This window comes from Sphingobacterium sp. ML3W (assembly GCF_029542085.1).
Classification (GTDB): domain Bacteria; phylum Bacteroidota; class Bacteroidia; order Sphingobacteriales; family Sphingobacteriaceae; genus Sphingobacterium.
In genome coordinates, this window is record NZ_CP107036.1 from 345,296 (window position 1) to 402,966 (window position 57,671).

Sequence of the window (57,671 nt, forward strand, 5' to 3'; positions counted from 1 at the left end):
TTAAACAAGTGAATAACGATGAGATCCCCGATAAATCAGATTTAGAAAACAAACTAAATACAAAATTTTACGCACTATAATGGATTGGATTTATTGAACTGAAACTCTAAATAAAAGCTTACAGGTAATAGTGTGATTTAAATTAACTAACTTAGCTATTATCCTTGGTTGCAAGGTTCGGAACATTCCCTAGTGAACTAGAAAAATGAACCGGCTTTGGGCCACTTGCCCCCGAATTTTCGGGGGCTTGTTTTTTATCTTTTAAAGTGTTGAAATCCGTAGTTTTGAACAACCCTAACAGCAGCAAATCAACATTACTTCAAGTAGAATTGGAATAGAAAACTAATGATGATAAAATTCCTAAAAGCAAAAGGTACACTCTTTTTTATCCTTGGGATATTAGGGTTCGTTGGTGTCGCAGCAACCGTTACGATATTGGGTACGGCGCATTCTGCTCCAGATAAATTGATGGCTATATACATCGGAATATTTGGTCTGATTCCAATCCTGCTGTTACTCATTGTCGATCGGATCTTTGTATGGAAATTTGGAGCAACCAAAGTCAATAAAGTAGAAATGTATATCCTCGGTATCTTTATTTTACTTTTTGTCTTGAATTGGATCCGTCTACAGTCGCAGCTTTAGCAGGTATAGAGTATACTAAAAACTATGATACCCATTCATAACAAAGAATTGCCCACACAGGGAATAGAGATGCTTCCTTTTAAGGATCTCTCTCAAGGACCTACCGTACCCCATCGGGATGACCACTATATGTTTATCCTACAGCAAAAAGGGCGGTCATGCTGGACCATCGATTTTAAACAATGGACACTCGAAGAGGTGTCAGTTTGTTTCGTAGCACCAGGTCAAGTTCATCAATGTGTATTGAATGAGGGTGCCAAATGCTGGATGCTTTTTGTCGAGCCTAAACTAGTCCCGATGGAATATAGAACCATGATCGATTCTTTTATGTATAACCGACAGGTTATAACTTTGGGACCAGATCATCCTGTATTTACGCTGGCTGCGATCCTATACAATTTTATCGAACAAGGAGATAAAATCTTCTATCAATCTATTCTCCACGCACATGTCAATGCCCTAATAGGACAGTTAACAGTAGCTTTTGTACCCCAAAGTCAAATACATAGGAAGACCGGTAGCCACAAGTACCAACTTGTTACAATGTTTAAAAACCTGATAAGCCAGCAATTTAAAGAAGTAAAGCAAGTAAAAGATTACGCGGAACAACTCCATATAACGCCTTTGTATCTCAACGAGGTGAGTAAGGAAATAACAGGGTTTATCGCTAGTTATTGGATAAAGAACGAAGTACTATTGGAAGCCCAGCGGCTACTATTTTACACGAATATGGATATCAAAGAAATCGCTTTTTGCCTAGGCTATGAAGACCATACTTACTTTTCGAGGTTCTTCAAAAAAAACTTAGGGTGCACTGCGGGGCAGTTTCGTCAAAATAACCATTATTTGTCCAATTATATACATGAATAACGACCTGTAATATACTATATCGCTATCTAATTTTGCATCTGTAAAATTTAAACAACATATACAGATATGAAAGTAGAAAACCAATCGATGTGGACAATTAGTCCGATTATGATTTCGGTATTTGCGATATACCTCTGCATCGGTATAACGTTAGGAACAGTTCCTGCACTGATAAAAAATGAACTTCATTTTAGCCCTTTAATTGTGGGAGCAGTAGTGGGGATCCAATTTATTGCCACTTTATTAACCAGAGCTTCTGCTGGTAAAATGGCTGATACTAAAGGTGCCAAGACCGCCAAACAGTATGGTGTCGTTATGACAATGTTAACGGGCCTAATCTATATGACTGTATATCACCTTCGAGATTTTCACCTATTGGCATTATTGATGCTCTTTGCTGCCAGGATAGTACATGGTATAGCTGAAAGTTTGGCTATTACTGGTGCATTAACTTGGGGTATTGGACTGGTGGGACATCAAAAATCGGGGAAAGTTATGACCTGGAATGGTATCGCTATGTATGCTGGTATTGCCCTGGGGGCGCCATTAGCTATTTATCTATCCGGGTCATGGGGTACAAGTTATGTTTTTGGGATACTGATTTTGTTGTCTGCCATAAGCTGGCTATGCACGATCAAGCTACCCAATCTGCCAGTGGATCCTTCGCACCAACGAACTCCTTTCTATAAGGTGATTGCAATGATTTCCGAACAAGGACTCGCATTAGCATTTTCTTCAATAGGATTCGCCTGTATATCATCTTTTGTCACGCTACTTTTTACGGAAAAAAGCTGGGTAAATCCATCCTTGGCCTTTTTAACTTTCGGAGGTTTTTATGTCTTGACAAGGGTGTTTTGCGCTTCTTTTCCCGATAGATTTGGGGGTTATAAGGTAGCTATGGTCTCTTTAGCGATTGAAATGATTGGGCAGATGCTGATTGGTTTCGCTAGTTCGGAAGCCATGGCCATTATAGGTTGTAGTCTCACTGGAATTGGATTCTCACTGATCTTCCCAGCTCTTGGTGTGCTGGCCATACAGAAGGTAAGTCCACAGATGCGTGGAACAGCATTGGGTGCCTATGCTGCATTTTTTGATATTTCGCTAGGAATAGCCGGACCAATTGCAGGTATTATTGCTGGGTGGCACGGGTATCAATCGATCTATTTCTTCGGTGGAGTAGCTGCAGCAGTATCTATGTGGATTTTGATCGTTCAGAAAAACAAATAATTAAACTTTAACGATGTCTAGGACTACAAGCTTTAGCTTGCTGTTAATCCGGTTTGGTAGCCTTAGCTAGAATATTGGCAATGAGCTGGTCAAACTCAGCTTGTGAATCGATGAGGTATGCATTTTGATAATGGTCGATGCGGTGCTTGATATTCGTATGTATTTCTTGTTCACTATAGGTGGAGATAATAATAACATATTTATTGCTGAGGTCGATTTGCTCTAAAATGTCATTAACCGAAAAGTTACTACCGCTACTAAAGAAAAGTATGTCGGCTTGAGCTGCAGCTGTACAGAGGTTGGCGTCATTGAGTAGACTGAGCTGATTATTGCCTTGGATCAAGGCCGAATAAGTGTCAGTTAACCAGAAATAAGGCTGCCAAAGGCAAATAGTGTAGCATGTTTTGAAGGGAAGCGGAACCCGTTCATTTGAATTGCCACATTGTTTGTTGTGAGCCGCGGATGAAAGGAATTTATCTACTGTAATTGGTCTGCTCGATAGTCGCGTAAGGCTTCTGGCTATATTAGCTCGATGTATGTTGTATTGCGTAGCCGTATCAAAACCTTGGCCAATGATACTGTAGGTATATAATTTCTGTGGCCAGATAAATAGCATATTAAAGCGTGATCTGATTTTGTTATACAATATCTTCATTTCATTACAAATAGCGTCAAGAAAATCCTTGGTATTAATATCCGATTTCTTTTCATTCCTCGGGATAGAAAATAAACCGGATATTAGTGTTAAAGGGGCTTATTGGGTTAGCCCAGTTTGGGGCTAAATAATCGTTCAATAAATTACATACTCACTTTATAGCGAATATTGATTGCCAGCTGCCCTGTGAAATCGGCTTTTCTGAGACCTTGACTGTTGACTTCAGCCATAGTTTCGGCGCCATTGATCACGATATCCTTCAAATCAGGTTGATCATCCTTAGAAGCGGTTTCTTTGAAAAACTGAACGGCCTGCCCAAGTTCGTAGCTATTAGCGATAGCTTGGCTCAAAGTTTCCTGTAAATCATCAGGCATAGTCATCAACTGAAATTTTTGACTAGTGGTCAATGCGAAATTCGCGGCCATCCAGGATAGAAAGTTTTGACGAATAGCATTTACCTCGACTGCGAGTAAACTTTCTGGCAAAGCCAAGATTCTAAATTGTACCTTGGCTACACCATGGTTATTGAATTGCTGTTTCATTATTTAAATTTATTATATTACAATATCTAAATCTTTGATCATAAATTGTTTGATTTTTGCTTAAAAATATGATAACACGACAGTGAAATGTAGGTTATTGGTCGGTTATTCCTTTCTAATACATCAATGGACTTTCTAAAATAGCAATTATCGTTCGTTTATCATCGTATTTGAGCTTTTAATAGTGTTATCCTTTTGTTATTTTTTTATAAATATTATCGTTTGCGTGATGTTTTGTTTTGCGACTTCGATATTATTTATTATATTAGTATACTTTTGTGAGTAGATATTATTAATTTAGTTATCCTAACCAGATATTAATTCGGAGAAACGCCATGAAATCTATCATTTATTTTTTGAGTTCGCTGATGCTGTCTATTGTTTTTAATCTAAAGACAATATCGTTGCAAGGTTTTTTTGACCGGTCGGATCAGTTGAAATATTGGATTTTGGTTGTTATCATGCTCTGTGTTTTTTGGATTGGGGCAACAATAGTATCATTAGTACTTAATTTGCCCACGTACTGGAGTGTACCCTACATGCGTGAGCGCCTGGGGGAACAGGCCAAAAACATACCTGGACTCGATATTGTTCTACATTTTATCGCTTTCTTTTCACTTTTATTGGTTTCTGTTTTTCCATTTATACTTTTGTATGTTGCTGTTATCTTTGTCTACAGCCAGTCGTCAGTGGAGAGATCGATGCTTTTTGAATTACATATGCAGGTCTACGGAATACGTTATGCCACTATTTTTGTTTCATATAGTCTAATGGTCTATATGCGAGAAAACTGGTCGTTACTCTATCATTCTGTTGGCCAACGGCAGAACCTTGCTGTTATCTATAATCGGCCACTCATGCAGATAGTGCACAATATAAGTTTAGAAAAAGAATTACCAGCTCCACAGCCAATGGTGACAAAAAGAAGACCTTTTATAAAAAAAAGACCCGCATTTGAACAGTTCGAACAGACCCCTGCGATAATTTCTCTAAACGAAAAGCGAACCATAAAAGAAAGTGGGATGAAGAGGAAAGAACAACCCTATGGAGTGGATATTGATAACATTGATGTATATCTATTGGGGGACCTGTTAGATAAGCGGGGGGAATTTGTACAACAGATCAATCTGCAGCAACTTCGATTTGTTGATATTGTCGCAGTATATACAACCGCAGAAACTAAATGTGTTATCTTACGTAATGGTACAACATTGGATTGCCCGACAATCTTTGATCAGTTAAAGAAGATCGGGATGGAAGACTGGATTGTCAAAATATCAAAAAATTATGCGATCAATATGTTCTTTGTGCAATACCCAATCAAACGTGTGGCGGATGACCTAAAATTACAGCCCTTTATGGAGAAAATGCTGTTGCAAAATATTCAGCGGGAACAGCTTAGTGAAATATTGAGAAGTGGGAAAGGCCTTAGAGGACATAATGTTAAGCTTTTCTTAAACAATCAACAGGATTACACGCGTGCCGGATGGGATGCTTATATTAGAATATAACAGCCATGCGGCCCCTGCATAATGGGGCTTTTATTTATTAGGTTTTAGTTTTCCGTTATGTCTGATGGTATAGCGGTTTTTTATTTTTAGAGAAATTTATCTATTTTTGCCGAAATAGATCATAATGTTATACATTTTTAGAACGTAAGGTCATGTAATACTGTGCCAACATGCAGGAAGATTTTAATCAGATGGGATAGATGCCCAACTAGATTGCTCCTATACCTGTGTTTTTAATCAGTATTATTCACTTTAATTTAAAAAAATGGAATCAACAAAATATGGTCGTACCTACCATTTTCCTTTTTCACCGGGAACCAACAGTGACGATCGTTTTAATCATGAGTACTGGACGGATATACAATCCTTTTCACAGCTACTTTACACTGAAAAATTGGATGGCGAAAACAATTGTCTATCCCAACGGGGAGTATTTGCCCGGTCACATGCTGCTCCAACGACATCCCCCTGGACAGCACAATTACGGGAACATTGGGGACGATTGAAAAATGATTTGGGCGACCTAGAGTTTTTCGGTGAAAACCTTTATGCGGTTCATTCTATAGAGTATACACAGTTGGAGCATTATTACTTTGTATTTGCGGCTCGAATCAATGAGGTCTGGCTTTCATGGGAGGAAGTTACCTTCTATGCTAACTTGTTTGACTTGCCGATGGTACCAGTATTGCGATCGGACAGTGTACGAGATCTGACGGAATCACAGTTGGAAGAAACTGTACAACATCTGGCATCTCAACCTTCGATCTTTGGATCTTTGGATCCGAGAACAGGAATTAACTGCATCTCAGAGGGTCTGGTCTGCCGAAATGCGGAGGCTTATCCCGTCTCCAAATTTCAGCATAATATCTTTAAGTATGTGCGAAAAGGACATGTACAGACGGATGAACATTGGACTAAATCCTGGAAAAGAACAAAACTTACTTGGGAAAGGGGGGAAAACTAATGGAATGGAAATTAACAACAGATACAGATTGGCTGAAACTGGAAAAGCAGTTTTCCTGGGTAGAAGCTATGCGGAATGTTCCGCAGGATCCCATTCATCACGCAGAAGGTAATGTTGCTATTCATACCCAGCTGGTGATTGAACAGTTGCAACAATCCAATACCTATAGGGGATTGAGTAGGCAACGACAGGAACTGCTTTGGGCTGCCGCATTACTGCACGACGTCGAAAAAAGGTCTACGACTGTGGTCGATGGACAGGGACGGATCAGTTCGCCAAGCCATGCGCGAAAAGGTGCACAGACAGCACGTGAAATATTGTTTCGTGATGTGGAAACTCCCTTTTCCCTACGGGAGGAAATTGTAGGTTTGGTTCGTTTTCATGGTCTGCCACTCTGGCTGATGGAAAAAGTTGATCCAATGCGTAGTGCGCTAGAGGCATCATTAAGGGTAAATATGATTGAATTGAAACTTCTAGCCGAGGCTGATGCCAGAGGGCGAATATGTCAGGATCAAGGAGCGTTGCTTGATGCGCTAGAGCTATTTGAACTGTATGTAAAAGAGATTGACTGCTGGGAGTCACCTCGATCTTTTTCGACCCCAAATGCTCAATTTACCTACTTCAACAGCGAGGATGGTTATGTGGATTATATTCCTTTTGATAATTTTAGATCAACGGTCATCATGCTGTCTGGGTTGCCGGGTATGGGAAAGGATCATTATATCGCTAACCATAATAAGGATATACCAGTCATTAGTCTTGACGATATTCGTCGTAAATATCGTATCGAACCGATTGATCGAAAGCGGAATGGTTGGGTAGTGCAACAAGCGAAAGAACAGGCCAAGATTTATCTACGTCAGGGGCAAGACTTTATATGGAATGCAACTAATATTACGACCTTAATGCGAAAGCAGTTGATTGACCTCTTTGTCAGTTATCAGGCCTATGTAGAGTTGGTGTATATCGAAAAACCGTACCGTCAATGGCGCGTACAAAATCGAGATAGGGCCCATCCGCTACCAGATACTGTATTGGATAAAATGCTCCATAACTTGGAAGTCCCACAACCAATGGAAGCACATGAACTGCATTACATCGTTGAATAACCCATAACCTCAGGTTGTTTTTGACGATTGCAATAGAAATCTATTTAAAAAATAGATAGTTTTGATAAACCTCAGCACCAAGTGAACGCTTATTTAGAGCATGAAATGTTCAGAAGTGGGATCTTTGGTGTTGATAGGCCAGTCTATATCTTGTATACTGAGCGAGAGAATGCTGCTTAATTCATTTGGATGATTTATTGGCAAAAAAATTGCTTACAGAGTTTATCCGATTATGATAAGTAGCATTTACTTAAACCATACGGGGCAGATGGGGACTTCATAATGGAAGTTTAACTCTGAAATAGCTTTGCATTTTAGAGGGATAGCTCCTTTGTTATTGGACATCCTGTATATTGATGGCGTTGAACGTTAAGCTCGCCGACTGGTTCAAAAGGGACATAAAAAAAATGAACGAAACGAAAGCATACACACTGTGCGCTACGGATAATGTAAAGAGATCTAAAGACAACCAAATCAATACGGCTTTGATCTTGTTAGGCTCTAATATCGATCCTGAAGAAAATATCACCATAGCCTTAAATTATATTCAGAAATTGGGAACGATGGGTAACCAAACGGATTTTATCTATACGAAACCTCTTCAATTTGAAACCCAACCTGATTTTTTGAATGGCGCATTATTATTGCATACCTGTTTACCTTTGGATGGATTACAAAGTGAATTAAAACAGATCGAATTAGATATGGGACGCCTCAGAAGCGAAAACAAGAATGCTCCCCGAATCATCGATCTCGATGTGATTACTTTCAATGGAAGCATTGCCGATGAAAAAGATATTGTACAGCTCCCTTTCTTATATGACTTTGTAAAACAACTGCAACCCGAAATATTCAAATGGTAATAAAGAATTCATGATCTTTTGTACATTTGATAAACGATTACCTTATTTGAATGAATAGCCAAAAATAATTTATAGCCGAAACTTAGTTTTTTTAATCAATAAGAGTATGTTAATACGACAATATTTATTGGTATGGTAGGTATAATAATCATATTGATTATATCTTGGCTTTTGTTGTGGATAGTCGAAAAGAAGAATCTTAGTGTTCTCGGATTTACCCCAACGAAAAATAGGCTTGCAAACTTTTGTGTAGGATTCTTTATGACAGGTCTGTTATGTGCTGTCTATCATTATATAAAAGTTGTGGTCGTACACAATTTTTGGATGCTTAATCCGAAACTATCTGGCGCTAATTTGATCAATAGTACATGGTGGATCATAAAATCTGTCCTTTTCGAAGAACTTTTATTTAGAGGTGCCCTACTTTATATGGTGATGAAAAAGCTGGGATCTAGATGGGGGTGTCTGCTCTCCGCTGGAGCTTTCGGTGTTTACCATTGGTTTTCCTATGGTGCTTTTGGAAATCCAATACAGATGCTGATGATATTATTGATGACCGGACTTTTTGGATGGGTATTGGCCAAAGCTTATGATGCTACAAAATCTCTTTATTTGCCAATAGCTTTTCACTTAGGCTGGAACGTCGTTAATATTTTGGTGTTTTCTAATGGACCGTTGGGCGCACAACTATTGGTTAGAGCTAATGATAACCAAGCTCAAGGCCTTGTCTCACTATTGATCTTTCTTTTCCAAATGTTTGCGCTCCCATTATTTGGATATCTATATATTCGGAAATATGGCCACACATCGTCCTGATTTTAAATGATGCTTGAATTCATCGATCATAAATTCCATAGTTTTAGTAACATGCTTTTCAGCGATAATAGATTGCGCATAAACACTATTGTAGCCCTGATTATATTTTGCTAGATAGGCCTGATTAATTGCAGTGGTCAAATTTTAGCGATTATTATCTCTCATCAATTTAAAAAACGCCTCTTTATTGGCTCTTGATACTGGGACTGTGCTATCGTCCTGTAGGGAGATCAGACCTTCTTTGGAATAGCTTGTTACGTACTTGGTGTTGATGAGATGGGACTGATGTACGCGGTAAAAGTGGGGTGGACAGAGAATTTCTTCATAATGTTTGAGGGGTTTTGAAACAATGATATTTTTACTATTATGCAGAACGAAAGTAGTATATGAACCTGATGTCTCGCAGCGTACAATATGCTTTACCTTGACAACATGCATTGCTTCTTGTGTAGGAAGAATGATACTCTCTGGCATGCTTTGGGTATCCAGACGGAAATTGTGCAGCTGCTGGCCTTGAATAAATAGTTGTTGCTGGTCTGCGATACGCTGAATCGAAAGCCGGAGTTCATCTGCATCGATGGGCTTGAGTAGATAGTCAATGGCATTGAATTTAAATGCGCGTATGGCATGCTGCTCGTAGGCAGTTGTAAAAATAAGATGAAAGGATTTGTAACTGATCTGACTTAATACATCAAAGCCGGTACCCCGTCTTAGCATAATATCCATAAAGACTAAATCGGGTTGCAGCTGATCGATGATTTTAACAGCTGTCTCGGTATCTTCGGCAAAACCTACCACTTGTATGGTGTTTGGAGCAACGATTTCCAATAAAATGGTTAGCGATTCGCGTAAATGATATTCGTCTTCAATAATAATGGCCTTATACATGCTTTTATAGTATTGGTATGGTTAAACGGACAATACAACCTTTTTCACCCTCTTCCGACTTTCGATCGTGGATCTCCATTTTGGTATATGCATTTTGTTGTTGCATTAGTAGCAAACGTTCATCAGTGATCTTAGTGGATAGCGACTGGTGACTATCTTGAGTTTTATCGGATTTGGACCGTCTTAAACCAATACCGTTATCGACGATGCTACAGATCAGTACATCACGGTCGATATCTTGGGTAAAACTGATCTGCAATAGACCTCTCCTGCTGTCGGTCAAAGGTTTTAAACCATGTTCAATAGCGTTTTCTACGAAAGGTTGGATGAGTAATGGGGGGATGTGGATGTTAGTGTCGACATTCGCGCCATATTTGATCTCATAATCGAAATTATAATTTAGACGGAGCTGCTGTAGTTCGATATAATGATTTAAGGTATTAATTTCATCTGTTAGACAAATGCTTTCTATTCGGGACTGTTCCAATACCTGCCGGATCAATTTAGCAAATTTACCTAGGTAACCGACTGCGGTGACACGATCACTTTGAAGAATCATGTTTTGAATACTACCGAGTATGTTGAACATAAAATGTGGATCCATTTGTGATTGGAGCAAACGTCTTTCGAGTGCAATTTTTTCGGATAAGGTTTCTAGACTCTCTTTTTCCATGAGTTGAACTTTCAACGCAGCATTGGCCTGCTGTTGCTGCAGAATATCTTCTCTATTTTGATAATAACACTTCCGGTAATGGTACGAGCGATAGACAAAAACCAGTCCAATCAACAATATGCCCGATATACTGTAGCTGAGTAGTTTATTCTTTTTTTGAAGTTCATTTTCCTTCTCTAGCTGTGTAATGCGAGCGATACGCTTTTCGGCTTCAAATCGTGCATCCGTATTTTGAAGCTTTTCCTGAATCGATTCATCATACTTCAGTTGATTGTACTTGACAAAGAGCTTGTCGTACTCGTAATAGGATTGATGATCACCTTCACGGGCTGCGAGATCTTTAAGGCAATTGTAGAAAGCTGCAAACAGGTCATTATCTTTGTATGGAAGACCCTGTTGGAAGGCAATCCCTTCTTTAAATAACCGTTCGGCCATTCGATATTCCTTCTTTTCAACAAAATACTGCCCGCGTATCCCCAACGAACTGCGATAGACATTACGTAGGTTGTATTTCTTTCCGATGTCAGTGGCTGTTTCAAGGTTGCTCAATAGGGCATGTTCGTCGATGGGGCTAGGACCATTCATATAAAGTTCGGCGAGGTTAATATGGGCAATACCAATATTACTCTTGCTGATTATCCTGTCAGCGTCCTTCCCTGCTAACACAATTGTTTCTTTAAAAAAATCCACAGCACGCTGCCAGCTTTCCCAACGACCAGTGATTATATGATCGGAGAGGTAGCTGCCTACGGCCAGACGCGCATGTAAGATGCTCTCAGGGTCATTGGATTTTACGGCATAGGTAAGGGCTTCGTCAGCATATTTTTTTGATTTGGTGGTAACTCCTGTAGAAAAGAGATAGGAAATATCAGCCCCCAATTTGGCACAGTGTCTATATTCATGAATCTTTTGAAATATAACATAAGCCTTAAGCATATAATCCAGTGCAGCTGTTTTGTCATCAATATAGGAGCGAAGTAATCCCATGGTCCAGTTACCATAGGCGATGGCACGCTCATTTTTTGTATTGTTGGCGATATCGTAGGCGAGTTCGGTGTTTTTGCTAAAATCCTTCAAGTTTAACATGCGCCTATAGGTCATCGCCAAATAAGCATGACAAATCGCTTCATCGACTCTATCATGAGTTTGTTGGGCGAGGGACAGCGCTTCATATTGTATATGCAAACTGGTAAGGGTATCAATAAACCTATTGGCATAACCTTGTTCGGCTTTTTTTTCAATGGCTGTGGGCGCCTGAGCACATACAATGCTACTGGCGAAGATGAAAATGAGAAAACTAAAAAATCCTTTCATGATTTTGTTCAGAACGACTAATTTAATCAATTCGTGGATAAAGATACGTAAGCTACGAAGGTCGTTAACATTTTTGATCAAAAAATGCTAATCTTATACCGAATGCAAAGCCAAATCGACCAGATACAAACTTATCCATGTCTACATCTAAAAAATCTTTAATCTTGTTTAAAAGAAAAGGACAATGCGCAAAACGGGGAAATCTTTAACAACTACTGAATTAATGAAACAAAGTGATTTGATAGCCCTAATTGGCCTTCCGTCAAATGATCCAAAGCTGATCGCATTTTTTGAAAAGTATCAATTGGGTAAAATACCGAAAACCATTACCACCAATCAAGGAACCAAGAGTGTTTTATATAAACCTCTTAATCTGTCATTCTGGTTCAAATATGATATTAAAAATGAACGTTTTCAACCCCCTGTTAGCCCAACCGGTGATAACTATAAGTTTTTGCCCTACCTTAAATCTGTGATGTTCAATCATGTTGATGATACTGTGAAAACACCGGACCCCAAACCTAAGGACTTTTGGGATCTGATTCCGCATCCAAGGGAATCCTATCAAAAGGTAGCAGATCTGATGGGGCAACCAGCAGAAAAGATGGACACACAAACCACTTTTCAAATGACTATTGGTGCAGACACCCTATTGACTGTACAATATAATCAGGATAACAAAGGGACGCTAAAATCTTCAACTTGGGTTTCCATTATTGAACAGAGCGAAATTGTTAGCGCTGTTTTTTTTGATCCGAAATATCAGCAGGAAGACTTTCCTTTTAAAAGAAGAGCCTACTCCGCAATCATTAAATGGCTCTACAATAAGGGATGGCTTTTACTCCAGGAACAAGAATACGGACAACAATTAAACAGTGAGGCAGCTCTACTGGATTTTATCGGAATGAAATTGAAGGGGCACCTTTGGGCAAATCAGATCGCTGATATTAAGTACTTACGGTCATTTTTGTATACCATCTGCAGTAACCGAAGTATACGGGATAAACATGGTAACAAAATCTCCTTCTACATTCGTGATATCGTATTGGAATGTATGGGGAAGAAGAACGAATTTGATATTCTTTACAAAGGTCCGTTTGAACATATCGATCTTTTTTTAAATGAACTTATTTTTGATGATCAGATTTATGAAAAAATTGCCGCTAATCTGACAGCACGATACGAAATATTTAACTTATTGCAGGCCTGATATTTTTGCTGCCTTTCAGCGGGAGAAATGAAAAATATCGAAAAAAATAATAATTATGAGAGAAATGGTACAATCCCAAGCTCAGGAAGCCTTGCAGCAGGGCGATTATACATTGGCTGCTAAAAACTATATTGAAGGCAATGGCCTTCCTCAGGAAAGGAAACAGTTAACGGATGTTTTTGTACAGGTAAATAGTCTGAATGAGGCCCAACCCAATCCGGATCTATGTGCCATCTTGGGCTTGATAGCGCTGGATGACAATTCAGTTTTTAACTTGGATAGGGAGGAAGCACTTTTGCAATGTGTACAATGGAGCCGTCAGGGATTGCAGATTGATCCTAATCATGGGCATTGTTATCGAAATGCAGGATCAGCATTATACTGGCTAGATGATTGGGAAGCGGCAGCTCTCTATTATAAAAAGGCAGATGAACTTGTTCCTTCTCCAGTATTGAAAATACGGTTGTTTAATATGGCAAATCGGGGAGTTGAACAACCAGATTTCTCAGGTTTACAGTTTAACATCGAGACCGATAGAGCGATGGAAGCCTATAATGCAGGGGTCGAGCTCAATTATCTTTTGGAGGGACATGTTATGATGCCTGATGCTGAGCGGCAACGTTTGACAATCCTAAAACAGGAGTGCTATGCACATGCTTATACACTTTATCGGGGCGCACTGATTGGACAAAATGGAGATTTGATCAATGTTGATCCATTGACATTTGCCATGTGTTGTAATAATCTTGCCACAGAAGCGATACTACAAGGGGAGTATGAATGGGCGATTGCTATTACAACTGAAGGTATGGAGTATCATGTTTTTCCTTATATTTTACAAAATAGGCTTCATGCTTTTTGCGAAGTTGACCGCCCGATGGAAGCTATTGCTGATGGTCAACGACTACTGGATGATTTTGAGGAAGAGCTGGATTTATTGACATATTTTAATGTAGTGGATAAACTTTGTGCAGCGCATATGGCGATCAAGCAGTATGAGGACCTGCTGGAATGGGTCAATATTGGTGTACAGGTCTATTATTCTCTGGATGCAACAGATCCAATGACACATGATCAAGAAGTTGTCCGCTGTTTTACCAATTTTTTTATTTATAAAGCTAATGCCGAAAACGCACTGGGAATAAAATATGAAATTGAATCTGTTGCGCAAGATACAGACGAGTTGTTGGAAAAAATGCCCGATAATCCCAGCTTGCTGATCAGCAGGGCCAATACATTTATTGATGCAGGCGATTTTGATAAAGCACTGGAATGTTACCAATATGCAATTCATTTTGCGACTGAAAAGGAAATGTTACGATCGGTACAGGTCGCCTTTTATAATATGGGCTATATGCAGGTAGCTCATCTGCATGATATAACAACGGCATTTGAGAGCTTTGAACAAAGTATTGCTGCAGGTAATCCGGATTTTTGGTGTTATTATTGGACAGCACACTGTGCCTACCATCTACAGGAAAATGAAGGTACGATTTATTATGCACAGTCTGCTTTACAGAAGCTACAAATTCAGGGGGGAGTAGCGCATGATATTATTGCCGAACTCTATGAACATTTGGGCGTAGCACAATTGGATCTTGAGTGTTATGATGAAGCCATTGATAACCTGACGCGTGCATTACAGTATAATGATACAAAAACTACAAGGGAAAATTTAAAGATTGCACAAATACATAAAACACCCACTAAAACCTTTTTAGGGAAATTGTTTGGGAAGTAAAACACACTTCATCTATTATTGTCTTAACTTACTATATATCACAAAAATAATATAAATACAAACCTTGCCCAAAGAGTTTTGGCATTTCTCAGGATCGTTCCTTTACAGTTTGTACATATTCGATAGTGATTTCTCGCGATTCAATTTATTCTCCATCGAAGGAATATTGAAATATAAGGAGAGTGGAGATTCATCGGATAAAAATGTCAGTGATTGCGGAGTTAGAGCGTAATTTATGCTTTGTCCGAATTAACTTTTTATAGTATCTTGCATTAGATGGTGAAATTTTGGGTGTCAAAATAAAATGAAAGCTATTGGAAATATTTAGAGCACATTTGGAGAAATTTATCCAGATCGACGATGTAACATTTGAGCGGATATCAAAATACTTTAACATAAATTCGGTTGCAAAAAAGGAAAATATGCTGGAAGAAGGCCAAATCTGCAGGTACCACTATTTTGTGTTAAAAGGAATGTTACGTAAGTTTTTTGTAAATGAAAAAGGTGTGGAACAAACCACTGAATTTGCTATTGAAAACTGGTGGCTCACGGACAATATGGCTTATGAAAATAAGCTTGTAAGTTCATTCTATATACAAGCTGTTGAAAAATCGGAAGTTTTATATATTAGTCAGGAAAATCAGGAGAAATTGATGGCGGAATTTCCATTGATGGAGCGCTATTTTCGTTTTGTATATCAGAGAGCTTATGCAGCAGCACAAATGCGTGTTAAATATCTTTTCTCATTGCCTAAAGAGGAGTTTTATCGCGATATGTTACGTAAATACCCCGAGTTTGTGCAACGTGTACCACAGTATCTTATTGCATCTTTTTTAGGCTTTACTCCCGAATATCTGAGTGAAATTCGAAAAAAAATAAATACCTAAAAATACGATAGAGACCTCAAACACTGCTGAGAAAACTAATAGCACTGGTCCGAATCTGTTATCCGGTAAGGGCTAGTCAGAAAATGTAGATTGTGTTCTTTTGCATAACCCCTAATCAAATTATTGAATTTTTCAATAGCTTTTTCTTCAGATCGAGCAAAACAATGTAAGTTGATCTCCAATGGTTTTTCCGAAGTAGCTTCATCTATACGGAGTTGTCCGACTTCGGAAAGAACAACGGCAAATGAAGTTTTACAGATTTCGATTTCTAATTTATTGTCAATCAATTGTGAGGAAATACTATAATAGGAATCATTATTTTGGATTTCATCTTGAAAGGGATCCAAAAAAGTAGGTATAATAGAACGATAGCCATATTTTGCGTTGCCAAAAAAATGATCAATATATTCCTGTGCTTTTTCATAAGTAGAAAAAACCCCTTCTAGGTTAGTGAATACATCTGGATCTTCTTTAATCTCTTTTGAAACTACTGTATATACCTTAATGGAGTTGGTTGTCATATTTTAAAATGCTACTGTCTATAAGTTAAGTGAAGTTTTTCTGCAAAAAAACCAATTTAAAATTTCATCAATGAGATGTTCAAAGATAAAATCGTCTTTTTAAAATAAAAAAATTTCCTTTGTCTACTTTGTAGCCTAGTTGGAATATATGTTTGTTCTTTAAAGTTGTGTATAATTTTCGTGTTCTCCAAATTTTTTACTGATTGTTTTTATTTTATTAAATAGAAGAGGTGATCTTGTTTCAGAGTAAAAGAGAAAACCCTATTAAGAACCATGGAAATTTCCAAATGACTATAGTGGCTGGTCAAAAATTCTATAGTCATAACAATCACTGCTGCGTACATGAAAAAGTACCGGTAATTTTGATATAGATAATTAAGTGTCTATTATCTAGGTTATGGACTATTTTATTTTTTTAATAGAAATAGCCTTTCAAAAGAGTTATATAACAATTCTAAATGGCTGGGATTATTTAATTGTACCGATGTAAGGAGAAGGGAGGGGACTGTATTGGGATTAAGCATTAAGCTAAACATGAATTGGATATCAATGAAGATTGATGTTGTCATATGATTGGAATATCCTTTTATAGTTTATATTAAAGTAGGTTAGGAGTATAGGACATCAATAAAATGGAAATAAAAAAAGGTTTCCAAACGGGGAGAGTGAAAACCTTAAATAACCAATTATAAACCTAAATTATGATACTACAAAATTAGTGTACTTTGTACACTTTAGCAAATTTTTTTTAAAAATATTATTATAATAATTTAAAACCTGCGACTATAATAGAAGAATTGAGATCATGAATTTACCTGATTATCTCATAGAGATTTATTAATATGAGAATTTAAAAGTTTGATTAAGTTTGCAATTAAGAAATACCTTGGAATAATTTTTTTGAGATACGATATATATGGATACTTTTATTTGCCAAAATTGCGGTGTAGAACATACTGAATTACCATCTTTAGCTTTTGATGCCCCTTTTCATTATGATATATTAAGTCCAGTCGATAAAGAGAGACTCGCAGAAAAAGAGGATGATTTTTGTGTCATCAATCATAAAGATCAGATTGACTATTTTATCCGTGTTGTTTTGCAGATTCCTATTTTGGATCATGACGAAACCTTAGATTATGGTGTTTGGGTTTCGGTGAGCAAAGAAACGATAGAGGATTATCGCCTTATTTTTGCGGCTAAGGAGGCCGAAGAAAAAAGCTATTTTGGTATGCTCTGTAATGAAATAGGAGATTATGAAACTTCTACAATTGGACTTTATATGCAGGTCTTAACTCAATTGAATGGTTATCGTCCATTATTAATACCTTATGAGTCTGAACATTCACTGGTACAGGATTGGTCGAATGGTATTAGTAGAGATGAGGCTGTCCGACGAGTTAATTCTGTGACTTAGATTTCTCTCGTCGCTAGTGTTTCATTTTTACCTAGAATCTATTCTTTCGATGCAGATTCGCTTTAGAATTATGCTATTTCACCACGGTGTATCTATTTGTTTCCTTGGTTTTTAGTTTTCTTATGGTGTATTAACACCCAATTTTTTGTGCTATCTATGCAAAGACTATAGTTTTTTTTGTCGTATTTTCATTGTTATTGTTTTACACGTTGCCTTTTCTATTGTTTCAAACGTTTTCGTAAATAAATCATACAATTTGATTCGTTTCACCTATATTAATTGATATCTTGTTTTAGAAAGCCAATTGAAAAAATAACCGATGGCTGAGGAAGGTGTACCAATCTCCTAAATCGAAAGGGATTAAACCGCATAATAACTTTAATATCCCAATATTGAAAAATAGCGTGCACGTAATATGATTAATAGACCAATATTCAATAAATAAACCGGGCATACGAGCTCAAGAAGTAATTATCACAATGAAAAGAAAAACATTATTTAAGTTTGTCTTAGTGGCAGCGATGGCTGGAAATACAATTTTATCGCATGCGCAGATGAATAAGACCACAGAAAAAGGTTGGACAAATCTTTTTGACGGAAAAACGCTGAATGGCTGGAAAACCGTTGGTGGGAAAGCTCCTTATTCTATTGAGGGGGACGCAATCGTGGGACGAATGACTAAAGGAACGCCCAATTCATTTTTGGTCACAGAAAAAGAATATGGTGATTTCATATTGGAACTAGATGTTAAGCTCGAAGGCAGTCAAACAAATTCAGGAATCCAGACCCGGAGTCATCTTGACCCAAAAGCAAATGATGGCCGTGGTAAGGTCTATGGAAGGCAAGTGGAGATTGACCCCTCATCCAGGGCGTGGACAGGTGGTATCTATGATGAAGCTCGCCGCGGCTGGCTTTATCCGTTGGATCTCAATGAAAATGCAAAGAAGGCGTATAAAGCCGAAGAGTATAATCACATTAGAATAGAGGCAATCGGTGATGAATTGCGTACCTGGATCAATGATATTCCTGTTTCTTATGTAGTAGATACAATTGATCGAACTGGATTCATCGGATTACAAGTACATAGTATTCCTTCAGAATTAGATGGCAAGAAGGTCTATTTCAAAAATGTTAAAATAAAGACCGCTGATCTGAAGACAAAAGGTTTTCCGAAGGATATTTATATCGTCAATCTAAAGCCAAATGAAATAGTGGCTGCCGAAAAGAAAAAAGGAGTAAAGCTGCTATTTGATGGTAAAACTAATAATGGATGGCGAAGCATCCATGGAGATAAATTTCCTGATCGTGGTTGGGAAATTAAGGATGGTCAATTAACTGTTTTGAAATCTGATGGTGGAGAATCTACCAATGGCGGTGATATCATAACGAAGGATAAATATACCGCATTTGACCTCTCTTTTGAATTTAAACTTAGTCCTGGAGCGAATAGCGGAGTAAAATATTTTGTCACATTGAAGGAAAAGTCCAAAGGATCGGCTATTGGTCTAGAATTTCAGGTACTTGATGATGCCTTACATCCTGATGCAAAGTTAGGTCGGGATGGTAACCGGACCCTGGCATCACTATATGATCTCATCACTTCGAATAGAGATGCACGTGCCCGGAGACCGATAGGCGAATGGAACAGAGGTCGGGTAGTGGTTACAGCGGATAACAAGGTTGAGCATTATCTGAATGGAATAAAGATGTTGAGTTACGAAAGAGGATCGAAGGAGTTTAAGGACCTTGTCGCGATTAGCAAGTATAAGGACTGGGACAACTTTGGTGAAGCAAAAGAAGGCTCCATTCTATTACAGGATCATGGCGATCGAGTTTCATTTCGCAGTATAAAGATTAATACACAAAACTAAGCTCATATGAATCATTATCTATCACGTCGAAGCTTTGTTAAACAATCTGTTATTGCAGCGGGTGCTGTCATGTTATCGAATAGCGTTCTTGGTAAGGTCAATTTAGCATCGCCGAATGAACGGGTTAATTTGGCATGTGTAGGTCTCGGCAATAGAGCTGCGGATATTATAAAAGAACTCTATAAAACTGGCCTTTGTAATATTGTCGCACTCTGTGATGTAGACTTGGGAGCTAAACACACCCAGGAAATTTTGAGCATGTTTCCAGATGCACCAAAATTTAAAGACTTTAGAGTTATGTTTGATAAAATGGGTAGCCAAATCGATGCGGTTAGTGTCGGTACACCAGATTTCTCCCATTTTGCCATAACGATGCTGGCCCTAGATCTTGGAAAGCATGTTTACGTGGAAAAACCAATGGCAAGGACATTTCTCGAAGTCGAATTAATGACAAATAAAGCGAGGAAGAATCCAAAACTTATAACACAGATGGGGAATCAGGGGCACTCTGAAGCGAATTACTTTCAATTCAAGGCCTGGAAGGATGCGGGAATAATTAAAGATATTACGCGCATAGATGCGCATATGAATATGCCCCGCAGATGGCATGGATGGGATATGAATATGAAAGGATTTCCTGCGGCTGAAATTACGCCAGACACATTAGACTGGGAACTGTGGCAAATGCAGACTCTGGGGCATAATTATAATAAAGATTTTGTGAACGGACAATGGCGTTGCTGGTATGATTTTGGAATGGGAGCTCTTGGTGATTGGGGAGCGCACATCTTAGATACTGCACATGAATTTTTGGATCTTGGGTTACCAACAGAAGTAAGTGCTGTAAAGCTTGATGGACATAATTCGTATTTTTTTCCCATGTCTTCGACGCTGAAATTTCATTTTCCGAAGCGAAAAAAGATGCCTGCGGTTGATATTAATTGGTATGATGGCTTAGATAATTTGCCACCAATCCCAGAGGGCTATGGGGTTTCGGGATTGGATCCGAACATTCCAGCACCCAGTACAGGTAAGTTAGAGCCAGCGAAATTAAATCCTGGAAAAATTATCTATGGAAAGGATCTGACTTTCAAAGGAGGTTCTCACGCAAGTATTTTGCAGATTATACCTGAAACGAAGGCAAAGGAATTAGAATCCCGTCTTCCAGAGGTTCCGAAATCACCATCTAATCATTATGCCAACTTCCTAAAAGCATGTAAAGGAGAAGAGAAAACAAGGTCGGCTTTTGAAATTGCAGGACCTTTAAGTCAAGTGTTCTGTTTGGGAGTAATTGCACAGCGTCTAAATGCGAAACTGATTTTTGATCCTCAGAAAAAAGAAATCAGTAATGATAGATTTGCGAATGCACTTTTGGCAGGACCTCCGCCTGCAAGAGGCTGGGAACAGTATTATAAAATGTAATCCGAAAGGAATACTTAATCCATATAAAAAGGCGCGGGATATTAATATTTATCCCTCGCTTTTTTATTTTTAAGACTTTTATCCTTGAGCTAGTTGATTCTTTTTATTGTTGCTACTGACCAGCAATGTGTTCATATTCATTATATTAATTGAGACAGATCAGATGTATTTTGATCTATCTTGATTTAAATATATCGGGTATTGTAGATATTTTTGTTAGGAGGCTTTGAGATTGGTTGATGATGGAAGGCAATACCTTTAAAAGTCTACTATTTCATTTTGATAATAACCATAAAAATTATGAACAGGACTCTTATGCTTCTTATTGGTGTTCTCACATTTGTCTTTCATGCTAATGGCCAGACTTCTGGAACGCAGACTTTTTATGTTTCACATCGATACTTAAAAATTCCTGTTAAAAATGGAGCTCCCAAACGGAATGTTGAACTTTGGCTCAACAATGAAAAAGTAAGATGGTTTGATGTTGAATTAGCGGATAGTGTATACGATTGGATCGCTTATTTGGATATTGAGAAATGGAAGGGGCAATCCCTTAAGCTGAGCATAACTACTCCTGATGGGAATAGTCACAGATTCAATTCCTTTGAGCAAGCTGATCTACAGGATGATAATGCGGTGTACACTGAAAAGGAACGTGGGCAAATTCATTTTTCTCCAAAACGTGGGTGGCTGAATGACCCTAACGGGCTCGTTTTCTTCAAAGGACAATATCACCTTTTTTTTCAGCATAATCCTTATGGTACTAATTGGGGCAATATGCACTGGGGACATGCTGTATCTAGTGATTTGATCCATTGGAAAGAATTGGGAGAAGCCTTATATCCCGATGAATCGGGAGTTATGTTTAGTGGCGGGGCAGTGGTAGATACTAAAAATAGCAGTGGATTAGGAAATAATAATTTAATGGTTCCTATGGTCTTATTTTACACTGCAGCTGAACAATCTTGGAAGCAAGGACTGGCTTATTCTTTGGATGGAAAGGAATTTAAGAAGTTGCCAAACCATATCTTGGATAAGATTTCAACTGGTAACCGGGATCCTAAAGTGATATGGCACGGACCTTCGGCGCGTTGGGTGTTAACTTTATATGTCGAGGAAGAACATGGACAGCATAGCATGCATTTATTTACTTCAAAGGATATGAAAACATGGGAGTTTGCGAGTAAAGTTTATGGCGGTAAAGGAATTGACCGGTATCTATTTGAATGTCCCGAATTTTTTGAACTGGCGGTGGATGATGATCCGAAACAAAAAAAATGGATTTTAACGGGTGCCAATAGCCAATATGCTATAGGGAGTTTTGATGGCAAAAAGTTCACCCCAGAGGCAGAAAGGTTGTTTAGTCAATATGGTCGTGATTACTATGCTGCACAGACGTTTAGCAACGAGCCTCTGGGACGTCGTATTGAGATCGGATGGTGGCGAACCCATACCAATCACGGTGGTGCCGCTTTTAATCAATCCATGAGTATACCAATGGAATTGAAGTTAAAAACGACAGAAAAAGGTATACGTTTATTTAGGGAACCGGTAGCTGAATTACAAAATTTAAGAAAAGATAAGTTGCACATTGGTCAAATCAGCTTAAAGGCCGGCAAGCTAAATCAATTGCAGCATTTTAGCGGCGATGTTGCTGAACTCAAATTTATTATAACGCCTAAAAGTGCCAGAAACATACAAATCAATGTGCGTGGGTTAATCATGAATTATAATGTTGCTACTGAAGAAATGGTTGTAGACAATGTGCGGGCAATTGTTCCTCTAAGAGATGGAAAATTGATATTGAGATTGTTCGTAGATCGTACTGGCCTTGAGATTTTTGCCCAAAATGGGGAAATCTATATGCCAATAAATTACAATTTTGACCACAATAATTTGCAATATGGTATTAGTATCTCAAATGGTCAAGCGGTTTTGGATCAGGCTGATTTATATACACTAAAAAGTATTTGGTCTGACTAATAGCAGAGCGAAGAACGGAAAATAAGTACTTAGATAAAACGAAAAAAGGTTTTCAAACGGGGAGAATGAAAACCTTCAATAACCAATTATAAACCTAAATTATGATACTGCAAATGTAAGTGTATTTTTTACACTATGCAAATTTTTTTATATTTTTTTTATACGATAGCGTCCTACATCGAAAGACCTTTTAATTTTTCTCCCCATTTTCCAAGTTCACGAATGATAGGAGATAGCTCATAGCCAATAGCTGTTAATTCATACGTTACACGTAGAGGAACCTCAGCATATACCGTGCGTTTGACGACTCCACTTTCCTCTAATTTTCGTAATTGCAAAGTCAACATGCGTTCGGTGATATTAGGAAGGCATTTTCTGATTTCACTGTATCGGAGGCTTCCGTTGATTAGATAGCAACAAATAGCCAAAGACCATTGGCCACCAATAATATTAGCCGCAAATACCTCAGGGCAATCATTCGCTAAAATTTGTTTATTGGCAAAATTGGTTGAACTCTCTTTGATTTTTGTCATCACACACATTTTTTATAGTACCGAACATTGGGCTACCTGTGAGCCAAAATAAGGAATATCTCGCTATTTTTGAGTCAAAATAATCGAGTTAATAAAACAATTACGGCTATCGAATGCCGTGTTAATTAGCATCCAAACTATTGAATAATTAGCTATAATGAAAACATTGGTCATTGTAATACATCCAAATATTAAAGAATCACTTATTAATAAGAGGTGGATCGAGGAATTGGAAAAACATCCGGAGAACTATGAAATCCATCAATTGCATGAAAGATATCCAGATGAAAAAATTGACGTTACTGTGGAACAGCAATTGATTGAAAAGCATGATAAAATCATATTTCAATTTCCATTTTATTGGTTTAACTGCCCTCCATTTTTTAAAAAGTGGTTGGATGAGGTATTGACCTATGGCTGGGCATATGGAAAGACTAGTGGTTACAAGTTAGCAGGAAAGAAGATCGCTTTGGCCCTTTCTGTTGGGATTGACGAAGTAGAATATAGTGCAAATGGAAAGTATAAATATAGCCTAGATCAATTGACAAGTCCTTTTGAGATTACATTCAACTATGTTCACGCCAATTATCAACCACTTTTTGCATACTATGGTATCGAAAAACATGCTTCCGAAGAATGGGTTGAACAGAGTGTACCCCATTATCTCAATTTTTTAGAACAGTTGTAGACGATCAATATGAATTGAAATTTTTGCAGGATTTGGTAAGTTAGACTTACTAAACATCAAAGGCATCTTTTAAATAGAAAGATGCCTTTGATGATGGTACACTATCGTGTTGTATACCCTCCATTGGCAAAAATGGTTTGTCCGGTAATCCACCAACCATCTGTCACAAGGAATTCGACTAGAGGAGCAATATCTTTAATGTCAGTCAGCCCCCCAAGTGCAGAAGCGGATTTATGGTAAGCTACTGCATCCTCGTTCTCTTGTCCATAAAAAAATGGTGTATCCATTGGACCAGGAGCAACTGCTGTCACCGAAATACCTCGATCGCCAAATTCTTTGGACGCAGCACGCGTAAAATGTTCAACGGGTGCTTTCAGTCCTTCATATGTAGAATAAAACCCTGTGTATGCCGCAAGTAACGATGTGACAATCGTGCAAACTTTACCATTGTTGTTCAATTTTTTGCCTGCTTCTTGGATAAAAAAGTAGGCAACTTTGGAATTAATATCACTCATGCTGTCATATTCATCCACTGTTGTATCTACGATCGGTTTTTTTAATACTTTACCGACGGTATTAATTGCAATATCGATTCCTCCATATTGCAACACCGCCGTATCAAAGAGCTTGCTCATATTTTCGATCTTAGTAAGATCCGCTTGAAACAGGATCGCTTCCGCTCCAGCAGCCTTTACTACTGCCAGTGTTTCTTCTGCATCTGCCTTGCTGTGCTCACTGTTATAATGGATCAAATACATCAACACAATATATTTCACAAATTTTAGTGTAATGTAAAAACGAAAAAAGGTTTTCAAACGGGGAGAATGAAAACCTTCAATAACCAATTATAAACCTAAATTATGATAAGACAAAGGTAGTGTGTTTTGTACACACTTGCAAGGGTTTTTAAATAAAATGCTTGTTTTGTATCTTATATTAGTTATCCAGTTATGATATTACTAACTGATGTTTTATTATATTGATTCTAATTGTATTTTCCAGTTATAAGTCTTTGGCCAGTGGATACTCATAAAAGGTCAATATTAGGTCAGAGTTGATTAATTCATAAGAAGACTGAGCAACTTATTGCATATAGATTTGTGTTAAGGAATTTAAAAAAATTTATTAAACTATGGCACAATTGAATTGGGAAGGAGTTTATCCAGCAATGTTATCTCCATTTGATGAGAATGGAAATTTGGATTTTGACATGTTTGCAAAGAACATTGAAGCACAGGTAGAGGCCGGAGTCCACGGATTAATTATTGCAGGGTCATTGGGCGAAGCTAGTGTTTTGAGTAATGAGGAAAAATACGAGTTATTAAAACATGCATTGAAAGTAGTGAATGGACGTGTTCCTGTTTTGCTCAATATTGCGGAGAATACGACTGCCGATGCCATTAAAGTTGCAACAACCAGTGAAAATTTGGGCGCGGATGGATTGATGTTGTTGCCTCCTATGCGTTATAAGTCTGATGATAGGGAGACTGTTGCTTATTTTCGCGCTGTTGCGCAGAGCACAACATTACCAATTTTAATCTATAATAATCCTGTTGATTATGGTACCTATGTGTCTTTGGATATGTTTGAGGAATTGTTGCTGGAACCAAATATTCAGGCCGTGAAAGAGTCAACACGAGATGTAACTAATATTACTCGTCTGAAAAACCGCTTTGACGATCGCTTAAAGATCCTAGCGGGAGTGGATACGTTGTGCTTAGAATCTTTAATGTTGGGGGCTGACGGTTTGGTTGCGGGACTGGTGGATGCCTTTCCAAAGGAGACTGTTACAATGTATCGTCTGGCTCATAAAGGCGAGTATGAGCAAGCGCTAACAATATACCGCTGGTTTATGCCTTTATTGGAATTGGATATTCACCCCAAGCTCGTTCAATATATCAAATTGGCGGCTACAGCGGAAGGGATTTCAACACCATATACAAGAGCTCCGAGATTACCATTGATTGGTGAGGAAGAGCAACGGGTTAAAAAGATCATTGCTGATGCAATAGCAACAAGACCCATATTATAACAGGGCTTCTTCAAGTTATATTCCGACGGCGAAGACTTGGGAAATTTCTACTGAACATTTAAATTGGCAAAATAGAAAAGAATGATTCAAAACGAAAATGAGATTGATGTTGTAGTAAAGCAGGCTGAAGCAGGGTTTCAGTTTCTACAACAACGAAATGTGATCGAAAGAGCAAAATTGATGCATACGATTGCTGATGAAATTGAAGCAATTGACAGTATACTGATAGAAACTGCTCATTTGGAGACCGCTCTACCTGTTACTAGACTTGAAGGTGAAAAAGTAAGAACAGTGAATCAGTGGCGTATGTATGCAAATGCGGTTCATACAGGTTTGTATAGTGAGGTTAGAATTGACCAAAGTCCCGATGGAAAGATCGATTTACGTAAATACAATAAAGGATTAGGGCCTGTGGTTGTCTTTGGAGCGAGCAATTTTCCATTTGCTTTTTCCACTGCTGGTGGAGACACTGCAAGTGCCATTGGAGCTGGATGCTCCGTCATTGTTAAAGCTCATCCCGCACATGTCAAAACATCTCAATTGATGGCCGACGCCATCCATCGGGGAATTTCAAAATACGGCGCTCCTGCTGATATCTTTAGCCATGTTGTGTCCGATTCATTTGAAATAGGACAGCAATTGGTTAAACACCGGTTGGTAAAAGCGGTGGCTTTTACGGGATCGTTTACTGGGGGGAAGGCCCTGTTTGATTTAGGGCAATCAAGACCTGATCCCATTCCGGTCTTTGCAGAGATGGGTAGTATAAATCCTGTATTTGTTTTGCCGGACTATTTAAAAGACAATGTCGAAGCATTTTCAAAACAATATATTGGATCATTAACATTGGGTGTGGGACAGTTTTGTACCAACCCTGGAGTGTTGATTGGCCTTAAGGGAGAAAAATTGGATACACTCAAAGCTCATCTGAAGCGTGAAATACAATCTGTTGCTGCTGGTAAAATGTTACACCAAGGTATATTGGATCATTATAATCAGTTGAGAGGCGAGATGATTGGATGTAACGGGGTCAATATATTGGCAGAAGGCACAGATAATGTGCAAGAAGGTTTTGCTCAAGCGATGTTGGTGGAAACAGATGCAGCACAGGTATTGCGCAATCCTGAACTACTAGAAGAGGTTTTCGGACCATTTGGATTAGTTATCTCTTGTGCCGATCGTCATGAAATGAAGATTTTAATGGAACATTTGGTTGGTCAGATAACCTTGACTTTCGCAGCATCTGACGATGATATGTGGAAATACCAGGATTTGTTCACCATTGCACAGAACAAATGCGGAAGACTGTTGTTTCAAGGTATGCCAACTGGTGTTGAAGTAAAACACGCTATGCAACACGGTGGGCCATTTCCAGCGACGACCGATTCACGCTTTACCTCTGTAGGACCCGATGCGATCAAACGTTTTCTCCGTCCAATCAGTTTTCAAAATTGGCCGAATGAGTTTTTGCCGAAAGAATTGCAAGATGGTAATCCGCTGCAAATAGAACGATTGGTAAATCAGCATTGGACAAAAGAATAATAACGCTAAAAAAGATTATAAATCTATCATGATTTATTCAAACCGGATGATTGAGCTCACGAATACCTCAAAATACCAATTTGGTGAGTAAACGACTTTATTTATACCGATGAGACCAACACTTATACCGCCGAAAGCTGTGTGAAACGAGCTCATGAATACCATTGAAAAATAAATACTTATGAATAATATCTCAATCTAAAAATAAATGATGAACAAATAATTTATACAAATGAAAAAGACTTTTTTTTGTATTGACTCGCATACCTGTGGATGCCCGGTACGATTGGTTGCTGGCGGCGCCCCACTTTTAAAGGGTAACTCAATGATGGAGCGGAGACTGCACTTTATGCAAGAATATGACTGGATTCGCAAAGGATTGATGTTTGAGCCCCGTGGACATGACATGATGAGTGGAAGTATGCTTTATCCACCTTTCAATACAGAAAATGATATGGCTGTTCTTTATATTGAAACCAGTGGCTGCCTGCCTATGTGCGGGCATGGTACAATTGGTACAGTTACCATCGCTATAGAAGAGGGATTAATCCAACCAAAGATACCAGGAAAATTAAGATTGGAAACCCCCGCTGGGTTGGTGCATATCGACTACGTTCAGGAAGGATCAAAAGTAAAAAGTGTCAAGTTAACAAACGTAAAATCTTTTTTATATGCAGAAGACCTAACTGTCGATTGCCCAGATTTGGGCCTTATTTCTGTTGATGTAGCGTATGGCGGAAATTTTTATGGTATCATCGACCCCCAGACTAATTTTAAAGATATCAAATTTTATTCAGCGAGTCAGTTGATCCACTATGGCAAAATAATTCGCAAATTACTTAATGAAAAATATAGATTCATCCATCCTGAGGACTCTAATATTCATGGATTAAGCCACATACAGTGGACGGGAGAGCCTGTACATATTGGCTCCTCTGGACGGAATGCTGTTTTGGTCGGCGAGAATGCGTTGGATCGCTCTCCCTGTGGCACGGGTACTTCGGCACGCATGGCACAATGGTACGCAAAAGGTAGGCTGAAAAAAGGTGATGAATTTGTGCACGAAAGCTACATTGGCTCTCAATTTATTGGTAAAATAGAAGGAGAGACTACGGTCGACGGAAAGCCAGCGATCATACCTTCGGTAGAAGGCTGGGCAAGAATAACAGGATACAATACCATTTTTTTGGATGATGAAGATCCATATTTTGGCGGTTTTCAAGTGATTTGATAGATTAATTGATAATAATAAAGTGAAAGAACATAAAAGAGGTACAGTAGTCGTAATAGGTGCTGGAATTGCTGGGCTTGCTTCGGCCTATTATCTTGTTAAAGATGGATGGGATGTGAAAATCCTGGAGAAAAATGAGGTTGATAATAATTGTTCCTATGGCAACGCTGGAATGATTGTGCCAAGCCATTTTACCCCATTGGCGGCACCGGGAATGGTGGCGCAAGGAATAAAATGGATGTTTAATAGCAAAAGCCCCTTCTATGTACGGCCTTCGTTAAATCCACGATTGATAGATTGGGGATTGAAGTTTTTAAAACATGCAAATCGGACACATGTTGAGCAGCACGCAACTGCGATCCGTGACCTCAATCTTTACAGTAGTCGGTTATACGATGAATTGAATGCAGAAGATGGTTTCGATTTTGAGTTGGAACAAAATGGTATTCTGATGATGTATAAATCTAACGAGATGAAGCACGAGGAAACCGAATTGGCGCATCGCGCGCAAGATCTTGGGTTAGACGTAGAAGTATTAGATGCGGACGCTGTAAAAGTACTGGAACCGAATCTCAAACTAGATATCTTGGGTGCGGTACTTTATCGTTGCGATGGAAAATTATATCCCCCGAAGTTAATGCAACAGTTGATTCAGTACTTGAAAACTGCAGGTGTGGTATTTTTTGAGAAAACTGAAGTTCACAAATTTATTACGATCGGAAATACCATTAAAACTGCCGTAAGCAACAAGGGAAATTTCGAAGCTGATGCATTTGTACTAACAGGGGGAGCTTATTTACCGCAATTGATGTCAAAATTGCATGTCCATACACCACTTTTGCCCGGAAAAGGTTATTCCTTTATGTACGACACAAAAGGAGAAAGGAAATTAAATCATGCGGCATTATTACTTGAGGCCAAGGTTGCTGTCACGCCAATGAACGGCCAAATCAGATTTAGTGGCACCATGGAATTAGGGGCTGCAAACGACAAAATTTATGAAAATCGAGTGAGGGGGATTGTAGAATCTATTCCAAAATATTATCCCGAACTACAGATCGATTATCCTAAAGACAAAATATGGTATGGTTACAGACCCTGTTCACCGGATGGATTGCCTTATTTGGGAAGATTAAAAAAATACGGCAATGCTATTGTAGCTGGAGGAGGAGGGATGATGGGGCTGAGTTTGGGACCTGCCTATGGCAAGATCGTTTGTGACCTATTGGCTGCTAGAGAAATTGAGCCCAGTATTGTCGGATTTAAACCAGATCGTTTTGACCGTTAACAATTCGTTTTATAAACAGTTGCCCCAAAAATAGGATTACCTGCTTTTGGGGCAACTGTTAAATTTTTGTCTCCAAAGTCTTCAAAATCATGCTATTTTCTCGTATCGTATCGAAGCTTCCAGCATGCTTTTGAATAGATGTTATTCTGACAAAAGGCCTATATAATAATTGAATGTATCGACATCGATGTTTCCCTTATTTAATCCCGCAATTTTTATCGTTCTGAACTGTTGATCTAGTTGAATGAGCTGTCTCTTTTTGCCTTTTATTCCAATATGGATTGGCATCTGAAACCCTTTGATCTCGCTAATCCACCTACCCATTATTCTACCAGAAGCATCTTGTTGGATTTCTAATGTTGGAATAGAGGTATGCTGAACATACTGTTCAAATACTTTTGATAGATCCAGACCAGACTGCTGGCTTACATAATTCACAATGTCACTGTAATTTACTTGTTGATGATAGAATTTACTATTCAAACCTCGTAATATAGCACGCCATTTGTCGTCATTATCTATCATAGTGCGGATCATATTGAGCATGACACCTCCCTTTGGATACATATCACCAGAACCTTCTTTGTTGACGTGATATGGCCCTTGCATGGGGCTGTCATTGTGAATGCCACTTCGGATACCATGCGCATATGCCTGGCTGGCTTCTTTGCCGTAGAAATAGTCTATAAATAAACCCTCAGAATAATTTGTGAAACTCTCATGAATCCACATATCCGCGAGGTCGGCAGAAGTGATATTATTGCCAAACCATTCATGGCCCGATTCGTGGACTACAATGAAATCCCACTTTTGCCCCCAACCTGTTCCCGAAGCATCGTTTCCACGATATCCATTCTGATAGTGATTGCCATAGGCAATAGCACTTTGATGCTCCATACCCGTATGATAGGTTTCGACCAGTTTGTAACCATCTTCATAAAAAGGATATGGACCAAACCAATGCTCAAATGCTTCTAACGTCTGTCTGGCATTTTTTTGAAGATGAGCCTTTTTTTCTGTTTTATCATTCTCCCGCAAGATATAGTAGTCAACATCCAAAGGACCTTTTTCACCTTTGTATTTTTCTTGAAAATGAATATAGTCTCCGATATTGATGGCTACATTGTAGTTGTTGATCGGATTAGCAACTTTCCAATGGTATTTGTTGTATCCATCCTTCATTTTTTCCACTTTTACCAATCGCCCATTAGATACGTTCATTACTTCTTTTGGGACAGCAATAGAAATCATCATACTGTCGACTTCATCGTATTGATGGTCTTTATTAGGCCACCAGACGCTAGCGCCCATGCCTTGGCAGGCTGTAGCCACCCAAGGTTTACCATTGCTGTCTTTTTTCCAGTCGAAGCCTCCGTCCCAAGGAGCGCGGGCTGCCTCTGTGGGATGACCTTCATAATACACCGTGAATTCACTTTGCATACCTTTGGTGATCTTAGTAGGAAAGTTCAAAAAAACAGCATTGTATTCTCTTGTAAATGAAAGCTCTTTCCCTTGATAGATAACCTTATTAATTTTAAGATTCGCAAATAAATCAAATTGTAGACGCTCAAAGTCTTCGGTCGCCTTAAAGCGGAATAAGTTGGAACCTGAAATGAATTTATTGTCTACATCTACTTTCACGTCCAAATGATAATATTGAATATCGTAGCAAGTACGTAATGGCGTGAGATATCCCCGCAATGAATCCGCTCGCGCGAATTCATTTTTTTCTTTCATCAGCTGTGCGTTGGATTGCTGGAGGCCTGCGACTAAAATACCGCAGGTACCTAGTGTATATAATAGTGTTCTTTTCATTCGCTTATCTTCCGCCTGGAGGGCAATGTAGTTTTAAATAATTCGTGAATAATGTTTTTAAATGTTCATGTGTGCCCTCGCCCTCACTAATGGAATGACTACGGTTAGGATAGGACATTAACTGAAATTGTACATTATTTTTTATGAATTCGTCTATAAGAACTTCCGCATTCTGATAATGAACATTATCATCTCCCGTTCCGTGTATATACAGTAGATTTCCTTTGATATTTTTTGCATATTTCAATGGCGAACCATTCTCAAAGTCTGCTAAATTTTCTTGTGGAAGTCCCATATAACGTTCTTGATAGACATTATCATAAAGTAGTTGATTGGCAACAGCGGCTATTGCTATACCTGTTTTATAGATTTGTGGGTATTGTCCGAGCAAATTGAGTGTACTCGAACCACCACCACTCCATCCCCAGACTGCGATGCGCGAATTGTCTACAAATGACCATTTTAATATTTCCTGTGTGGCTAATGCCTGATCACGAATATTGAGCTGACCAATGTTGCGGTAGATACTTTTGCGCCATAGGCTACCTTTAGGTGCAGGTGTGCCACGGTTGTCCAAAGAAATATAGATGTATCCATCCTGGGCCATATTTCCTCTATATAAGCTGTTATAACCTGCGCTAAAGTTGTCGATTACAGTTTGTGAAGCAGGTTCACCATATACCATAAAGACTACCGGATACTTTTTATTAGGATCGAAATTCAGCGGTTTGACCATCCAGCCATCTAGTTCTACACCTTCAGTAGTTTTAACTTTGAAAAATTCGGCTATGCCATCACTGACTTTCTTTTCACGTTTAACCTCAAAATCCACTACTGTCCGGTGAGTAGGGAGTTCGATAATAGCGTCTTGTTTGAGCTCAGCACGGTTGCTAAAGTTGAAGATAGCGATCTTCCCATCTTTTGAAATATCATAGTCGCAAGTTCCCTCGAAAGATGCTGGTGTGAGCCTTTTTGGTGAGCCACCTTTAGTAGAGACACTATACAAATATTTTTGAGTCGCATTGCTGGGAGAAGCAGTGAAATAGATTGTTTCTCCTTTTGGATCTAGAAAATCAAGATTAATAATGTCATAATCTGCTTTAGTAATGAGCTTTTCATTGCCTTTTAAGTCAATTTGATAGATTTTTCGCCAGCCATCTTTTTCCGATACCCATATAAATGCTTTTCCATCCTGTATCCAGTCCCAGCCCGAAGGATCATTATTATTCCATCTTGCCTTGATGTCTATCCAGGAATCGCTCGTTTCGTGATGTATTGCTTGAGCTTCATGGGTAGCAATGGAAGCTGTGTAGATCTTACTTTCGTTTTGTTTCCTATTGAGTTGCTGAAAAATAAGCTGTTTGCTGTCCATACACCATTCCATACGTGGAATATAATGCTGTTCAGGATCTCCCGGAATATTTATGCGGCTATTTTTTTTGCTAGCAAGTTCATAAGTCCATATGGAACAGGCGCTTGGAGACTGTCCCACTTTCGGATATTCCACTGGGATGGTAAAAGAGTAGAGACTATCCGTATTATTAATCATTAGAAAATTTCGGATACTGTTTGCGTCAAGCTTCCAGTAGGCGATAGAAAGGCCATCGGGCGACCATCTAAAACCATCTTTGCAACCAAATTCTTCCTCATAAACCCAATCGAAAGTTCCATTGATCATACGGTCTGTACCATCCTTCGTTACAGCGTTTATATTTCCATTTGTGAGATCCTCCACATAAATATTATGGTCTGCTTTGTTGACGTAAGCTACTTTATTGGCTTGAGGATTAAATTTGGCAAACATCAGTTGGGATGCTAGAAATTGGCGGCCTAATTGCGTCAATTGATTGGATTTCTTGTTGTATACCCAATAATCACCTCTTGTATTTTCTCGCCAAACCTTTTTGCTATTGGTGTAAATTAATATTAGCTCCCTATTCTTGGAGATAGAAAAATCCTCAACTTTTATTGCCGTATTGCTGCCTTTTGGAATAAGAGATTGCTGGGATAAAAAGATTCCCCGGTTTCCATTTTTTGGATTGACGATCTCAATCCCTTTATCCGAAAACTCATAATATTGATCACCAATATCAGTCCAGAGTCTTTGCGCAAAGAGAGGATTGGATAGGTAAAGAACCAATAACAGTTTTGCGATAATAAAATGTCTAATTCTATTCATTTGTATGTGATTATTTATTTGTCCATCATTTAATCCAGAGGAGATGTGTTACTTGGGATCTCCAAAGTATTTAATCGATTGCATTGTCTTTTAGGCGATAGATTTCTTGCACTTCGCGTTCGAGGTATTTTCCGAGACGACGATAACCATGTTCCTCTATCAGATAATTGTCTTCAATACGAATTCCTCCGAAATCGAGATGTTTCTTCAGAAAGTCATAATTGACAAAATCCCTGTGCAGATTTTGCTGCTCCCAAAGCTGCGTCAGTTCCGGAATGAGATAGATCCCCGGTTCCACGGTAAGTACATTGCCAGCTTCCAATTCCTTGCCCAATCGCAGGGATTTCAGACCGAAGGTCTTAGTATCTTTAGGTTCGGATATGCTGTAACCCACGTATTGTTCACCCAGATCTTCCATATCATGTACATCCAATCCGAGCAAGTGACCTAGTCCACATTGAAAGAATAACGCGTGCGCATGGTTAGCAACAGCATCCTGAGAGTTACCTTTCATAAATCCGACCTGTATCAATCCGTCTACGAGTGCTTCACAGGCTTTTAAATGGATATCTTTAAAACGGATTCCAGCAGTTAACAACTGCTCAGCAGATTTAAATGCGTGTAAAACGATCTGGTAAATTTCCTCCTGTAAAGAAGTAAAACGTTTACCAACCGGAAAGGTACGGGTTAGGTCGGAAGCATATCCCAATGATGTTTCAACTCCAGAATCATTCAGAAGAAGGTCGCCTTCATGAACTTGATGGAACTGCATATGGTTGTGCAAGATTTCACCTCTTTTGGTAACGATTGGTGGATAAGAAAACGACATGCCCTGATCCTGTGCAAAATGCTGCATGGCATTGCTAATCTGATATTCATAACGACCGGGTTTGGTCATCTGGATAGCAAGACGGTGCATGTCTACAGCTACATCTACAGCTTTTTCCAGTTCAATAATTTCCTCTACTGATTTAATACTTCGTTGTGCGGCAACAGCTTGAATTAAAGCTATAGATGGTTGAAGCTGGTCAATAGGACAATTAAACAATTTCCCAAGCAATATTTTACTGTGCGATTGATAGGGGGGAAGGTAATGAAGTGTATTTTGATCGCTTTTTTTTAGATAGTCGAAGAGCTGATCAAAAGGATGTAATTTATTAATTCCTGAAAGAGCGGCTTTTTCTGCTAAGGTTTGTTGTTGGCCCATCCAGACGATATCGTCGATGGTCATTTCATCTCCAAATAGTAGTGTTTCTCCCAGATCAATATCGATTACAGCAGCTAATCGAGGAGCTTTTATACCAATATAATATAAAAAACTACTGTCTTGACGAAATGGGTAGGTATTGTGTTCAAAATTGATCGGGTTCTCAATATTCCCTAAAAAAAGGATTTTTCCAGAGGAAAATTTTGAAATGAGCTCGTTCCTACGGGTGGTATAGATTTCTTTCTTAAACATATTTGTGAAAATTAAGAGAGGCAACGTATAATTAAGATTTAAAACGATATTATTTACATAAATAATATACGAGCTAATATCGCAAAATTTAATCTTTTAATCTTGAAGACTCTTATTCAAAAACGGTATTGTGATTGATATTTTAACGTTGTTACAATTGCTTATTTTTAATAATTGATACATGAAAACAAAATAATATCGAAATTTAATAAAGTTCTATGTTTATATTGAATATTAATTATCACAATTTATCAAAGTCTAATTGTATTTTAACCTTGTTTTTGTAAGATATTAAGTTTTAATGCCTGATTTTATCAAATGCTGAATGGAAAATTTGCGGATTGCTAAATATTATCACATTATATACATATTTTGTTTTTGTTTTTTCATGGATTATGATTAATATGTTTACTTGTTTCGTAGTTATTATATTTATATTAACTAAACAGCAGTAAATACGAATATAAACTATGAAATCCTATGAAAACGCTCCAATTTAATGTGCCGACAATGCAAGGCCAAAGTTTAACAGTACAAGAGGATATTTTAGAAACTTTTTATCCGCATCTTCACCGACATCAAGAAGCTCAACTCATGTGGATAGTAAAGGGAAGAGGAATATTGATTGTTGAAGATACATTACATCCTTTTAAAGAAAACGATATTTTCTTTTTGGGTGCTAATCAGCCACACGTATTTAAGTCGTCTTCGCAGGACGGTTTTTCAAATGAGTCTCGTTCTATCTCGATTTTTTTTGACCCGAATGGTAAGCTCAAGTTCTTGTTCTCATTAGAGGAATTTGAATCATTAAATCAGTTTATTTATAATAATTCCTGTGGTTTTAAAATTCCTAAGGAATACTTTGAGCAAATTTCAGAACGAGTATTACAACTGAAATCTTCCGACCAAATGGATAAATTGATGCATTTTTTCTATCTATTGAGGTCTTTGGCGAGCATATCAAAGGAGACGGATCCGCTCTGTGCAGAAAGAGCAGAAGTGATCTTAGATACGATTCATAGTTCGAATCGGATCAATGTTATCTGTAATTTTATTAAAGAAAATCACAAACATGATCTTAGTCTAGAAGAGGTTGCTGATTATGCGAACCTTACACCACAGGCATTTTGTCGATACTTTAAAAAACATTGCGGCGTTACCTTTGTGACTTATCTCAACAGAATTCGAGTGAAGGAAGTATGCAGTCAATTAACAGAAGATCACTTAGATAGTGTTTCGTTTATCGCATACAGTTGTGGATTTAACAGTATTACAAATTTCAATAGAGTGTTTAAGCAGATCATTGGCTGCAATCCAAAAGAATATGTACAACAATATAAGCAAACACTATATTCTGTTATCTAGGGTAGTTGTGGTGAAGATCCGAAAATAACGAGCTTGTTGATTTCAGGTAGTATTTGGAACTAATTGTCGTCGTGTAGGAGCTGCATATTTCGATGGTTTTCGTATCAGCAGAGACGATCAAAACATTCAGTTATAAACACTTTTTCATCAGGTCTATTGTGTAGGAAAAATAAAGAAGGTTAGATTTATTATCTTTAAGGACGTTGAATAGACATAAAAAAAAGGTTTTCAAACGGGGAGAATGAAAACCTTAAATAACCAATTATAAACCTAAATTATGATACTACAAAGATAGTGTGTTTATTACACTTTGTCAAGATCTTTCTAAAAAATATTAAATCTTTTTAAACAGAATACTTGAATTGTGTCCGCCAAAGCCGAAAGCATTGCTCATTGCCGTTTGAACAGTCTTTTCCAACGGTTGATTGACAACGATATTGATACCTTCAGGAATTGCAGGATCAATATTTTCGATATTTATAGTTGCTGGAATGACATTATTGTTTATTGACTTTATGGCGATAATTGCTTCTATTGCTCCTGCCGCACCGAGTAGATGTCCTGTCATTGACTTGGTTGAGCTGACCCAGAGGTTGTTAGATTTGCCGAATGCAAGTTGCATAGCCTTCAGTTCAGCGATATCACCAACCGGGGTAGATGTGGCATGAAGATTCAGATAATCCAATTGGTCACTGTTAATTTGAGCTTCTTCCATTGCCAGTGACATTGCTTTGGCTGCGCCTATGCCTTCGGGATGAGGAGAAGTCATATGGTAGGCATCAGCAGTCATCGAAGCTCCAACAAGCTCTGCATATATCTTTGCTCCCCTTTTCTTAGCATGCTCATATTCTTCCAATACCAAGGCTCCAGCCCCTTCGCCCATGACAAATCCATCACGATCTCGATCAAATGGTCTACTTGCCGTTTTAGGATCATCGTGTCTGCTGGACATTGCTTTCATCGCGGAAAAGCCGCCAACTGAAGCCGGAGTAATAGGAGCTTCTGAACCGCCGCTAATAAAAACTTTAGCCTTTCCTAATCGAATATAATTGAATGCGTCCATGAAAGCAGTGTTGGAGGTCGCACATGCGGATACCGTTGTGTAATTGATTCCCTTTAGCCCAAATTTCATCGATATCATTCCTGAAGCCATATTGACAATAAGTCTGGGAACGAAAAACGGACTAAACCGTGGAATATAATTGCCTTTTACATAACTTTCAACTTCATTTTCAAATGTTTCCATTCCGCCCTGACCAACGCCCCAAATGACCCCAATATCAAATGGGTCCATGCTGTTGGGGTCTAAACCGGAATCTTCTAAGGCTTGAGAGGCGCTATACAAAGCATATTGCGTAAATAGGTCACTTCTCTTGATTTCATTTCTATCCAAGTATTTCTCCGGTTGAAAGTTCCTGACTTCACTTGCGATTTGCGTTCGAAACAGAGACGCATCAAAACGGCTAATGATAGCTGTATGATTTTCACCACGTAAGATATTATCCCAGAATGTATCAACATTCTCTCCCAGTGGGTTAATTGTTCCCATGCCGGTAATTACAACTCTTTTCATTTTTTTATTTTTTTAGAATTAATGTGTTAATATACCGATTGGTATGTGTTTTATTGAGAAAATTAAATTTTTATCTCCCGATCCACCATGTCTTTCATATTGTCTATTACGATAGTAAGATCTTTACCACGTCCGGAGATTTTTGCAAGTAAAATTCCACCTTCAATCATCGCCATGAAGGTAATTGCAAAGTGTTCAGCAGAAATATGCTGTTTAAACTCTCCACTCGTAATTCCTTCTTCTAATATAGAAATCAATCGTTGCCGCCAAAGCGCAAATGATCGTTTGACTTTTGGCGTTAAAAAAGGGAGCGAGTCATCAGCCTCAATAGCAGCATTCATCAACGGGCATCCTCCTGATGCAGCGATGTTTTTGAAATTTTCTTTGTAAAAATCAAAAAATGCATAAAGCTTCTTTAAAGCAGTTCTGTGTTGACTAATCAGCTGATCTACACCATCAGCAATTTTTTTACTTTGATAGGTATAAACATGAAGTGCCAGGTCATCTTTATCTTTGAAATTACCATAGATACTGCCTTTAGTTAAACCTGTAGCTGTAGTGATGTCTGAAAGTGAAGTAGCAAAGTATCCTTTTTTATTAAAGATAGGGGCTGTCTTCTCAATGATAAATTGTCGGGTCTGTTCTGCTTTTGACATGATGACGCTGTTCTTTGGTTTCAAAGATAAAAAATACTTTTCGGTATATTATTAATTTCTGTAGGATGCGACTGAAAAAGTTACATTATTTTCTTTCCGTTATGCGGTAAGTGCAACGGGAACCATTTTCGATAATGTATTCTATTCTGCTGATCGAATATGATGGGCCGATAAGCTGTTGAAAATTGCGAAGTTCTGAACGACAAAAACCTTGACATTCAGTTGCTGCGGCACATATGGGACAGTGATTTTCAATGAGGAGATAAGATTCGGCTTCTTTTTTCCATTCGGCCATATATCCTTCTTCCGTTCTCTTGGTAGCGATAATATCAAGTTTTTTTTCGATAGATCTGGTATCAGATATGGCATTCATATATTTCTGATATACTTTTGACTCGCGGTCGGTGATCAATAGATCCAAGGCATTCTCACCAAGCACCTGTTTAATGGATTGCAGGAGTTGTACAGTAATGTCAGCATGACTATCTGGAAATTTTGCAAGCCCTAATGGTGAAAGGCAATAATAGGTGGATGGTCGGCCTATGCCTTCACTTCTCGCATAAGATTCTATTAGGTCCTGATTAGCAAGATTGAGCAGGTGTTTGCGGGCGCCCTCTTTTGTAATACCCAACTCTGCCGCAATAAGCGCAGCCGTAACCTCGCCTCGCATTTTTAATAACATTAATATTCTATCTGCTGGAGCCTTCTGCATTTGACAATTAAAAAGTTGTTTTAATGTTTTCTGAACAAAGATACTATTTTTTCAATTGTTGCTATAATCAATAGTATTAAAGTTTTTGTCTAGCAGAGGATAAATTTTATGACATTAATAAAACAACTATTTGGTTGTTTTATTAATGTCTATTAGTTAGTTTTGATTCATTATTAAAACAATAAAACTAAAATAACATGAGCAAATTTCAATTACCAGATTTATCATATGCCTATGGGGCACTTGAACCTTATTTTGATCGGGAGACAATGACGATTCATCATCAAAAACATCATCAGGCCTATGTTGATAATTTAAATAAAGCCGTAGTCGGTACAGGTGCTGAAGGTATTGAATTGCAGGATATCCTGGCGGAGGTGAGCCAATATAGCCCAGCTATTCGCAACAATGCCGGAGGGCACTACAATCATTCCTTGTTTTGGCAAATTTTATCTGCAACACCGAAAACAGTACCTACTGGAAAGTTGGCAAAGGAAATAGATGCAACTTTTGGTTCCTTAGATGAGTTGAAAACAAGGATAAAAAACGCAGGACTCGGACAATTTGGTTCTGGATGGTCTTGGCTTTATATTAAATACAATGGTACTTTGGATGTAGTAGCGACGCCCAATCAGGATAATCCTTTGATGGATACCCAATTGACGAGTAGGGGTGTGCCTATCTTGGGTGTTGATGTATGGGAGCATGCCTATTATTTGAAATATCAGAATAAAAGAGCAGACTATTTGGATGCGTTTTGGTCTGTCTTAGATTGGTCCGCCGTCGAAAAGCAGTACGAAGAAGTGATCGATAAATTGATTTAAAACCTTGAACATTCAATTAAGCGGGTATACTAATTATAAAATAACATGTTTGTAAATAAGGTTGAAAATTCGGGTATATTGGCGCTCGATCTCATTGATTTCAAAACTACACTTGAAATTATAGAATTTGACATCAAGACACTGTTTTACCAAGAAATGATCGTCAAAGAAAAGGAGTTTAAAGCGGCTCTTGCTGCATTGGAATTGACACCCTTTGTAGGCAAAGCTGTTGCTTTTACTTGTTCTGTTGATGCCATCATTCCCCCCTGGATCTATATGGCTTTAGCCGATAAATTCCATCCTAATGTGGCTTGTTACGATTTTAAACGTGTGGAAGCATTGGAATTGGAATTATGGACCCAAAATTTGAAGCGGGCAGATTTGTCTCCGTATCAGGATCAAAAGGTGGTTGTGCGGGCAAGGCCAAATATGCCAGAATCACTTTATATGCTAGCTGCTGCACGCTTAATTCCGATTGTTACAACATTGATGTACGGAGAGGTCGGAATGCCAAAGGTTATTTTTAAAAGAGCATAAGAAACAATGAAAGCATTAATATTTAATGGCGCCTTGGAGCGTAGGCAAGAATCTACTTCCGGAGTATTGTCTAATTATTTCGCTGAACAATTGAATCAGCTAGGTGTTGAGAATAGTGTTTTTAACCTTGCGGATAGTGGAATACCACTATTTGATACAAGTCTCAGCAGGATACCCAATAGTGTAAAGATCATGAACAATCTCTTTCTGGAGGCAGACCTGCATTTTTGGCTATCTCCTTTATATCACGGAAGTGTACCGGGGGTAATGAAAAACTGTTTGGATTGGCTAGAGATAAGCGCAAAGAACAGTCCGGCATATCTCACCGATAAAAATATCGGACTGGTTTGTTGGGCGGATGGTGTACAGGCCCTACAAGGGATCAACGCTATGGATGCAATAGCAAAATCATTACGGGCATGGACTTTACCTTTTAGTGTACCTATTGTTAAAAGGGAACTATTTGAAAACACAGACTCAAGGGAGATCTCGTCGGATTATAAACGTAAATTGGACCTGTTGATCAATATCGCAACCACACGAACAGCAGTATTTTAAACACTGTTGGCACGTTCCTGAAAATAGTATTTTCTTAAAAGCAGTTTAAAAATTATTGTTACATTATTAATAATAAAGCACCTCGATATTCATTGAGGTGCTTTATATGTTTTCAAAATTGCTTAGTTTTGAGAAACTGTGTGTTGAAGTGTTCGTAGTATTCACTCAATTTCCCAGAATAGCACATCTATAGCGTTGCATCTCAAAAAAATGCAATAAACTGTTATTATTGTTTCATAATTATATAAGGTGTCTGATTAATGAGGTTACATTGTAGAGTTTTGTTAAAGTTAATTACCTGTTGTATGCTGTGTTTCACTCTACAGCGTACAAATGCCCAAAGTTTTCTGCCATTAAATGAGGATAAATATCGGGTGGATGCCGAAATGCTATTGAAGTCGACCTCAAGTGATAGTGTACAGGCACTACAATACTTTTATCTGGCAGATTACTACCGCTTTCGGGATACCGTGAAATTCTGGGAAAATATGCGACAAGGGGAGCGATTGGCTAAGCCTTTTCGAAGCCTTCACGCCATGGGAGCGCTTTACAAAAGCTTCTACTATGGACAATTTTTAGACAGTAAACGTGCTGGGATTGAAGCACAAAAGTGCGTAGACATTCTTGGAGATGCCAAACAGCCCTTTCAACAGGGACTTTTGGCCAAAGCTTGGTATAATCTGGGGTTAATTCGATTTCCGAAAAAAGGTTTTGCTGATTTACTGGATATACTCAATGGTAAATGTATGCCCTATGCCAAAGCACACGATCCCCTCATGGAAGGCGCAATAAACACCATGATCGGTATGGCCTTTATGTCATCCAATCAATTGGCAAAAGCAGATGAGTATCATCAGATAGCGATCAAACAGCTGGAACAACAACCAGAGAGCACAGCGCTACTGGTAGCCTATTTAAACGCTGTTAGCACCTATTGCTACCAGGTTAAATCAAAAGAGGCCCGGCAATTGTTAGATAAGGTCAAGGTAATGTTAGGAGACAACCCCAACTCTTCTCAGTTACCCAATTACTATTACAATGAAGCGCTCTATTTTACGACAAAGCAACAGACAGATGAAGCGTTACGTATGTTGAATATTGGTTTGGAATGGTCGAAGAAAATGAACAATTGGAAATCCTATCAGATGATGCTGTTTAGAAAGTTTAATGTCTATTTGATGCAGAAAAAATATGCTGAAGCGAAACTTCCATTGGAAGAGATTGTAAAAAATGGATTGTTGACACGTGATCTTTACAACAGTAAAATTGTTTATAGCCAATTGGCTACTGTGAATGAATTGATGGGGGACTACAAAGAAGCACTTAAGATGTCCAATGTAGCGAGTAAGCTCTCTGATAGTATTCAGAAAGTCCAGCTTTTGGAGAAGATGAACGAAATGGAGGCTAAATACAAAACTGTAGAAAAAGAAAAATTGATTTTAAATCTGCGTGCTGAGAAAGATCGCAATCAATTAAAGGTTTTTCTTGTTTTAGGCATTGCTATTTTGCTTTTCATTGTAGTTTTATTTGTCACCTTTTCCTATAGAAAACAACGGAAACTGAATCGACAGATCCAGATTAATCATGAGATTGCTTTGGAGAAATTGGCGAAGGAAAAACAGCTGCAAATCTCCGAATCCATGCTCAAAGCGGAAGAACAGGAACGGCAGCGTATTGCACAAGATTTGCACGATAGTATTGGCGGCATGCTGACAGGATTAAAATTTAAGATCGCTGGAGAGCAAGCAGGTGAATTCGATTTGACGAATGAATTGCCCCACAAACTGAACGATATTTTGGGTGAAGTTCGACGGATATCGCATAATCTGATGCCCGAGTCATTACGGCAATTTGGTCTAATAGCAGCATTGGAACAATTGTGTCTTTCGATGAGAAATAATAAGGTTCAGATCCAATTTGAAAATTATGAGGACGACGTACGTCTGGACTTTCAAAAAGGGTTGGCAATCTATCGGATCGTCCAGGAGGCGATCTCAAACGCCTTGAAATATGCAGATGCAGACCTTATTATTGTTCAAGTAAGTAAATCAAAGGGAATATTGCAGGTTTTGATAGAAGACAATGGAAAAGGTTTTGACTCTTCTGTGGCAAATTATGGAATGGGATTAAATAATATGGTCAACAGAATCAAATGGATCAATGGATCTATTGCTATGCAGAGCAAACTTGGATCGGGTACGCAAATTGAAATAGGAGTAAGTGTTTAGTTAAAAACTAATGTATGAAAATTATTGCCGTGTTAGACGATCATCCCTTATTATTGGAAGGGGTGACTTCTTTTCTCAATAACCAACTCGGGTATAAAGTGTATTCATTTCTGGAGGAAGTATCATTGATCGAATTTTTGGATACGACGAAAGTAGATTTGGTGCTTATGGATATGCAGCTTTTGAACACCAGCGGATTGGACGTCTGTCTACAGGTGAAGAAGCTGTTTCCCGTGGTTCCAGTTGTTGCATTGAGCAATTTAGCGGATCGTAATCTTATTTTTCAGTTTATGCGAAATGGCGGGAATGGTTATATACTAAAGGATGTTTCTAATGACGAATTCCTTCGTTGTGTACAGCTTGGACTTGATGGAAAGAAAGCGCTTTGCGATAGGGCAAAGGATCTTTATGCCGGAGCTGTCACCTCCATGGAAGATCTTCCACGTTTAACACGAAGGGAAAAGGAGATTTTGACGATGGTTGCCGATGGCTATACCAGTAATCAGATTGCGGAGAAACTATTTTTAAGTCCCGTTACGATAGAAACACACCGACGTAATCTTCTGACCAAATTTAAAGTGAAAAATATGGTCGAATTGGTACAATTTGCGCTAACTCATAAATTACTGGGGCTCTAGCTTGTCGGAGCGACTATGCTAATGCTCACCATAGCCTACATCATCCAGTTTTCCTTTAAAGACCCTAAATTGAATAATAAAATAAGCTACCACCAAAATTGCTGCAAAAATAAACCATCCCAAACCTACAGAGAGGCCATATTCATGTGCTGCGGCATTCTGGATGGTAAGCGAGGGGTTTACCTCATTGGTTGATGGTAATAAGGTTGGAAACATAGAGGCCACTGTGGTTGCAAAGCTTCCCAGTATAAATAGGGAAGAGAACATAAAACCCGTACCATCTTTTTTGAACGTCCTGATCCAAAATTGTCCCAGCAGGCCAATCGCTGCAATCAACGGGAATATCCAGAGCCAATAATGATTTTGCAGATTATTTAAGGAGATTGGTTTTACATAATGCCAGACATAAGCAGATAGAATGACCAATACAAGTAATACGAAATTCAATTTAAATATGATGTCTTTAAGTCGCTGATTTAGGGTGCTGGATGTTTTTAATATGACCCATCCTGCACCATGGATAGTCAGTGTGACGACCGCTACTAAGCCTAGTATCACTGTGAACCAGTCAATGATACCTTGATGTTCAGCTAAAGGATCGAAAGTTGGGTTCCAGAGTGCGAGGAAGAAATAATGCGGTTCTTGCGTGGATACCCCGTTTTCAACCATCCCCAGATTGACTCCACGGACGACGTTGCCTAAGGCAGCGCCAAAGAATAGTGCTAGGAGTAAGCTAGCTAAACCAAAAGCTTTATCCCATAATGCTTCCCAAAGTCGGTGATGTATTTGTCCTCTTAGCTCAAGACTTATCGCCCTAAAGATCAGTAACCACAATACGAGCATCAGAGGGAGGTAGAATCCGCTAAAAGATGACGCATAAAGTGTTGGGAAAGCAAAAAATAAAACACCACCAGAGGCAATCAGCCAGACTTCATTAGCGTCCCAAAAAGGCCCGATTGCATTTGTTACAGCCTTTTTCTCCTCTTCGGTCTTTGCGAAGAATAAATGTACAATTCCCGCTCCAAAATCGTAACCATCAAGGACAACATAAATGCCCAACATGAAAGTCAATACAATAAACCAGAATATTTCCATAACAAATTAGTTTAAAGCAATATGAGGCTCGGGGCCTTTTCTAATAATTTTCAATACTAACATAAGGAACAACAATCCCAAAAGAATATAGAGTCCGACAAATCCCAGTAAAGTAAATAACGTATTACCAGAAGATACCGTGGGCGATACCCCATCTACCATCCGCATCAGATTGTATACCAACCAAGGTTGTCGTCCTAGTTCGGATGTATACCAGCCTGCCGTATTGGCGATGTAGGGAAAAGGGATCATAAACATAATGATCCACAGTAACCATTTGGTCTGATATAACTTATTTCGCCAAAGTAAAAAGCTGCCCAATACCATGATTCCAATAAATATTGTACCTAAACCAACCATGATGTGATAGCTATAATAGAGCCCCGGAACATTCGTTGGATGTAATGAGTCGTTAAACTCATTCAGGCCTTTTATCTCTGCATCCCAACGTTGGTAGGTAAGGAAGCTTAAAACATTAGGAACCGCAATTTTATTGTCCAGTTTTTTGTTCTCCATATCAGGTTGACCGATCAGGATAATTTCGGATCCCCCTTTTTCTGTTTTGAAGATACCTTCCATCGCTGCGAATGATGCTGGTTGATATTTTACCACATTTTTGGCAGCTAGATCTCCTGTAGGAAATGCGAGCATGACAGATGAAATGGCACCAAAGATTACGCCGCTTTTAACGAATATTTTTCCAAATTTACTATGTCTATCGCTGAGGAGGTAGAAAGCTCCTATAGACGCAACAAAAAAAGAACTTGTAACCAAAGATCCAGCTTGATTGTGGAGATAAGAAGGCCATAACCATGGATTGCTAAATAAAGAACTGAAATTGTTCAGTACAAACTTGCCATTTTCGAGAATTTCATAACCTACAGGGTGCTGCATCCAGGAATGCGTGGCAATAATTAGAAATCCACTGGCCCAAGATCCAATGAATACCATCAAACCGGAGAGAAAGTGTAGCTTGTGACCAAGTAATTTTTCTCCGAAGAGAAACATTCCCAAAAAGGAAGACTCCAGGAAAAATGAAAACATTCCTTCCATTGCTAAGGTCTGTCCAATGATTCCCCCTGTAAGTTCGGAGAATTTTGCCCAATTTGTGCCAAATTGAAATTCCATGGGTATACCTGTCACAACACCCATTGTAAAATTCAGTGCAAAGATTTTCATCCAAAACTTTGATGCATTGTTGTAATCTTCATTGTGTGTTTGTAAAAATTTCCATTTGAAATAAACAATCATCAATGATAATCCCATAGTCAGTTGGGGAAATAAATAGTGGAATGTGATTGTAAAGGCAAATTGAAGCCGATTGTAAAGAATCATGTCTTCCATGGATGCGATTTTTGGTTAATGACATTTAAATATAAAATTTTTTTGTCGTACCTAAGCCGTTAAAGTGTTTTATTTTTTTGTCCTATCTTCGCCCCGACAACAGAAAATTGCGAAAGGGAAGAGGAGCACAAGTGGCATGAAAAAAGCGATAATTTTAATGGGTGTTTTGCTAATACCCATACTTTTTATTCTACTCAATAACAAGGACAGAGGCAAATTAGTGGCCGACAATGTCGTATTTAGAGATAAACTATCCGATTACGGATTGTTCAAAGGGAAAATAGCTAATCTCATACCCAATGATCAAGGGGTTTCTTATGAGTTGGCTTCCGCACTGTTTACAGATTACGCCGACAAAAAACGTGTTATTTTCCTGCCAAAAGGAAAGAAATTAGTGGCTTCTGATGATGGATTGCCAGATTTTCCAGATGGAACCATTATCGCCAAATCTTTTTTTTACCCAAAGAAAGACACGATACAAGCGTCTACATTAGTACTGCTTGAAACACGTCTCCTGATCAACAAAGAGGGGCAGTGGAATGCAGCAACCTATCAATGGAATTCGACCCAAGATGAGGCCTTCTTATTAGCCGATAGTGCAGTTGTACCTGTTGCATTTTTAGATAATAAAGGCGTGAAACGACAGACAAATTATATCATTCCTTCACGCACAGACTGTATGGCATGTCATCGTCAGGGAAATCGTATGCTCCCGATAGGTCCCAAAGTCAAAAATTTAAATCGGGTCGTGTTTCGGGATACTGACACAATTCAACAGTTAGCCTATCTGAAAGATAAAGGTATAATAGATATCCTGCTAGCGAGACAGCTAACTTCGTTACCTAGCTATGATGACCTTAGTCAATCTAGCGAGCACCGGGCAAGAGCCTATCTGGAGGTGAATTGCGCGCATTGTCATAACCCGATGGGAACTGCCTATATGACGATGCTTGATCTTAGATTTGAAAGTCCAATAAACGAAACTGGGATTTGGCTCAAACAGGCAAAAATTATCGGACGAATGTCTGTACTAGGTGAGATGCATATGCCTCAAAAAGGAACCACTATACTTCATGAGGAGGGGATAATGTTAATTAAGGATTATCTTCAGTCCCTCAAATAAATAATCGTTAAGTTTTTAAGTTATTGGTAATTAGTCTGTACGGAGATGTTTTGCTCATCGTAAATCGGATTTTGTTTGTGTTTTAATAAAATCTATAGAATTAGTAGATTATATTGAAATATCTTTTATATTTGTGATAGATAAATTTCCCTTATCTTTTCTCAAATTGACAGCAGGGGAGGCGCTCGCCTCCCCCAATGTCTTCAAAATAGAAACAAGTTTTCGATTGGCGTTGGCACTTGTCGGTATTTTCTTATCTTGCAGCACTATTTCCAATTAACTAATGCGATCATGATGCGATTTACTAAATTTTTCATGGCAATGACCATGTTTCTCTTCGTTACATTTGTTCATGCACAAAATAAGAAGCCTAATATAATCCTGATTCTTACCGATGATTTAGGGTACAGTGACCTCGGTTGTTATGGCAGTCCAAATATATCAACCCCTTTTTTGGATTCGATCGCCAGTAAAGGTGTGCGGGCAACAAACTTTATGGTGTCAACCCCCTCTTGTACCCCCTCGCGGGCATCTTTGCTGACTGGGCGTTATGCTTCCCGTTATAATCTACCTGCCCCAATCGGTCCGGGATCGAATCTTGGCCTACCGGATGAGGAAGAAACGATTGCCGAATTGTTAAAAAAGGTAGGGTACCGAACAGCATTAATTGGTAAGTGGCATCTAGGCGATAAACAAGCTTATCATCACCCTAATAAACAAGGGTTTGATTTTTTCTATGGGATGTTGTATAGCCATGACTATCGCGCCCCCTACGTAAAAACGGATTCTGTGATTAAAATTTTTAGAAATAGAAGACCGGAGGTCGTCGCACCTGATGATTCGGATTTAAGTGCATTGTATCATAAAGAAACGGTGGATTTTATCGAAAATCAAGATAAAGATCATCCATTCTTTTTATATTATGCGCACAACTTCCCACATCTTCCATTGGCTTTTGCGAACAAAAAGAATAAGTTTGCCGATCAGCAGAATGCAGGCCCCCTTGGGGCCGTTATGCGTCAGTTAGATCATAATTTTGCTGAACTTTGGAAAACCGTAGAGAGAAAAGGACTAGCAGACAATACAATTTTGATCTTCTCCAGTGACAACGGACCTTGGATAGCTTATCCTTCACGAATGTCAGACGATCATGCGACAAAAAACTGGCACGTAGGCACAGCCGGTGTATTTAAAGGATCGAAAGCTGAAACGACTGAAGGTGGAGTTCGTGTTCCATTTATTGTATACGGAAAAGGATATGCGCAGGAAGGCAAGGTCATCAGACAGGCAATCAGTAATCTAGATGTATTGCCGACAGTAGCAAAATGGACGGGAGCCCCTCTTCCGAAAAGATCCATTGATGGTCAGGCAATAGATGCTTTATTGAGTGGTAGAGAAGAAGATTTAAAGGCTGAACATCGACCTATATTTCTAGTAAACTATGGTCATGTTGAGGCTGTTCGAGCTGGTGATTGGAAATATAGACGAATACCGGCAGGTGTTAACCAGATATCAGGAAAGCCATATGATGCGGTAGAAGAATTGCATAATATTGCCTGGGATCCAAGTGAGCGAACCAATATTCTAAATGATTATCCAGAGAAAGCAGCGGAATTACGTTTATTGTTTGAAAGCTTTGATGGGAATATGAAATAATAAAGAGATTAGGGATTTACGCTAACAGTGCTAATTTCTCTGTAAGGAGTATTGGGCCTATTTTTGAAATTGTCCTATTTGTTTTATTGGGTTGTTTGCAGATGCTGGTACTTAACGTATAACCAAGTTAACACCATCTTCGTCAGTAAAACCCTATTAGCAGATACTTTATAAGGTTTTAACATGGGGTTAATAGTGGTTTATCCCTGTTATACCCCTGTTAACCCCCTGCTAACCCCTTGTAAATACCCTATTAATACCGAAGTTGGTATTAATCAATAGTTAATTTGTGCCCCAGCCACTAAGCAGACAAGTAAAAGCTGTCTAAAAAGTAATGTAAGTCCCTGATAAGTGGGGTAAATCGACTTTAAAGCAGCTTAAAATCCTCCTCCTTTACATCACGGCTATTGGGGCCGATGTAAACTTTGAAATCTCCCGGTTCGGCTACATAGTTCAGATTGTTATCAAAGAATTTGAGGTCTTTAACTCGAATCTCAAATTTAACAGTCTTCGTTTCACCTTTCTTTAAAAATATTTTTTGAAATCCTTTTAGTTCTTTTACAGGACGGGTGACCGAACCTACCAAATCCTGGATATATAATTGAACAGTTTCTTCGGCGTCATAATGCCCTGTATTGCTAATAGTAATACTCGCTTGAATATTACTGCTGTTGTCCAATGTGTTTTTATCAAGATGAACCTCTCCATAGGTAAAGCTCGTATAACTCAATCCATAACCAAAAGGGTAGAGTGGTGAATTGCTTACGTCTAGATAATTCGATTTGAATTTTTCAAAATCACCTGAATTTCCATAAGGTCTGCCCGTATTTTTGTGTGCATAATAGATGGGGATCTGTCCAACATTACGAGGGAAAGTCGCTGTAATCTTTCCAGAAGGAACAACATCTCCAAACAATACGTCTGCAACAGCCTTTCCGGTTTCAGACCCACCAAACCAAACATTTAATATGGCTGGCACATGGGAGTCTTCCCAGGTGAGTGTTAGCGGTCTACCTGTAAATAATACAAGTACAACTGGTTTTCCTGTTGCCAATAGTGCTTTTAGTAAATTCTGCTGATTTTTTGGAATATCCAGTTCGGAACGACTGGAACTCTCACCTGACATTTCCGACGATTCTCCAAGTGCAGCAACAATGACATCCGACTGTTGCGCGACTTTCACTGCTTCCGCAATAATTTCCTCTTCTTTTCGGGGATCTCTGGCTATAGTACGGCCAAACATTGTCGCATGTTTCTGGTAGTTTGAATCTTCAAGTAGATTACTGCCCAGATGTGTGAGGATATTTACTTTATTGCCTAATACCACTTTCATTCCTTCCACTAATGATTCTGTTTTCTCCAATTCTGCACTCACACTCCAGGTTCCCGGCATATTGGCACCTGAGTTGGCTAAAGGGCCAATCACAGCAACTGTTCCGGATTTCCTTAAAGGGAGTGCTTGTTTTTCATTTTTAAGAAGGACAAATGATTTAGCGGCAATTTCTCTTGCTTTGGTATGATTGGCTGCAGAACCGATTGTCGTTTTGGCACGCTGCTCATCGCAATAACGATAGGGATCTTCAAATAATCCCAGTTTATACTTCGCTTCTAGTACAAACCGACAAGCTCTATCAATATCAGTTATTTTAACTTTACCTTCATCAAGTGATCTTTTCAACGTGGTAAGAAAACCTTCGCCGACCATATCCATATCAATTCCGGCATTTAGGCTCAAAGCAGAAACTTGTTGTAGATCTCCAAGTCCATGTGCTGTGAGTTCGTTGACCGCTGTGTAGTCTGTTACAACCAAACCTTTAAAGCCCCATTGCTCACGTAAGACATCTGTCATTAACCATTTGTTTGCCGAAGCGGGTACACCATTGATATCGTTAAAAGAGGTCATGATACTTCCTGCACCGGCATCTAACGCTGCTTTGTAGGGGGGTAAATACTCATTGTACATCCGATGGAGACTCATGTCTGTACTGTTGTAGTCTCGCCCGCCTTCTGCGGCGCCATATAATGCAAAGTGCTTGACACAAGCCATCATGGTGTTATGTGCTGCTAAATTATCCCCCTGAAAGCCATGGACAATGGCCTCAGCAACTTTTGAACTTAGGTAAGTATCTTCACCCGACCCCTCAGAAATACGCCCCCATCTCGGATCTCTGGAAATATCCACCATTGGCGAAAATGCCCAGTTAATACCATCGGCAGTAGCTTCTTCGGCGGCAATACGGGCAGACTGTTCAATTAAGTTCATATCCCAGGTAGCGGCAAGTCCCAAGGGAATAGGGAATACAGTACGATAACCATGAATAACATCCATCCCAAAGATAATAGGAATCTTAAGTCTAGACTGCTTGATTGCAATTTCTTGAGTTTTGCGAATTTTGGATGGTGTACTCATACTGAAAATGCCGCCGATCTGGCCATTTCGGATTTTGGCTTCCACATCCGTAGAAACGGTAGTTCCTGTTGTCGCCTCCCCACCGGTGACTAGGTTAAGTTGTCCAATTTTTTCTTCGACGGTCATCTTAGCCATAAGCTGATCAATGAAACGGTCCATTTTCTGATTGGATTGGGCTGGGCTTGTATGCCAAGCTAAAAATGCAAGAAGGAAAGTACCTACTACTTTTTTCATCGTATTATTTTTTTGTGTGCGTGTGGATTTTGTATTCCTCGCAACATTGTAAGTTTATGTAAAATGTTCAATATGCTTCTTGAACCTCTTTGATAGGATGTAATGTTGTTTTCGTGGATGGAACCATTTTCAACGTGTGACGGATTGAAAATGATTCCGGAATTTACCACTACTTTAAATAAGGACTTGTAAAACCAAGTTTTTTCAATCCTTGCTGAATCTCTGGTGCTTGCATGAACAAGTCCCAGATTTTTCCTGTTCTATAGTTCTCGATCATGACAATGATCGGTCCTTGATCGATCGCTAGATAGCGTTGCGGAAACCAATTGGCGGTTTCACTATAGGCATCATAATAGCCATATTTACCCCAAACTTTGGCTCCCAGTTGCCTATTCAGATATTGTGCAAATTGAATACTTTCATGTGGCGAGTAGGGCATAGAAGATAATGCTGCTGTGGGTGAGATTACTCCTGGGTCATTGTTTGGATGATGTGCATCGTATCCCTTGATGGAATAACTAGCTGTCCAGCCCCAACCTTTGTCTACACCATAACCTTTATAGCCTTTGGGATTTTGCCCAGCATAAGCCAAGTTTATTTTAACATGATTGCGTGTCGCTTCCCAATAATCAGCATATTGATCTTTAAGCCCTTTCGGGCTTAAACCCAAGTAAGAATAGTGTTCCCAGAATAAAGGGCCTACTTCACCTTCTTTGGCATTGTGTTTAAGTACCAATGGGATATCGTATTTTTTAGCATTGCTTTTAATCCCTCCAGATCTAGCCCATCCTTCATGGTATACACTTGGTGCGATAGGGTGAGAAGGGGAAGAGGCAGCTAAAACATAAGTGATTAGACATTCATCGTAACCCTTGATGGGATGATTCTGCTGAAAATTAAATTTTGGGCTCCAATGCCAATACAGCACGTTTTGTCCATTTGTATAATGATTCCAGTCTATTTCTTTCCAAAGTTTATCGGCTTTTTGTGCGACTACTTTGGCGGCATCGCTTTTATCTTTCAGATACTCACGAACGGTGATGAGACCCTGTGCTAAGAAAGCTGTTTCAACAATATCTCCGCCATTGTCTTTTTCGCTGAAAGGTTTGGCTGTGCCTAATTCGCCGTCATACCAATGTGCCCATGCACCACGAAATCGCTCTATTTTGGCAAGATAATCCATAATGTGGTTGAGCTTTTGCGTACCTTGGTCCACCGTGATAAATCCGCGTTCCATGGCGACGATCATTCCCATCAGACCAAAACCACTTCCGCCGATGGTCACCACATTACGATCATTCTCGGGGTAGACACCATCCATATGAATACGTTCGCGGGCTAGGCCTGATGTAGGTTCGGCACCTTCCCAAAAATATTGAAAGGTCTGTTGCTGAATATTCGTCAATAGGGAGTCTTCATTTACTTTATTTTGACCTATAGAATCTTTTGTGGACGGATCTGCGGATCCGTTGGTAGAGGCGTTTTGGCATGAACTGCTGAGAAGAAGGGCCAAAGCAATACCAGTAAGGCTCGGATATGCTATTCGTTTTCTCATGGATGAAATATTTTTTAAGAATCTTGAAAAATGTCCAAACGACTTACAGGTCGTTTGGACGGTTTATAGTTTGTGTGTTACCAACCGGGATTTTGAGGCATTTCTGGAGTCTGAATACGTTGGTCTTCCGGAATTGGAAAGAGCAACATTTTATCCTGAAACGTTTTTCCATTTGCAGCCATAGCTGTTTTTGCTTGTTTAGTACGAACAAGATCAAACCAGCGGTCGTGTTCAAAGGCTAGTTCGAGACGTCTCTCTTTCCAGATCAATTGACGTAGTTGCGCTTGGTCCGTAGTTGTTATATTTGACAATTTTACACGTGTACGTATAGCATTTAAGGCACTCAGTGATTCGTTGCTATTACCTAATTCGTTGGAAGCTTCCGCTAATATTAAGTAAATTTCACCTAAGCGAAGATAGCGGACATTTTTGTCCGTGTACTCGGCACCACCATTTGCGGATGAATATGCCTTCATATTATACATAGGGTTTTCGACGCCGTTGTCAATTACTCGTCCATCATAAAGAGTAGAATTTCTAAAGATGATAGTGGCATCGCGACGGATATTATCTTTTTCGGCGTTGAAAGCATCTAATAAATTTTGACTAGGTGTATTAAATCCCCAACCAAGACTGACAAGCCCCCCGCGGGGAGCTTGCACTTGGCTATATTGCTTAACTCCAAGGGCAATTGATGTTCCTCGAGCCTGCCATTCAAACAATGATTCTGGACCATTCTCACCTTCCAGTCTCCAAATTTTTGCATAATCAGCCTCTAAACTGTAGCCACCCGAGCTGATCACTGTTTTCGCTAGATCGGCAGCCTGTTGCCATTTACTTTGATATAAATAAACTTTTGCCAACAGACCTTGGGCAGCCCCTTTGGTTGCACGTCCTAAATCTTTGGCAGCGTATGCAGACTTTAGAGGTAGGTTGTCAATAGCAAATTGAAGATCAGCTTCGATATAGGCATAAACCGCAGATGCTGGCTCTCTTTTGATAAGATCGCGATCTTGAATTGGAACATCTCCCCAGCCACGTACAAGGTAGAAGTAATTTAATGCACGTAGAAAACGCGCTTCACCAATTAATCTATTTTTGTAAGCTACATCGGTCAAACCAAATTTTTCGGTATAGTCTATTGCTTGAGTGGCTCGTCCTATTGACTTATACCAACGAGACCACATAGATTTAATCGAACCTGTTGTAGTTGTATAGGTTAGATTGTCCAGATCTGCTTTGTCCCCACCATTGTCTGTCGCAGAACTTCCTTTATCCGCGTTATCAGAAATCATATCGGTGATGCCGATATAAGAAAAAGAGTAGTCCCAGTCTGTAAACATGCCATAGACTCCATTAATAAATTGTTCTGGAGTAAATACCTGCTCACTATCATTTGCTTCAACCCTTTCACGCGAAGGAACATCTAAAAAATTACTGTCTTTACATCCTTGCATAACAACGCCGGTTGTTGCAAGTAGTACTATATAGAGTTTATTTATTTTCATTGTTAGTAAGATTTAATAATGTTAAAATTGCATATTAAGCCCGAACAGGAAATTACGTGTAGTAGGATAAGCAGATAGTTCTATCCCAGAAGTTAAATTGGGACTACCATCGCCCGCCAATTCTGGTGAGAAACCGCTATACTTGGTGAACATAAATGGATTTTGGGCAGTTACATATAATCGTAAGTTAGATTTTGAGCTGTACAGATTACGGAAAGTATAACCTAATGTGATATTATTGATACGGAAATAACTGCCTGATTCTAGGAAATAACTTGACGCCCAATAGGCACGTTCCGCACCCGGGTGTACATTATTCGGGTTATCTTTGGTCCATCTTTCTTGAAACGTAGATAATGTAAGGTTTTCCCCCGCATCTTGTCTCACACTTTTTAGTCCATTATATACTTTATTACCTGCAACGCCATAACCTGATAGATTGAAGTCAATTGCTTTATAATTGATGCCTATATTGATCCCATAAGTCGAAGATGGTAAGAATGAACCAAAGAATTTTTTATCTCGGGTATCAATTACACCATCACTATTTTGATCTTTATATTTCAAATAGCCAGGTTTAGCAGGTCCGAAAGAAGGGTTATTCGCGATATCATTCGCATCCTGAAATACACCAATAGACTCAAACATCCACCAACCATAGATTGGTTGTCCGACACGAAGCTGTTTTGTTATTTCTCCATTGTTCAAGCTACCCCCTGTTGCGCCGTCGTAGGCGGGTTGAACTTCGGTAACTTTATTCTTATTGTAGGCATAATTTACACCAACGGTGTAGCTGAAATCGGGACTTATACTTTTATTCCAATTTAAAACAACTTCTACTCCTTGATTTAGGACTTTCGCTCCATGCGCGTAAAAGTTCTGTTCTGAAGGAGATGTTAACGTTGGCGTTACATTTAGTATCGTGTTCGTATTTAGTTTATGATAATAGTCAATTGAGCCCGACAAGTTATTGTTTAAGAAAGCGAAATCAATACCGGCTCCGGTTTCACGAGTTACTTCCCAGGTGAGATCTACTGCGGGAGTACCATATGCACTACCATATACCAAATTCTGTTCTGGACCAAAGACATAATTGTAATTAGATGCCCCTGGACTATTCATGATTGTAGAAACATTAAGTGGAATATCTTGATTCCCTAATTTCCCCCAGTTTCCGCGAATTTTTAGTAAATTAATCCATGAGGCGTCCTTCATAAATTCCTCATTAGAAATGTTCCATCCAAATCCTAGAGAAGGAAATGTTCCCCAATACTTACCCGTATTTTTAAATACGCTGGATCCATCTCGACGAATTGTTCCTGTGAAGTAATATCGGCTATCATAATTGTATTGTACTCGACCAAAATACGAAGCTAATGCACGTGGAGTATAATAGGTTTGACGGCTAATCAGCTCGTATTCGTCGGAAGCCAAATCAATGTTCCAATACTGTTCTTGCTCGGGCACACTGTAGCCTGTTTGGCTATTCATACTATTGATATCATATTTTTCACGGGACATACCTAATACGGCCTCAATATGATGTTTATCAAAACTTTTATTGAATGTTAGGAAGTTTTCCCAGGACCATCGAAATTGCTCAAGGTTTTCATATTTTAGACTATTATTCGCAAAAGTTATATTCCCGGGCTTTCCATCGGCTTTCTCTTTATAAAAATCAGCCTCTGTTTTTAGTGGATTAGCATTAAGATAATTTTCTTTGATGTTTACAAATTGTCTGTCCTTTGAATAAAACTTATTA

At 38.8% G+C, this 57,671-nt stretch carries 47 protein-coding genes (1 of these 47 cut by a window edge); 28 read left to right on the forward strand and 19 right to left on the reverse strand.

The annotated features are described in order from the left end of the window. Positions 1-345 precede the first annotated feature (345 nt). From OGI71_RS01505 to OGI71_RS01515, 3 genes are all read left to right on the forward strand, one after another. The gene (locus OGI71_RS01505) at positions 346-645 is read left to right on the forward strand and encodes a hypothetical protein (protein ID WP_282253534.1); all 300 of its coding nucleotides are present in this window, start codon (positions 346-348) and stop codon (positions 643-645) included. 24 nt (positions 646-669) lie between these two features. Continuing rightward, positions 670-1,515 carry a helix-turn-helix domain-containing protein gene (locus OGI71_RS01510; RefSeq protein ID WP_282253535.1) on the forward strand — a complete coding sequence of 282 codons (846 nt, stop codon included), beginning with the start codon at positions 670-672 and terminating at the stop codon, positions 1,513-1,515. A 66-nt stretch (positions 1,516-1,581) separates the two neighbouring features. Next, a complete protein-coding gene (locus tag OGI71_RS01515; RefSeq protein WP_282253536.1) occupies positions 1,582-2,742 on the forward strand; it encodes an MFS transporter in 1,161 nt (386 codons plus the stop codon). A 43-nt stretch (positions 2,743-2,785) separates the two neighbouring features. Here the strand turns inward: OGI71_RS01515 and OGI71_RS01520 are convergent, their stop codons facing one another. Then, a complete protein-coding gene (locus tag OGI71_RS01520; RefSeq protein WP_282253537.1) occupies positions 2,786-3,397 on the reverse strand; it encodes a hypothetical protein in 612 nt (203 codons plus the stop codon). Between the two features lie 143 nt (positions 3,398-3,540). Continuing rightward, positions 3,541-3,939, reverse strand: a complete 399-nt coding sequence (locus tag OGI71_RS01525; protein WP_282253538.1) for a hypothetical protein — start codon at positions 3,937-3,939, stop codon at positions 3,541-3,543. A gap of 335 nt (positions 3,940-4,274) precedes the next feature. Between OGI71_RS01525 and OGI71_RS01530 the strand changes: the two genes are divergently transcribed. From OGI71_RS01530 to OGI71_RS01550, 5 genes are all read left to right on the forward strand, one after another. Continuing rightward, complete coding sequence (locus OGI71_RS01530; protein ID WP_282253539.1) at positions 4,275-5,450, forward strand: hypothetical protein; 1,176 nt, start codon at positions 4,275-4,277, stop codon at positions 5,448-5,450. 265 nt (positions 5,451-5,715) lie between these two features. Continuing rightward, complete coding sequence (locus OGI71_RS01535; RefSeq protein WP_282253540.1) at positions 5,716-6,414, forward strand: RNA ligase family protein; 699 nt, start codon at positions 5,716-5,718, stop codon at positions 6,412-6,414. Further along, on the forward strand, positions 6,414-7,523 hold the full coding sequence (locus tag OGI71_RS01540) for an AAA family ATPase (protein WP_282253541.1): 1,110 nt from the start codon (positions 6,414-6,416) through the stop codon (positions 7,521-7,523). The genes OGI71_RS01535 and OGI71_RS01540 overlap by 1 nt, the downstream gene beginning before the upstream one ends. 407 nt (positions 7,524-7,930) lie before the next feature. Further along, entirely contained in the window at positions 7,931-8,386 is a 456-nt protein-coding gene (gene folK, locus OGI71_RS01545) for a 2-amino-4-hydroxy-6-hydroxymethyldihydropteridine diphosphokinase (RefSeq protein WP_282253542.1), read from the forward strand. 132 nt (positions 8,387-8,518) lie between these two features. Next, positions 8,519-9,202 carry a CPBP family intramembrane glutamic endopeptidase gene (locus OGI71_RS01550; RefSeq protein ID WP_282253543.1) on the forward strand — a complete coding sequence of 228 codons (684 nt, stop codon included), beginning with the start codon at positions 8,519-8,521 and terminating at the stop codon, positions 9,200-9,202. 144 nt (positions 9,203-9,346) lie between these two features. Here the strand turns inward: OGI71_RS01550 and OGI71_RS01555 are convergent, their stop codons facing one another. Both OGI71_RS01555 and OGI71_RS01560 read right to left on the reverse strand, forming a co-directional pair. Then, positions 9,347-10,090 carry a LytTR family DNA-binding domain-containing protein gene (locus tag OGI71_RS01555; RefSeq protein ID WP_282253544.1) on the reverse strand — a complete coding sequence of 248 codons (744 nt, stop codon included), beginning with the start codon at positions 10,088-10,090 and terminating at the stop codon, positions 9,347-9,349. Positions 10,091-10,094: 4 nt separating this feature from the next. Next, entirely contained in the window at positions 10,095-12,077 is a 1,983-nt protein-coding gene (locus OGI71_RS01560) for a histidine kinase (protein WP_282253545.1), read from the reverse strand. Between the two features lie 223 nt (positions 12,078-12,300). Here OGI71_RS01560 and OGI71_RS01565 point away from each other — a divergent pair, with 223 nt between their 5' ends. The 3 genes from OGI71_RS01565 (at position 12,301) to OGI71_RS01575 (ending at position 15,915) form a co-directional block, all read left to right on the forward strand. After that, positions 12,301-13,287, forward strand: a complete 987-nt coding sequence (locus tag OGI71_RS01565) for a hypothetical protein (RefSeq protein WP_282253546.1) — start codon at positions 12,301-12,303, stop codon at positions 13,285-13,287. A 55-nt stretch (positions 13,288-13,342) separates the two neighbouring features. After that, a complete protein-coding gene (locus OGI71_RS01570) occupies positions 13,343-15,028 on the forward strand; it encodes a hypothetical protein (RefSeq protein WP_282253547.1) in 1,686 nt (561 codons plus the stop codon). Between the two features lie 314 nt (positions 15,029-15,342). After that, on the forward strand, positions 15,343-15,915 hold the full coding sequence (locus OGI71_RS01575; protein WP_282253548.1) for a Crp/Fnr family transcriptional regulator: 573 nt from the start codon (positions 15,343-15,345) through the stop codon (positions 15,913-15,915). Between the two features lie 35 nt (positions 15,916-15,950). On the opposite strand, the gene OGI71_RS01580 is transcribed toward OGI71_RS01575, so the two are convergent. Beyond that, entirely contained in the window at positions 15,951-16,436 is a 486-nt protein-coding gene (locus OGI71_RS01580) for a hypothetical protein (protein ID WP_282253549.1), read from the reverse strand. 916 nt (positions 16,437-17,352) lie between these two features. Between OGI71_RS01580 and OGI71_RS01585 the strand changes: the two genes are divergently transcribed. From OGI71_RS01585 to OGI71_RS01600, 4 genes are all read left to right on the forward strand, one after another. After that, the gene (locus OGI71_RS01585; protein ID WP_282253550.1) at positions 17,353-17,853 is read left to right on the forward strand and encodes a DUF2199 domain-containing protein; all 501 of its coding nucleotides are present in this window, start codon (positions 17,353-17,355) and stop codon (positions 17,851-17,853) included. Between the two features lie 479 nt (positions 17,854-18,332). Continuing rightward, positions 18,333-19,724, forward strand: coding sequence for a DUF1080 domain-containing protein (locus OGI71_RS01590; protein WP_282253551.1), 1,392 nt, complete (start codon positions 18,333-18,335; stop codon positions 19,722-19,724). 6 nt (positions 19,725-19,730) lie between these two features. Then, positions 19,731-21,146, forward strand: coding sequence for a Gfo/Idh/MocA family oxidoreductase (locus tag OGI71_RS01595; protein ID WP_282253552.1), 1,416 nt, complete (start codon positions 19,731-19,733; stop codon positions 21,144-21,146). 300 nt (positions 21,147-21,446) lie between these two features. Continuing rightward, positions 21,447-23,129 (forward strand): glycoside hydrolase family 32 protein, encoded by a 1,683-nt coding sequence (locus tag OGI71_RS01600; protein WP_282253553.1) that lies wholly within the window; start codon positions 21,447-21,449, stop codon positions 23,127-23,129. A gap of 173 nt (positions 23,130-23,302) precedes the next feature. Here OGI71_RS01600 and OGI71_RS01605 read toward each other — a convergent pair whose 3' ends face one another. Beyond that, a complete protein-coding gene (locus OGI71_RS01605; protein ID WP_282253554.1) occupies positions 23,303-23,662 on the reverse strand; it encodes a winged helix-turn-helix transcriptional regulator in 360 nt (119 codons plus the stop codon). 157 nt (positions 23,663-23,819) lie between these two features. Between OGI71_RS01605 and OGI71_RS01610 the strand changes: the two genes are divergently transcribed. Next, positions 23,820-24,350: an NAD(P)H-dependent oxidoreductase gene (locus tag OGI71_RS01610; RefSeq protein WP_282253555.1), complete on the forward strand. Its 531-nt coding sequence runs from the start codon at positions 23,820-23,822 to the stop codon at positions 24,348-24,350. A 101-nt stretch (positions 24,351-24,451) separates the two neighbouring features. Here OGI71_RS01610 and OGI71_RS01615 read toward each other — a convergent pair whose 3' ends face one another. Further along, positions 24,452-25,126, reverse strand: a complete 675-nt coding sequence (locus tag OGI71_RS01615; protein ID WP_282253556.1) for an SDR family oxidoreductase — start codon at positions 25,124-25,126, stop codon at positions 24,452-24,454. 356 nt (positions 25,127-25,482) lie between these two features. Here OGI71_RS01615 and OGI71_RS01620 point away from each other — a divergent pair, with 356 nt between their 5' ends. From OGI71_RS01620 to OGI71_RS01635, 4 genes are all read left to right on the forward strand, one after another. Continuing rightward, the gene (locus tag OGI71_RS01620) at positions 25,483-26,382 is read left to right on the forward strand and encodes a dihydrodipicolinate synthase family protein (RefSeq protein WP_282253557.1); all 900 of its coding nucleotides are present in this window, start codon (positions 25,483-25,485) and stop codon (positions 26,380-26,382) included. An 81-nt stretch (positions 26,383-26,463) separates the two neighbouring features. After that, positions 26,464-27,921 (forward strand): aldehyde dehydrogenase (NADP(+)), encoded by a 1,458-nt coding sequence (locus tag OGI71_RS01625; RefSeq protein ID WP_282253558.1) that lies wholly within the window; start codon positions 26,464-26,466, stop codon positions 27,919-27,921. Between the two features lie 232 nt (positions 27,922-28,153). Next, complete coding sequence (locus OGI71_RS01630) at positions 28,154-29,152, forward strand: 4-hydroxyproline epimerase (protein ID WP_282253559.1); 999 nt, start codon at positions 28,154-28,156, stop codon at positions 29,150-29,152. A 22-nt stretch (positions 29,153-29,174) separates the two neighbouring features. Further along, positions 29,175-30,440 (forward strand): FAD-dependent oxidoreductase, encoded by a 1,266-nt coding sequence (locus OGI71_RS01635; RefSeq protein WP_282253560.1) that lies wholly within the window; start codon positions 29,175-29,177, stop codon positions 30,438-30,440. A 141-nt stretch (positions 30,441-30,581) separates the two neighbouring features. Here the strand turns inward: OGI71_RS01635 and OGI71_RS01640 are convergent, their stop codons facing one another. The 3 genes from OGI71_RS01640 to OGI71_RS01650 form a co-directional block, all read right to left on the reverse strand. Next, positions 30,582-32,255, reverse strand: a complete 1,674-nt coding sequence (locus OGI71_RS01640) for a M1 family metallopeptidase (RefSeq protein ID WP_282253561.1) — start codon at positions 32,253-32,255, stop codon at positions 30,582-30,584. 4 nt (positions 32,256-32,259) lie between these two features. Then, on the reverse strand, positions 32,260-34,434 hold the full coding sequence (locus tag OGI71_RS01645) for a DPP IV N-terminal domain-containing protein (protein ID WP_282253562.1): 2,175 nt from the start codon (positions 34,432-34,434) through the stop codon (positions 32,260-32,262). A gap of 70 nt (positions 34,435-34,504) precedes the next feature. Then, positions 34,505-35,893: an aminopeptidase P family protein gene (locus OGI71_RS01650; protein WP_282253563.1), complete on the reverse strand. Its 1,389-nt coding sequence runs from the start codon at positions 35,891-35,893 to the stop codon at positions 34,505-34,507. 480 nt (positions 35,894-36,373) lie between these two features. Between OGI71_RS01650 and OGI71_RS01655 the strand changes: the two genes are divergently transcribed. Next, on the forward strand, positions 36,374-37,258 hold the full coding sequence (locus tag OGI71_RS01655) for an AraC family transcriptional regulator (protein ID WP_282253564.1): 885 nt from the start codon (positions 36,374-36,376) through the stop codon (positions 37,256-37,258). Between the two features lie 334 nt (positions 37,259-37,592). Here the strand turns inward: OGI71_RS01655 and fabF are convergent, their stop codons facing one another. The 3 genes from fabF to OGI71_RS01670 form a co-directional block, all read right to left on the reverse strand. Continuing rightward, the gene (gene fabF, locus OGI71_RS01660; RefSeq protein WP_282253565.1) at positions 37,593-38,831 is read right to left on the reverse strand and encodes a beta-ketoacyl-ACP synthase II; all 1,239 of its coding nucleotides are present in this window, start codon (positions 38,829-38,831) and stop codon (positions 37,593-37,595) included. Positions 38,832-38,893: 62 nt separating this feature from the next. After that, positions 38,894-39,487, reverse strand: coding sequence for a TetR/AcrR family transcriptional regulator (locus tag OGI71_RS01665; RefSeq protein ID WP_282253566.1), 594 nt, complete (start codon positions 39,485-39,487; stop codon positions 38,894-38,896). An 85-nt stretch (positions 39,488-39,572) separates the two neighbouring features. Then, a complete protein-coding gene (locus tag OGI71_RS01670) occupies positions 39,573-40,199 on the reverse strand; it encodes a metalloregulator ArsR/SmtB family transcription factor (RefSeq protein ID WP_282253567.1) in 627 nt (208 codons plus the stop codon). 197 nt (positions 40,200-40,396) lie between these two features. Here OGI71_RS01670 and OGI71_RS01675 point away from each other — a divergent pair, with 197 nt between their 5' ends. The 5 genes from OGI71_RS01675 (at position 40,397) to OGI71_RS01695 (ending at position 44,984) form a co-directional block, all read left to right on the forward strand. Further along, positions 40,397-41,023, forward strand: a complete 627-nt coding sequence (locus OGI71_RS01675; RefSeq protein ID WP_282253568.1) for a superoxide dismutase — start codon at positions 40,397-40,399, stop codon at positions 41,021-41,023. A gap of 45 nt (positions 41,024-41,068) precedes the next feature. Further along, positions 41,069-41,560, forward strand: a complete 492-nt coding sequence (locus OGI71_RS01680) for a DUF2480 family protein (RefSeq protein ID WP_282253569.1) — start codon at positions 41,069-41,071, stop codon at positions 41,558-41,560. Positions 41,561-41,566: 6 nt separating this feature from the next. Continuing rightward, complete coding sequence (locus OGI71_RS01685; protein ID WP_282253570.1) at positions 41,567-42,118, forward strand: NADPH-dependent FMN reductase; 552 nt, start codon at positions 41,567-41,569, stop codon at positions 42,116-42,118. Positions 42,119-42,423: 305 nt separating this feature from the next. Further along, the gene (locus OGI71_RS01690) at positions 42,424-44,346 is read left to right on the forward strand and encodes a sensor histidine kinase (protein ID WP_282253571.1); all 1,923 of its coding nucleotides are present in this window, start codon (positions 42,424-42,426) and stop codon (positions 44,344-44,346) included. Between the two features lie 14 nt (positions 44,347-44,360). Then, entirely contained in the window at positions 44,361-44,984 is a 624-nt protein-coding gene (locus tag OGI71_RS01695; RefSeq protein WP_282253572.1) for a response regulator transcription factor, read from the forward strand. A gap of 18 nt (positions 44,985-45,002) precedes the next feature. Here OGI71_RS01695 and cydB read toward each other — a convergent pair whose 3' ends face one another. Together cydB and OGI71_RS01705 are read right to left on the reverse strand one after the other, a co-directional pair. Beyond that, a complete protein-coding gene (gene cydB / locus OGI71_RS01700) occupies positions 45,003-46,079 on the reverse strand; it encodes a cytochrome d ubiquinol oxidase subunit II (protein ID WP_282253573.1) in 1,077 nt (358 codons plus the stop codon). 6 nt (positions 46,080-46,085) lie between these two features. After that, positions 46,086-47,423, reverse strand: coding sequence for a cytochrome ubiquinol oxidase subunit I (locus OGI71_RS01705; protein WP_282253574.1), 1,338 nt, complete (start codon positions 47,421-47,423; stop codon positions 46,086-46,088). A 136-nt stretch (positions 47,424-47,559) separates the two neighbouring features. Between OGI71_RS01705 and OGI71_RS01710 the strand changes: the two genes are divergently transcribed. Beyond that, entirely contained in the window at positions 47,560-48,546 is a 987-nt protein-coding gene (locus OGI71_RS01710; RefSeq protein ID WP_282253575.1) for a hypothetical protein, read from the forward strand. 291 nt (positions 48,547-48,837) lie between these two features. Continuing rightward, on the forward strand, positions 48,838-50,202 hold the full coding sequence (locus OGI71_RS01715; protein ID WP_282253576.1) for a sulfatase-like hydrolase/transferase: 1,365 nt from the start codon (positions 48,838-48,840) through the stop codon (positions 50,200-50,202). 367 nt (positions 50,203-50,569) lie between these two features. Here the strand turns inward: OGI71_RS01715 and bglX are convergent, their stop codons facing one another. From bglX to OGI71_RS01735, 4 genes are all read right to left on the reverse strand, one after another. Continuing rightward, a complete protein-coding gene (bglX, locus tag OGI71_RS01720; RefSeq protein WP_282253577.1) occupies positions 50,570-52,846 on the reverse strand; it encodes a beta-glucosidase BglX in 2,277 nt (758 codons plus the stop codon). A 169-nt stretch (positions 52,847-53,015) separates the two neighbouring features. Further along, on the reverse strand, positions 53,016-54,401 hold the full coding sequence (locus tag OGI71_RS01725) for a glucoamylase family protein (protein ID WP_282253578.1): 1,386 nt from the start codon (positions 54,399-54,401) through the stop codon (positions 53,016-53,018). Between the two features lie 77 nt (positions 54,402-54,478). Next, a complete protein-coding gene (locus tag OGI71_RS01730) occupies positions 54,479-55,909 on the reverse strand; it encodes a RagB/SusD family nutrient uptake outer membrane protein (protein ID WP_282253579.1) in 1,431 nt (476 codons plus the stop codon). A 21-nt stretch (positions 55,910-55,930) separates the two neighbouring features. Next, positions 55,931-57,671, reverse strand: partial view of a TonB-dependent receptor gene (locus OGI71_RS01735; protein WP_282253580.1) — the 3' portion only. Its footprint extends 1,364 nt past the window's final position; the window shows 1,741 of its 3,105 coding nt (coding positions 1,365-3,105); its start codon lies off the right edge, out of view — the gene reads right to left on this strand; the stop codon is at positions 55,931-55,933.

Coding starts and splice junctions, on each gene's coding strand:
- OGI71_RS01675 (WP_282253568.1), top strand. CDS start 40,397: ATGAGCAAATTTCAATTACCAGATTTATCATATGCCTATGGGGCACTT.
- fabF (WP_282253565.1), bottom strand. CDS start 38,831: ATGAAAAGAGTTGTAATTACCGGCATGGGAACAATTAACCCACTGGGA.
- OGI71_RS01610 (WP_282253555.1), top strand. CDS start 23,820: ATGAAAACATTGGTCATTGTAATACATCCAAATATTAAAGAATCACTT.
- OGI71_RS01550 (WP_282253543.1), top strand. CDS start 8,519: ATGGTAGGTATAATAATCATATTGATTATATCTTGGCTTTTGTTGTGG.
- OGI71_RS01685 (WP_282253570.1), top strand. CDS start 41,567: ATGAAAGCATTAATATTTAATGGCGCCTTGGAGCGTAGGCAAGAATCT.
- OGI71_RS01510 (WP_282253535.1), top strand. CDS start 670: ATGATACCCATTCATAACAAAGAATTGCCCACACAGGGAATAGAGATG.
- OGI71_RS01525 (WP_282253538.1), bottom strand. CDS start 3,939: ATGAAACAGCAATTCAATAACCATGGTGTAGCCAAGGTACAATTTAGA.
- OGI71_RS01725 (WP_282253578.1), bottom strand. CDS start 54,401: ATGAGAAAACGAATAGCATATCCGAGCCTTACTGGTATTGCTTTGGCC.
- OGI71_RS01690 (WP_282253571.1), top strand. CDS start 42,424: ATGCTGTGTTTCACTCTACAGCGTACAAATGCCCAAAGTTTTCTGCCA.
- OGI71_RS01640 (WP_282253561.1), bottom strand. CDS start 32,255: ATGAAAAGAACACTATTATATACACTAGGTACCTGCGGTATTTTAGTC.
- OGI71_RS01540 (WP_282253541.1), top strand. CDS start 6,414: ATGGAATGGAAATTAACAACAGATACAGATTGGCTGAAACTGGAAAAG.
- OGI71_RS01595 (WP_282253552.1), top strand. CDS start 19,731: ATGAATCATTATCTATCACGTCGAAGCTTTGTTAAACAATCTGTTATT.
- OGI71_RS01560 (WP_282253545.1), bottom strand. CDS start 12,077: ATGAAAGGATTTTTTAGTTTTCTCATTTTCATCTTCGCCAGTAGCATT.
- OGI71_RS01600 (WP_282253553.1), top strand. CDS start 21,447: ATGAACAGGACTCTTATGCTTCTTATTGGTGTTCTCACATTTGTCTTT.
- OGI71_RS01645 (WP_282253562.1), bottom strand. CDS start 34,434: ATGAATAGAATTAGACATTTTATTATCGCAAAACTGTTATTGGTTCTT.
- OGI71_RS01570 (WP_282253547.1), top strand. CDS start 13,343: ATGAGAGAAATGGTACAATCCCAAGCTCAGGAAGCCTTGCAGCAGGGC.
- OGI71_RS01590 (WP_282253551.1), top strand. CDS start 18,333: ATGAAAAGAAAAACATTATTTAAGTTTGTCTTAGTGGCAGCGATGGCT.
- OGI71_RS01530 (WP_282253539.1), top strand. CDS start 4,275: ATGAAATCTATCATTTATTTTTTGAGTTCGCTGATGCTGTCTATTGTT.
- OGI71_RS01625 (WP_282253558.1), top strand. CDS start 26,464: ATGATTCAAAACGAAAATGAGATTGATGTTGTAGTAAAGCAGGCTGAA.
- OGI71_RS01665 (WP_282253566.1), bottom strand. CDS start 39,487: ATGTCAAAAGCAGAACAGACCCGACAATTTATCATTGAGAAGACAGCC.
- OGI71_RS01555 (WP_282253544.1), bottom strand. CDS start 10,090: ATGTATAAGGCCATTATTATTGAAGACGAATATCATTTACGCGAATCG.
- OGI71_RS01585 (WP_282253550.1), top strand. CDS start 17,353: ATGGATACTTTTATTTGCCAAAATTGCGGTGTAGAACATACTGAATTA.
- OGI71_RS01730 (WP_282253579.1), bottom strand. CDS start 55,909: ATGAAAATAAATAAACTCTATATAGTACTACTTGCAACAACCGGCGTT.
- cydB (WP_282253573.1), bottom strand. CDS start 46,079: ATGGAAATATTCTGGTTTATTGTATTGACTTTCATGTTGGGCATTTAT.
- bglX (WP_282253577.1), bottom strand. CDS start 52,846: ATGAAAAAAGTAGTAGGTACTTTCCTTCTTGCATTTTTAGCTTGGCAT.
- OGI71_RS01705 (WP_282253574.1), bottom strand. CDS start 47,423: ATGGAAGACATGATTCTTTACAATCGGCTTCAATTTGCCTTTACAATC.
- OGI71_RS01520 (WP_282253537.1), bottom strand. CDS start 3,397: ATGAAGATATTGTATAACAAAATCAGATCACGCTTTAATATGCTATTT.
- OGI71_RS01715 (WP_282253576.1), top strand. CDS start 48,838: ATGATGCGATTTACTAAATTTTTCATGGCAATGACCATGTTTCTCTTC.
- OGI71_RS01620 (WP_282253557.1), top strand. CDS start 25,483: ATGGCACAATTGAATTGGGAAGGAGTTTATCCAGCAATGTTATCTCCA.
- OGI71_RS01650 (WP_282253563.1), bottom strand. CDS start 35,893: ATGTTTAAGAAAGAAATCTATACCACCCGTAGGAACGAGCTCATTTCA.
- OGI71_RS01535 (WP_282253540.1), top strand. CDS start 5,716: ATGGAATCAACAAAATATGGTCGTACCTACCATTTTCCTTTTTCACCG.
- OGI71_RS01680 (WP_282253569.1), top strand. CDS start 41,069: ATGTTTGTAAATAAGGTTGAAAATTCGGGTATATTGGCGCTCGATCTC.
- OGI71_RS01580 (WP_282253549.1), bottom strand. CDS start 16,436: ATGACAACCAACTCCATTAAGGTATATACAGTAGTTTCAAAAGAGATT.
- OGI71_RS01565 (WP_282253546.1), top strand. CDS start 12,301: ATGAAACAAAGTGATTTGATAGCCCTAATTGGCCTTCCGTCAAATGAT.
- OGI71_RS01710 (WP_282253575.1), top strand. CDS start 47,560: ATGAAAAAAGCGATAATTTTAATGGGTGTTTTGCTAATACCCATACTT.
- OGI71_RS01630 (WP_282253559.1), top strand. CDS start 28,154: ATGAAAAAGACTTTTTTTTGTATTGACTCGCATACCTGTGGATGCCCG.
- OGI71_RS01695 (WP_282253572.1), top strand. CDS start 44,361: ATGAAAATTATTGCCGTGTTAGACGATCATCCCTTATTATTGGAAGGG.
- OGI71_RS01605 (WP_282253554.1), bottom strand. CDS start 23,662: ATGACAAAAATCAAAGAGAGTTCAACCAATTTTGCCAATAAACAAATT.
- OGI71_RS01515 (WP_282253536.1), top strand. CDS start 1,582: ATGAAAGTAGAAAACCAATCGATGTGGACAATTAGTCCGATTATGATT.
- OGI71_RS01505 (WP_282253534.1), top strand. CDS start 346: ATGATGATAAAATTCCTAAAAGCAAAAGGTACACTCTTTTTTATCCTT.
- OGI71_RS01655 (WP_282253564.1), top strand. CDS start 36,374: ATGAAAACGCTCCAATTTAATGTGCCGACAATGCAAGGCCAAAGTTTA.
- folK (WP_282253542.1), top strand. CDS start 7,931: ATGAACGAAACGAAAGCATACACACTGTGCGCTACGGATAATGTAAAG.
- OGI71_RS01670 (WP_282253567.1), bottom strand. CDS start 40,199: ATGCAGAAGGCTCCAGCAGATAGAATATTAATGTTATTAAAAATGCGA.